The 56,005-nt window shown below is 70.1% G+C and carries 54 protein-coding genes, 2 tRNA genes, 1 other RNA gene and 1 pseudogene (2 of these 58 only partly in view); 30 read left to right on the forward strand and 28 right to left on the reverse strand.

What is annotated here, in order from left to right:
• Positions 1–2,653 carry the 3' portion of an NACHT domain-containing protein gene (locus tag D1369_RS21125; protein WP_158680138.1) on the forward strand. 527 nt of this gene lie to the left of the window's left edge, so the window shows 2,653 of its 3,180 coding nt (coding positions 528–3,180); its start codon lies off the left edge, out of view; the stop codon is at positions 2,651–2,653.
• A 529-nt stretch (positions 2,654–3,182) separates the two neighbouring features.
• Here the strand turns inward: D1369_RS21125 and D1369_RS21130 are convergent.
• Together D1369_RS21130 and D1369_RS21135 are read right to left on the reverse strand one after the other, a co-directional pair.
• On the reverse strand, positions 3,183–6,020 hold the full coding sequence (locus D1369_RS21130; protein ID WP_237557637.1) for a PKD domain-containing protein: 2,838 nt from the start codon (positions 6,018–6,020) through the stop codon (positions 3,183–3,185).
• A gap of 264 nt (positions 6,021–6,284) precedes the next feature.
• Positions 6,285–6,470, reverse strand: coding sequence for a hypothetical protein (locus D1369_RS21135; protein WP_007383149.1), 186 nt, complete (start codon positions 6,468–6,470; stop codon positions 6,285–6,287).
• 175 nt (positions 6,471–6,645) lie between these two features.
• Between D1369_RS21135 and D1369_RS21140 the strand changes: the two genes are divergently transcribed.
• The gene (locus D1369_RS21140; protein ID WP_007383148.1) at positions 6,646–7,176 is read left to right on the forward strand and encodes an NUDIX domain-containing protein; all 531 of its coding nucleotides are present in this window, start codon (positions 6,646–6,648) and stop codon (positions 7,174–7,176) included.
• Between the two features lie 6 nt (positions 7,177–7,182).
• Here the strand turns inward: D1369_RS21140 and D1369_RS21145 are convergent, their stop codons facing one another.
• Both D1369_RS21145 and D1369_RS21150 read right to left on the reverse strand, forming a co-directional pair.
• A complete protein-coding gene (locus D1369_RS21145) occupies positions 7,183–7,701 on the reverse strand; it encodes a GtrA family protein (RefSeq protein WP_037900705.1) in 519 nt (172 codons plus the stop codon).
• 200 nt (positions 7,702–7,901) lie between these two features.
• A complete protein-coding gene (locus tag D1369_RS21150) occupies positions 7,902–8,390 on the reverse strand; it encodes a MarR family transcriptional regulator (RefSeq protein ID WP_007383146.1) in 489 nt (162 codons plus the stop codon).
• 81 nt (positions 8,391–8,471) lie between these two features.
• On the opposite strand from D1369_RS21150, the gene D1369_RS21155 reads away from it, so the two are divergent.
• The 9 genes from D1369_RS21155 to D1369_RS21195 all read left to right on the forward strand — a co-directional run bounded on the left by D1369_RS21155 (position 8,472) and on the right by D1369_RS21195 (position 19,102).
• Positions 8,472–8,849, forward strand: coding sequence for an HGxxPAAW family protein (locus D1369_RS21155; RefSeq protein ID WP_007383145.1), 378 nt, complete (start codon positions 8,472–8,474; stop codon positions 8,847–8,849).
• 60 nt (positions 8,850–8,909) lie between these two features.
• On the forward strand, positions 8,910–9,785 hold the full coding sequence (locus tag D1369_RS21160) for a DUF2797 domain-containing protein (protein ID WP_007383144.1): 876 nt from the start codon (positions 8,910–8,912) through the stop codon (positions 9,783–9,785).
• Between the two features lie 72 nt (positions 9,786–9,857).
• On the forward strand, positions 9,858–10,349 hold the full coding sequence (locus tag D1369_RS21165; protein WP_007383143.1) for a hypothetical protein: 492 nt from the start codon (positions 9,858–9,860) through the stop codon (positions 10,347–10,349).
• A gap of 144 nt (positions 10,350–10,493) precedes the next feature.
• Entirely contained in the window at positions 10,494–11,234 is a 741-nt protein-coding gene (locus D1369_RS21170; RefSeq protein ID WP_020117528.1) for a response regulator transcription factor, read from the forward strand.
• Positions 11,231–12,886 (forward strand): HAMP domain-containing sensor histidine kinase, encoded by a 1,656-nt coding sequence (locus D1369_RS21175; protein WP_007383141.1) that lies wholly within the window; start codon positions 11,231–11,233, stop codon positions 12,884–12,886. Before D1369_RS21170 ends, D1369_RS21175 begins: the two co-directional genes overlap by 4 nt.
• 14 nt (positions 12,887–12,900) lie before the next feature.
• Positions 12,901–14,430 carry a bifunctional glycosyltransferase family 2/GtrA family protein gene (locus D1369_RS21180; protein ID WP_118082571.1) on the forward strand — a complete coding sequence of 510 codons (1,530 nt, stop codon included), beginning with the start codon at positions 12,901–12,903 and terminating at the stop codon, positions 14,428–14,430.
• The gene (locus D1369_RS21185; protein ID WP_007383139.1) at positions 14,430–16,577 is read left to right on the forward strand and encodes a glycosyltransferase family 39 protein; all 2,148 of its coding nucleotides are present in this window, start codon (positions 14,430–14,432) and stop codon (positions 16,575–16,577) included. The genes D1369_RS21180 and D1369_RS21185 overlap by 1 nt, the downstream gene beginning before the upstream one ends.
• 108 nt (positions 16,578–16,685) lie before the next feature.
• Positions 16,686–18,179, forward strand: coding sequence for an MFS transporter (locus tag D1369_RS21190; RefSeq protein WP_118083149.1), 1,494 nt, complete (start codon positions 16,686–16,688; stop codon positions 18,177–18,179).
• Positions 18,180–18,331: 152 nt separating this feature from the next.
• Positions 18,332–19,102, forward strand: a complete 771-nt coding sequence (locus tag D1369_RS21195; protein ID WP_007383137.1) for a TetR/AcrR family transcriptional regulator — start codon at positions 18,332–18,334, stop codon at positions 19,100–19,102.
• Positions 19,103–19,116: 14 nt separating this feature from the next.
• Here the strand turns inward: D1369_RS21195 and D1369_RS21200 are convergent, their stop codons facing one another.
• The 5 genes from D1369_RS21200 to D1369_RS21220 all read right to left on the reverse strand — a co-directional run bounded on the left by D1369_RS21200 (position 19,117) and on the right by D1369_RS21220 (position 24,136).
• Positions 19,117–19,578, reverse strand: a complete 462-nt coding sequence (locus D1369_RS21200; protein WP_007383136.1) for a PPOX class F420-dependent oxidoreductase — start codon at positions 19,576–19,578, stop codon at positions 19,117–19,119.
• 4 nt (positions 19,579–19,582) lie between these two features.
• The gene (locus D1369_RS21205) at positions 19,583–19,912 is read right to left on the reverse strand and encodes a hypothetical protein (protein WP_007383135.1); all 330 of its coding nucleotides are present in this window, start codon (positions 19,910–19,912) and stop codon (positions 19,583–19,585) included.
• A 180-nt stretch (positions 19,913–20,092) separates the two neighbouring features.
• Positions 20,093–20,914, reverse strand: coding sequence for a YceI family protein (locus tag D1369_RS21210; protein WP_007383134.1), 822 nt, complete (start codon positions 20,912–20,914; stop codon positions 20,093–20,095).
• Between the two features lie 89 nt (positions 20,915–21,003).
• Positions 21,004–23,550 (reverse strand): MFS transporter, encoded by a 2,547-nt coding sequence (locus tag D1369_RS21215; protein ID WP_007383133.1) that lies wholly within the window; start codon positions 23,548–23,550, stop codon positions 21,004–21,006.
• Positions 23,551–23,563: 13 nt separating this feature from the next.
• Complete coding sequence (locus tag D1369_RS21220) at positions 23,564–24,136, reverse strand: MarR family transcriptional regulator (protein ID WP_007383132.1); 573 nt, start codon at positions 24,134–24,136, stop codon at positions 23,564–23,566.
• A gap of 195 nt (positions 24,137–24,331) precedes the next feature.
• Between D1369_RS21220 and D1369_RS21225 the strand changes: the two genes are divergently transcribed.
• Positions 24,332–24,535 (forward strand): hypothetical protein, encoded by a 204-nt coding sequence (locus D1369_RS21225; RefSeq protein ID WP_007383131.1) that lies wholly within the window; start codon positions 24,332–24,334, stop codon positions 24,533–24,535.
• Between the two features lie 601 nt (positions 24,536–25,136).
• Here D1369_RS21225 and D1369_RS21230 read toward each other — a convergent pair.
• The 8 genes from D1369_RS21230 to D1369_RS21260 form a co-directional block, all read right to left on the reverse strand.
• A complete protein-coding gene (locus tag D1369_RS21230) occupies positions 25,137–26,030 on the reverse strand; it encodes an RNA polymerase sigma factor SigF (RefSeq protein ID WP_007383130.1) in 894 nt (297 codons plus the stop codon).
• A 327-nt stretch (positions 26,031–26,357) separates the two neighbouring features.
• Positions 26,358–27,188 (reverse strand): RNA polymerase sigma factor SigF, encoded by an 831-nt coding sequence (locus D1369_RS21235; RefSeq protein WP_205574485.1) that lies wholly within the window; start codon positions 27,186–27,188, stop codon positions 26,358–26,360.
• A 171-nt stretch (positions 27,189–27,359) separates the two neighbouring features.
• The gene (locus D1369_RS21240; protein WP_007383128.1) at positions 27,360–27,653 is read right to left on the reverse strand and encodes a Dabb family protein; all 294 of its coding nucleotides are present in this window, start codon (positions 27,651–27,653) and stop codon (positions 27,360–27,362) included.
• Positions 27,654–27,665: 12 nt separating this feature from the next.
• Positions 27,666–27,842, reverse strand: a complete 177-nt coding sequence (locus D1369_RS43025) for a hypothetical protein (protein WP_031061661.1) — start codon at positions 27,840–27,842, stop codon at positions 27,666–27,668.
• Positions 27,843–27,949: 107 nt separating this feature from the next.
• Positions 27,950–28,034: transfer RNA gene (locus D1369_RS21245), tRNA-Ser, on the reverse strand.
• A 45-nt stretch (positions 28,035–28,079) separates the two neighbouring features.
• A complete protein-coding gene (gene tadA / locus D1369_RS21250; protein ID WP_037900698.1) occupies positions 28,080–28,505 on the reverse strand; it encodes a tRNA adenosine(34) deaminase TadA in 426 nt (141 codons plus the stop codon).
• Between the two features lie 59 nt (positions 28,506–28,564).
• Positions 28,565–29,104, reverse strand: a complete 540-nt coding sequence (locus tag D1369_RS21255; protein ID WP_007383125.1) for a hypothetical protein — start codon at positions 29,102–29,104, stop codon at positions 28,565–28,567.
• 291 nt (positions 29,105–29,395) lie between these two features.
• Complete coding sequence (locus tag D1369_RS21260) at positions 29,396–29,578, reverse strand: hypothetical protein (RefSeq protein WP_007383124.1); 183 nt, start codon at positions 29,576–29,578, stop codon at positions 29,396–29,398.
• Between the two features lie 96 nt (positions 29,579–29,674).
• Between D1369_RS21260 and upp the strand changes: the two genes are divergently transcribed.
• The gene (gene upp, locus D1369_RS21265; RefSeq protein WP_031061692.1) at positions 29,675–30,310 is read left to right on the forward strand and encodes a uracil phosphoribosyltransferase; all 636 of its coding nucleotides are present in this window, start codon (positions 29,675–29,677) and stop codon (positions 30,308–30,310) included.
• Positions 30,311–30,841: 531 nt separating this feature from the next.
• On the opposite strand, the gene D1369_RS21270 is transcribed toward upp, so the two are convergent.
• Together D1369_RS21270 and D1369_RS21275 are read right to left on the reverse strand one after the other, a co-directional pair.
• Positions 30,842–31,480, reverse strand: a complete 639-nt coding sequence (locus D1369_RS21270) for a LytR C-terminal domain-containing protein (protein WP_106433504.1) — start codon at positions 31,478–31,480, stop codon at positions 30,842–30,844.
• Positions 31,481–31,579: 99 nt separating this feature from the next.
• Positions 31,580–31,876: a type II toxin-antitoxin system VapB family antitoxin gene (locus D1369_RS21275; RefSeq protein WP_003999914.1), complete on the reverse strand. Its 297-nt coding sequence runs from the start codon at positions 31,874–31,876 to the stop codon at positions 31,580–31,582.
• A 169-nt stretch (positions 31,877–32,045) separates the two neighbouring features.
• On the opposite strand from D1369_RS21275, the gene D1369_RS21280 reads away from it, so the two are divergent.
• On the forward strand, positions 32,046–33,593 hold the full coding sequence (locus tag D1369_RS21280) for a helicase HerA-like domain-containing protein (RefSeq protein WP_086023264.1): 1,548 nt from the start codon (positions 32,046–32,048) through the stop codon (positions 33,591–33,593).
• Positions 33,594–33,611: 18 nt separating this feature from the next.
• On the opposite strand, the gene D1369_RS44550 is transcribed toward D1369_RS21280, so the two are convergent.
• The 5 genes from D1369_RS44550 to D1369_RS21300 form a co-directional block, all read right to left on the reverse strand.
• Positions 33,612–33,737, reverse strand: a complete 126-nt coding sequence (locus D1369_RS44550; protein ID WP_272920817.1) for a hypothetical protein — start codon at positions 33,735–33,737, stop codon at positions 33,612–33,614.
• Between the two features lie 56 nt (positions 33,738–33,793).
• Positions 33,794–34,114, reverse strand: a complete 321-nt coding sequence (locus D1369_RS21285) for a hypothetical protein (RefSeq protein WP_205574486.1) — start codon at positions 34,112–34,114, stop codon at positions 33,794–33,796.
• Positions 34,115–34,311: 197 nt separating this feature from the next.
• Positions 34,312–34,974 (reverse strand): HdeD family acid-resistance protein, encoded by a 663-nt coding sequence (locus tag D1369_RS21290; RefSeq protein WP_007383118.1) that lies wholly within the window; start codon positions 34,972–34,974, stop codon positions 34,312–34,314.
• Between the two features lie 58 nt (positions 34,975–35,032).
• Positions 35,033–35,629, reverse strand: a complete 597-nt coding sequence (locus D1369_RS21295; protein ID WP_037903443.1) for an HhH-GPD-type base excision DNA repair protein — start codon at positions 35,627–35,629, stop codon at positions 35,033–35,035.
• A gap of 33 nt (positions 35,630–35,662) precedes the next feature.
• A complete protein-coding gene (locus D1369_RS21300; RefSeq protein ID WP_007383116.1) occupies positions 35,663–36,400 on the reverse strand; it encodes a siderophore-interacting protein in 738 nt (245 codons plus the stop codon).
• Positions 36,401–36,474: 74 nt separating this feature from the next.
• On the opposite strand from D1369_RS21300, the gene D1369_RS21305 reads away from it, so the two are divergent.
• From D1369_RS21305 to D1369_RS21325, 5 genes are all read left to right on the forward strand, one after another.
• Positions 36,475–38,763 carry a penicillin acylase family protein gene (locus tag D1369_RS21305; RefSeq protein ID WP_118082572.1) on the forward strand — a complete coding sequence of 763 codons (2,289 nt, stop codon included), beginning with the start codon at positions 36,475–36,477 and terminating at the stop codon, positions 38,761–38,763.
• Between the two features lie 8 nt (positions 38,764–38,771).
• Complete coding sequence (locus D1369_RS21310) at positions 38,772–39,383, forward strand: GNAT family N-acetyltransferase (protein WP_037900692.1); 612 nt, start codon at positions 38,772–38,774, stop codon at positions 39,381–39,383.
• Positions 39,373–39,840: a cupin domain-containing protein gene (locus D1369_RS21315; RefSeq protein WP_007383113.1), complete on the forward strand. Its 468-nt coding sequence runs from the start codon at positions 39,373–39,375 to the stop codon at positions 39,838–39,840. Before D1369_RS21310 ends, D1369_RS21315 begins: the two co-directional genes overlap by 11 nt.
• Complete coding sequence (locus D1369_RS21320) at positions 39,837–40,589, forward strand: SDR family NAD(P)-dependent oxidoreductase (RefSeq protein ID WP_007383112.1); 753 nt, start codon at positions 39,837–39,839, stop codon at positions 40,587–40,589. The genes D1369_RS21315 and D1369_RS21320 overlap by 4 nt, the downstream gene beginning before the upstream one ends.
• Before the next feature lie 123 nt (positions 40,590–40,712).
• Complete coding sequence (locus tag D1369_RS21325) at positions 40,713–42,587, forward strand: copper resistance protein CopC (RefSeq protein WP_007383111.1); 1,875 nt, start codon at positions 40,713–40,715, stop codon at positions 42,585–42,587.
• Here the strand turns inward: D1369_RS21325 and D1369_RS21330 are convergent.
• Positions 42,553–43,431 (reverse strand): DUF72 domain-containing protein, encoded by an 879-nt coding sequence (locus D1369_RS21330; protein ID WP_007383110.1) that lies wholly within the window; start codon positions 43,429–43,431, stop codon positions 42,553–42,555. The genes D1369_RS21325 and D1369_RS21330 overlap by 35 nt on opposite strands.
• A 31-nt stretch (positions 43,432–43,462) precedes the next feature.
• On the opposite strand from D1369_RS21330, the gene D1369_RS21335 reads away from it, so the two are divergent.
• From D1369_RS21335 to D1369_RS21355, 4 genes are all read left to right on the forward strand, one after another.
• Positions 43,463–44,242 carry an SDR family oxidoreductase gene (locus D1369_RS21335; RefSeq protein WP_007383109.1) on the forward strand — a complete coding sequence of 260 codons (780 nt, stop codon included), beginning with the start codon at positions 43,463–43,465 and terminating at the stop codon, positions 44,240–44,242.
• Between the two features lie 243 nt (positions 44,243–44,485).
• Positions 44,486–45,265, forward strand: a complete 780-nt coding sequence (locus D1369_RS21345) for a helix-turn-helix transcriptional regulator (protein WP_240436086.1) — start codon at positions 44,486–44,488, stop codon at positions 45,263–45,265.
• Between the two features lie 222 nt (positions 45,266–45,487).
• Positions 45,488–45,760 carry a type II toxin-antitoxin system Phd/YefM family antitoxin gene (locus tag D1369_RS21350; protein ID WP_037903441.1) on the forward strand — a complete coding sequence of 91 codons (273 nt, stop codon included), beginning with the start codon at positions 45,488–45,490 and terminating at the stop codon, positions 45,758–45,760.
• A gap of 4 nt (positions 45,761–45,764) precedes the next feature.
• Positions 45,765–46,049 carry a type II toxin-antitoxin system RelE/ParE family toxin gene (locus tag D1369_RS21355; protein WP_037903439.1) on the forward strand — a complete coding sequence of 95 codons (285 nt, stop codon included), beginning with the start codon at positions 45,765–45,767 and terminating at the stop codon, positions 46,047–46,049.
• Between the two features lie 381 nt (positions 46,050–46,430).
• On the opposite strand, the gene D1369_RS21360 is transcribed toward D1369_RS21355, so the two are convergent.
• Positions 46,431–48,992 carry a tetratricopeptide repeat protein gene (locus D1369_RS21360; protein ID WP_007383105.1) on the reverse strand — a complete coding sequence of 854 codons (2,562 nt, stop codon included), beginning with the start codon at positions 48,990–48,992 and terminating at the stop codon, positions 46,431–46,433.
• Between the two features lie 22 nt (positions 48,993–49,014).
• Entirely contained in the window at positions 49,015–49,302 is a 288-nt protein-coding gene (locus tag D1369_RS21365) for a trypco2 family protein (protein ID WP_007383104.1), read from the reverse strand.
• Positions 49,303–50,078: 776 nt separating this feature from the next.
• Between D1369_RS21365 and D1369_RS21370 the strand changes: the two genes are divergently transcribed.
• The 4 genes and pseudogenes from D1369_RS21370 to D1369_RS21385 all read left to right on the forward strand — a co-directional run.
• A complete protein-coding gene (locus D1369_RS21370; RefSeq protein ID WP_202477028.1) occupies positions 50,079–50,525 on the forward strand; it encodes a hypothetical protein in 447 nt (148 codons plus the stop codon).
• Positions 50,526–50,757: 232 nt separating this feature from the next.
• Complete coding sequence (locus tag D1369_RS21375) at positions 50,758–51,063, forward strand: hypothetical protein (RefSeq protein WP_037900690.1); 306 nt, start codon at positions 50,758–50,760, stop codon at positions 51,061–51,063.
• 88 nt (positions 51,064–51,151) lie between these two features.
• Positions 51,152–51,874: a hypothetical protein gene (locus D1369_RS21380; protein WP_007383101.1), complete on the forward strand. Its 723-nt coding sequence runs from the start codon at positions 51,152–51,154 to the stop codon at positions 51,872–51,874.
• 24 nt (positions 51,875–51,898) lie between these two features.
• A pseudogene (locus D1369_RS21385) lies at positions 51,899–52,726 on the forward strand (site-specific integrase); the annotation flags it as partial.
• A gap of 62 nt (positions 52,727–52,788) precedes the next feature.
• On the opposite strand, the gene D1369_RS21390 reads toward D1369_RS21385, so the two are convergent.
• A tRNA-Ser gene (locus tag D1369_RS21390) sits at positions 52,789–52,876 on the reverse strand.
• 72 nt (positions 52,877–52,948) lie between these two features.
• Here D1369_RS21390 and ffs point away from each other — a divergent pair.
• From ffs to purD, 3 genes are all read left to right on the forward strand, one after another.
• An RNA gene (gene ffs / locus D1369_RS21395) (signal recognition particle sRNA small type) lies at positions 52,949–53,047 on the forward strand.
• Positions 53,048–53,106: 59 nt separating this feature from the next.
• Positions 53,107–55,686 carry a DNA polymerase III subunit gamma and tau gene (locus tag D1369_RS21400; protein ID WP_118082573.1) on the forward strand — a complete coding sequence of 860 codons (2,580 nt, stop codon included), beginning with the start codon at positions 53,107–53,109 and terminating at the stop codon, positions 55,684–55,686.
• A gap of 107 nt (positions 55,687–55,793) precedes the next feature.
• Positions 55,794–56,005: the beginning of a phosphoribosylamine--glycine ligase gene (gene purD, locus D1369_RS21405; RefSeq protein WP_007383097.1), read on the forward strand. It continues 1,042 nt past the right edge of the window; 212 of the gene's 1,254 nt are visible here — the first part of the coding sequence; its start codon is at positions 55,794–55,796; the stop codon falls past the right edge of the window.

The following is a 56,005-nucleotide window of genomic DNA, read 5'->3' on the forward strand; positions in this document are numbered from 1 at the left end:
AGCAAAAGAGCTGCATAATATTCGTCAAGCAGTAGTGGATGATGCAGATGCAGAAGAGATCAATTTTGAAGAAAAGTATTCAGAGGTAGTCGTCGCAAAGCTTGACCAGCTAGAGCTCTTCGGCGTGACGTACTCTCAGCCAGACCAGCGATCGTACCCACTGAGTGCGGCTTATATCAGTCTCTCCGTTGCAGGGTCTGAGAAATCTGGTACCGAGAAAGATGATTTCGATAAGGATCTAGTAGGTCTCGACGGCGCAACCGCCTGGCATACAGGTATCGCTGATGCTGGAGCGGAAGTGAGCGGAGGTCTACGCTCCGAAAGTGCCATCGCGAACTTCAGGCGTATTTTGCTTCGCGGAGATGCTGGCTCAGGTAAGAGCACTCTATTGCGTTGGCTTTCCGTTAACTCTGCACGTCGCTCACTTGACGGTGAACTTCGGCAATTTAATGGCCACGTTCCAATTCTTTTGCCGCTGCGTCGATTTGCTGATCGTGATCTTCCAGCTGCGCATGAATTTCTCAATGAGATTGGCAAACATCTCGTCGGAGAGATGCCCAGTGGTTGGGTTAACCGAGTTCTTCGGAGCGGGCGCGCATTCATCCTAATCGATGGAGTGGATGAGCTACCCGAGAATAGACGCGAAGAGGCTAAGGAATGGCTTGAGGAGCTACTAGACACCTATCCAGCGGTTAGATATATCGTGACTTCACGCCCGGCTGCGGCAGAAGAACGATGGCTTGTCCATCAGGACTTCACGTCAGTCGATATGCTTCCGATGAGCCGCTTGGATATCGAGAATTTCGTAAAGCACTGGCATGATGCTGCTCGTTCGTGCTTGCCAGCAGAAACGACCGAAGAAGACATAGACGAGCTTACCAAGTATGAGGATGAACTCGTAAGGGCTATCCGAGGGCAGCGGCAGCTTCGTAAGTTGGCCTCGAATCCACTCCTCTGCGCGCTGTTGTGTACGCTCAGCAGAGATCGGCGAATGCAATTGCCGCAAGGCCGCATGGAGCTCTACTCTGCAGCCCTCGAGATGCTACTAGTGCGTCGTGATGTCGAGAGGCGTATTAAGCATTCTGACGCGCCATCTCTGACACTCAACCAGAAAAAACGAATTCTGGGCCATTTCGCCTATTGGCTACTGCGCAATCAGCTAACCGATACAACAGAGGATCAAGCAATTGACCAGGTGGCTTTGGCGCTGGAGTCGATGCCCTCAGTTAATTCCAGTGGTCATGACGTATACAAGTATCTGATGGTGCGTAGCGGCCTCCTACGGCGACCGGTGGAAGGGCGAGTTGATTTTATTCACCGGACTTTTCAGGAATATCTCGCAGCCGCGACCATTGTGTCACTGAACGATATTGGCGCTTTGGTTAAAAATGCGCACGTCGATCAATGGCAGGAAGTCGTTGCTATGGCTTTCGGGCATGCTCGCCCAGAAGAATGCAGTGACATTCTCAATCAATTGATCACACGCGGAGAGGAAGAGCCCGCAAATACGACTCGGTTGCACCTGCTCGCTGCCGCTTGCTTGGAGAATGCAGACCAGCTGGATCGAAAAACTTATGATCTTGTCAGGCGGCATGCCGAAAAATTGATACCGCCCTCGAAGGTGTCTGAGGCAAAAGAGCTAGCTGCTGTAGGCGAGTCTGTGCTGCCGCTCCTACCCCGCTCTGGGCGTCGGCTACTTGCTCAGAAGGCCGCATCAACCGTACGGACGGCAAGCTTGGTGGGTGGTGAAGCTGCGCTCGATATCTTGAGTGGTTATGGTTCCGATGGCCGTAAAGCCGTCTATACCGAGCTTTCTCGCGCCTGGACTCAGTTTGACGTAGATGAGTATGCCAAGCGAGTGATGAGTAAATCCCCAATCGCGCGCCGAGAACTTGTGATCGACCACGAACAATTGTTGCCCACGTTGCGGCATTTTCCGGAATTGCAAATTCTTCGGTGTGGATGCCCTGTAGAGAACTATGATTGGCTCGATTACTGCCAGTCGGTGAGCCATATTGGACTCTGGGGTGACTCGGCTTCAGCATTGGAGCGCCTTGCCCGCCTCCCTCGCCTAAAGGGACTTTCTCTTGGGAATTTTGATCCTGCGGAAGAGAATTTGGAAAGGTTCGGCCAACTGCAGGAACTCACCTCATTGACGCTTCAAGTCAAGGATGTGGGAGTGCCGTTTAGCTTTGTGCATTTTCCTGCCATGGAGAACTTGCGGGCTATTCAAATTGGTATGAGCGGTTCGGTAGAGGGGTTCGCGCAGCCTGGTCAATTTCCAAGTTTGGAAATAGCTTCATTTACGTTCTGTAATGAGGTCGACTTTTCCGGATTTGAGAACGCGGACAGTCTGGTTAGCGTTAACTTCATGCATGTCGGGAATTTTAGAAATACTGAGACTGTCAGCGAAATGACCAATTTGCGCATAAATGCATATTCGGTACGCCAAAAATCTCTTCCGGACCTGGCGCGCATAAAGAATGTAAATTCGCTTCGTATTGGAGTTCGGCGAGGAAGGGCTGATCGCACTGTGGACCTTGCGCCTTTTGCTGGAATGAGTGGCGTGCAAATTCGTTTCAGTGAGTCGGTTCAGCTTGCTACTCCGGCGTCTTCGCTAGGAAAGGGTGTCAAGGTTCTCATGCGCTCTTAGTGAAAAGTGGGGCACGCAGGCCGAGCCTCGGCGAGCTTCGCCCGGGACATCCGGAAGGCGCTGTTGCGCGGAACGGGCGCCGGCCGGGCCGGAGCGGGGCGGAGACAGGAGCGAAGGCCCGGCCGGGGGCCGGGCCGCCCGGTGAGCAAATCAAGCCGCCTTGAATCCAGTAGGTAAGGTTGTAACTCTCAACGGGGGTGGGCCTGGGGTTCTGCGTGCTTGGAACTGGTGCTAGTCGGCGCTCCCCGTCTGGAACTGACGGCAACCCTGACGGCAACGACGGCACACAGAGGCTGTTGTTCACGACCGCCAGCAATCAGGCGGGAGGAAGGCGGAGCCGCCGCCAGGCAGACTGCCCGATCCTACGGATCAGAAGGTTGCAGGTTCGAATCCTGCCGAGTGCACACAGGTTGAAGGCCCCGGATCACTCCGGGGCCTTTGGCGTTTGAGGGACGTACAGCAGTGAAGTACAGCAACGGGACCCGAGAGGAAGCCCGTTGCTGTCCAGGACGTGTCGGTGGTTGCGGTATCACTCGGACACGTACGCGCCGTACTGGTCGGCGAGGACGTTCACGGGCGCCGCGCCGCCGTTGTAGATGTCGACGTACCCGTCCGAGCCGACCGGGGGCATGATCTCGTTCGGTGTCGTCCGCCCGGTGCCGTAGTCCAGGCTTGCCGTGCCCGGCCGGGTGGTTCCGTCGGCCCAAGCGGTCAGGTAGCCGCCGGTGGCGGGGCTGACGGCGGTCAGCACCAGGTCGGCGGCGGTGGTGCCGGACGACGGGATGCCGTGGACGCCGCTGAACCTGAGCTTCAGCGTCTGGTGCGCCCCGAGCTTGGCGATGCGGCCCCCGGTTCCGGTGCCGTTCCGGGTGTCGAGGATCCGGGTGGGCGTGGACGGCAGGTAGACCGAACCGGTGCCGGTCGCGTCGGCGTAACCGAAGACGTCGATGACCAGCTGCACAGAGCCGCTGCTGCTGTTGTGCAGCACGACCTTGCCGTCGGCCAGTGGCACGACGGTCAGGTTCGACACCGTCTGCCCCTTGGTCCAGTACGACGTGGTGACGGCCGAGTCCGCGATGCCGTGCGAGGTGACGGTGAGCGACCCGGAAGCCTGGGTGCTCGTCGTCTGGACGTCGAGGACGACGGCCGCCGCGTCCGCCGGGATGCCGTGGGTCCCGGCGACACTGACGGTGATCGACTTCCCGGACGCCACCGGGCCGGTGACGCCGCCCGTGCCGTTTCGTGTGTCGAGCACGCGGACGGGGGTGACGGGCGTGTACGAGTGCCCGTACTGGGCGTGGCTGAAGATCCCGGCGGTGACGACCTTCACGCTGACGGAGGCCGCGCTGCCGTTGTAGAGGTACACGTCCCCGGCAGGGCTCGTCCTGACCGTCATGCCGTTCTCGGTGGTCTGGTGCGCGGCGAAGTTCAGAGCGGAGACGGACGGCCGGGCCGTGCCGTACGGATAGAGGGTCAGATAGCCGCCCGAGGTGCCGCCGGTGACCGTGACTCTCAGGGCGGCCGCGTCGACGCCGTTCGCATCGGTGTGCAGGGTGCTGCTGGTGAGGTCGAGGAGGCCGTGTGCCTTGACGGTGCCCTGGTAGTCGTACTCCGGCGGCGTCAGCGGCGTGTAGGAGTCGGCCGGCCGGAAGGTGGCGGTGGCGGTGGCCGTGCGCCCGAAGATGTCGGTCTGCGTCAGCGTCAGCGTGTCGCTGCGGAACGGCTCGTCGTAGTCGTGCCCCGTGGCTCCCGCGGTGACGGGCACGCTGCTGGACGAGGCGTCGCCCCAGGAGATCGTGCGCGAGGCGAGCTCCCAGTTGTCCGCGTGGTCGAGCGTGAGGGAGGCGGTTCCCGCGTCGACGGTGCCCTCGGCGATCTCCGGGCTCACGGTCATTGACGTGGCCGGGGGCGTTGCCGTTCCGACGGTGACCTTCGCCGTCCGGGTCGCGCTGGACCCGTTGGCGTCGGTGACGGTGACCTTCTCGGCGTAGACGCCAGGGGTGGTGTACGTGTGCGTGACGGTCCCCGAGGCGTCCGTGACTGCTGGGCTGCCGTCACCGAAGTCCACCGTGTACGTCAACGGCAGACCCCAGGAGCCGGAATGCGGGCCGCCCGGCGTCACCGACACGCTGAGCGGGCCGATACCGCTGGACGGCGTGGCGGCGCCGAGCACGGAGAGCGTGTCCTGCCGCTCGAAGGCCCCTCGGTCGTACGTCGTGCCGGTGCCGGTGCCGGTGCCGGTGTCCGTGACGAGGGGGTCGTCGACCCGGGGCGCGCCGTTCACGTCGGTGGCCGGTTCGCCTGGGGCATCGGCGTCGGCCGAGTCGATCACCGGGGAGTTCTCGTCCGTGGCGTCCGGGTAGGCGTAGCCGACGTGGTCGAGGTCGTGGGCGCCCTGGCCGGTGGCCGCGGTGAAGGTGGCGACTGTGGTGTAGCCGGTGCCGCCCCAGGAGTACTCGGCCCGGCCGCTGTCGAGCGCGAAGGCGTTGTAGTCGGCGGTCACGGAGGCCGCCGAGTCGGCGGCGACAGAGAACGCGGGGGCCGTCGGGGCGGGACAGACGGTGCCGTGCCCGACGCCAGTGAAGACGTTGTTCTCCACCGTCGCGGAGGAGCCGTGGTCGATGGTGAGGCCCGGGCCGCACGCGTCGTCGAGTGTGTTGCCCGTCAGATCCGCGGTGGCGGTGCCGCTGACCGCGATCTCGGCGTACCTGCTGCCTTCGAGCTCGTTGGTCGTCACGGTGACGTCGTGCGCGCCGGACGCGACCTGGACGGCGTTCCCGTGGCTGTCGTAGATCCGGCTGCGGGAGACGGTGACGTCCGACGAGGCGCCGTCGACGGAGACCCCGTCGGTGGCCGCGGTCGCGTCCTCGGGGCCTTGCTGGGCTATGTACAGACGGTCGAGCACCACGTCCTGCGAGCCCTTGACGTCGACGGCGTCGGTCGTGGAGTGGTCCAGCAGGAGATAGGAGACGTGGACATCGTGCACGCCCGACAGGGTGATCGTTCCGCCCAGGAGGGGCGGCAGGATCTGGGCGGCCGGGGTGCCGATGGGGTCGGAGGTGACGCCCTGGAAGGTGATCGGCGCGGAGGAAGTGCCGGACCGGGTGATGGTCACCCTCCCGCCGTGGCGCGGAGGGCCGACGATGTCGACCGTCTGGCCCGGCACCACCACGTCGGCGGCGGCCTGAACCGAGCAGAACGGCACGTCCTGTGTGCCCGGGCCCGTGTCGCTGCACCAGTCGACGCCCTGCACGTACAGCGTCCCGGGCTGCCCGGTGTCCGCCGCAGCGGCCGGCGCCCCGGCCAGGGCGCTCACGACGGCCAGCGCGCTCGCGGCCAGGGCGACGAAGCGTGACGTGCCCACCATTCCCCCAATAGATCGGATGTCCTGCCGCGCAGTCTGGCACCGGCACCACAAAGAGGGGGTCTTGCGTTGCCCTTGATCCTCTATCCGCTTGAACGTGTTTCGGTCAGGCCGCCCCTCGCACGGAGGACCGCTGCAGGCGGCGGTCGAGTACCGCCCGGAGCCGGCAAGTTGGCGTGCCTGCGGCCGGGGCAGCAGCACCAGTACGCAACCGGAGTACTGGCAGCGGCCATGTGGCGTGCCGTACCCATCCGCAGCAATTTGACCTCATGCGGTGCGCGTGGCCAGGCCGTGGAAGGCCTGGGTGGTGCGGGGGTGGGCGAGTTCGTCGAGCAGGTGGCGCCAGTCGGGGTCGGTCGTGGCGGGGTGGGCCTGGTCCCAGGCGGTGAGGAGCGGGGCCAGTTCGGTCTCGGGGGAGATCATGACCGGCGGGGAGGACAGGAGCTGGTTCATGGGAGTTCCTTCTGGAGGGGGCCGGGGGCCGGGGCTGATGGCTTCTACGATGCCGCCGATCCCGACGCCGCGACATGGAGCCGGCCGCCCGAAACGAGGTGGGGGCAGCTGTACCCCCAGGGGGCCGCCAGCCCCCATCGCGAGGTCGTCGTAGCCCTCTGCGATCGTGGCCGGCATGGGTGAACTGGTCGAGCGGGTGGACGAGGAGGACCGGGTCATCGGGGTGGTGGACCGGGGGGAGGCCATCGAGAAGCGGTGGCTGCACCGGGTCGCGACCACGGTCTGCCGTGATCCGGGCGGGCGGATTCTCGTGCATCGGCGGCCGGAGAGCGTCTCCCGCTTCCCCGGCCAGTACAACTGGCTGGTGGGCGGGGCAGTGGAGGTCGGGGAGTCGTACGAGGACGCGGCGGCCCGGGAACTCGGCGAGGAGCTGGGGGTGTTCGGGGCGCCGCGTCTGGTCTTCACGTTTCTGTGCCGCGGCGAGATCAGCCCCTACTGGCTCGGGGTGCACGAGGTGGTCGTGACCGAGGCGCTCGTGCCGGATCCGGCGGAGATCGCGTGGTGCGGGTGGTTCGAGGAGGGCGAGTTGCTGGAGGCGGTCGGGCGGGGGCCGGTCGGGCGGGGATCGGCCGGGCGGGGGTCGGCCGGGCTGGGGGTGTTCGTGTCCGACGGGGTGGAGGCCCTTCGGCGTTATCAGGCCCTGTGAACGGCGTCAGCAGGCGGTGCTGACCGCCGCCCGCGGCAGGGTCGGGCGGGGCAGGGTGACCACAGTCCCGGACGGGCGCCGGGACTTGTGGGCGCCGGTGAAGACGAACAGGCGCAGGACCAGGAAGCGGCCGATGCCGGCCAGGGCGGAGGCGCTCAGGTAGACCGCCTGTTCCGTGAGCATGCCCGGCGAGGAATGGACCGCGTGCAGGAGGAACATCGCGACGCAGGTGACGGCGTACGCGGCGGCCGCCGAGCCGGAGGACTGGAGGTGCCGGCGCCAGCCCGGGCGGCGGCCGGTGCCGAAGGTGAACAGGGCGTGCAGCTCGGTGCACAGCAGCGTCGAGGCCACGGTGATCAGCGCGTTGGCCATCGCCCACGGCATCGTCAGCGCCACCAGCGGTACGGCGAAGCTGGAGAGGACGCCGATCCCGCCGCCGCAGACGACGAAGCGCACGAAGGAGGCGAGAGGGCCCGGCGTGGACGGGGACTTGGACGTGGTCCGGTCGGCCGTCTGCGGCTCCATGGGGTTTCCTCCGGCTCGGCGCTGGCGTGTCGATCCGCTGGATCCCGGGTGGACCAGCCGCGATCAACGATGCCGTGGCGGCCCCGCCGAAACGATGGAGTGTTCTACCGAACCGAAGGTAGGGCTGGCTCCACCCCCGGGGTGGGGCGACCCCGGTACTGGCTCACGACAGCACTGCCCCGGCAGTGCCCGCCTCCCCCTCACCCATCCCCCGCGTCCTTCGCCCGCAGTTCCTCGATATAGGCGAGCGCGAGGTTCGTGGACCGGCTGAACCAGTCGTGGAGTACGGCGATCTCGTCGGCGGAGTAGCCCGCGAAGACGGCGTCGAGGCGGTCGTAGTACGGCTGGTAGAGGGCGACGACCTTGGCCACCGCGTCGGGCAGCGCGGCGACCCGGACGCGGCGGCGGTCGTTCGGGTCGGGTACGCGCGTGACGTAGCCGCCGCGTTCGAGGCGGTTGAGGATGCCGGTGACCGCGCCGGTCGTGACATGGGCGTGCTCGGCGAGGTCGCCCGCGGTGAGGAGGTCCTCGCCGGCCTTCAGGACGCAGGCGAAGCACAGCAGGTCGGTGACGTTCAGGCCCAGCCGTTGGGCCATCTCCTGCTGGCCGAGGTGGGCGGTGGCGATGAAGAAGTCCATCGCCTCCAGTGCCTGGGCCGGAGTGGCGGTGGGGCGGGGCTCGGCGTGCATCGGATTCCTGATTCTCTTAGTGTGTGAGAGGTTTCTGCGCTAAATTTCTTAGGACGTGAGAGAACGGGTCGAGGAGGATCTGTGAGTGCACATCAGTATGACGAGGGGCACACGGTCGCGGGATGGACCGGAGTCGGCATCGCCACGGTCGGGACGTCCGTGCTGGGGGTGGGGGTGTGCCTAGTGTCCGGCGCGCTGATCGCCGTCGGCATCGTGATCACCGCGGCGAGCGCCCTCGTCACCTGGGCCCTGCACCTGACCGGCTGGGGTAAGCCGCCGGGGCGCCGGCCGCGCGAGCAGTGGGGGATGCGGGTGCGGGACACGGGTGCGCGGCAGGGGCATCCGGGGTGCGTGGGGTGCCGGATGGCGGGGCGGGGAAGGGCGCGCGCCACGGCGGTCGGGTCCAGGGCTGCGGCCACGGCCACCGCGGAACCGGTTTCCGCGGAGTCGGTGGGCTGAACCGGCCCCGGAGTCCCTCGTGCGGCCCGTTGTCAGTGGTGCCCCCTACTCTCGTGAGGGATGGCACAGGGATGGAAGTGCTCGGGGTTGTCGTGGTCGGCGGACGGCCCCGTGCTGCGGTGGGAGGGCGGGCGGCGCAGTGCGCTGACCTGGGGGAAGCGGGTGGCCTTCGGGGTCGCGGAGGGGGGTGTGCGGACATGTGTGGGAGCGCGGGGGCACGCGTGCCCGGCGCGGACCGCGGTGTCGGGGCGGACCACCGGGGCGCGCTGCGAGGAGTGCGCGCGACTGGACCGGGCGCACTCCGTGGCCGCCGACACCCTTGCGGACGATCCCCGGCCGTACCGGGTGTATCTGGCGTGGTTCGGGCCCGGCATGGTCAAGGTCGGCATCACGGCGCACGAGCGGGGTTCCGCGCGGCTGCTGGAGCAGGGTGCGGTCTGCTTCAGCTGGCTCGGCACCGGTCCGCTCATGGCCGCGCGCCGCACCGAGGAGCTGCTGCGGGCGGCGCTCTCGGTACCGGACCGGATTCCCTACGGCGCCAAGCGGGCCGTACGGTCCGTCCTGCCGGTGTCGGCCGGCCAGCGGGCCGGCGAGCTTGCCGAGCTGCATGCGCGGGCGGGGGCACTGGGCGGCTGGCCGGACTCCCTGGAGCGCGCGCCGTACGAACCGGTCGACCACGTCGAGGTGTTCGGGCTCGCAGGTCTGCCCACCGCCGTGGGTGAGGTGAGCGAGCTCGTCGCGGGCGGGTCGGTGGGCGGGCGGCTCCTCGCGGCCGCCGGACCCGACCTGCACCTGGAGACGGACAGCGGCGGAGTCGTCGTACTGGACACCCGGCTGATGACGGGGTGGGAACTCGTCCCGGCCGACGGGGCGGAAATCACCGTGCCGGTGAGAGAGTTCAAGGAGGCACCGGGGATTCAGGACGGGTTGTTCTGACAGGTCTGACCGGCCTGAGGGGTCTGACGGGTCTGACGGGTCTGATGTGTCCGACGAGGGGGAGGGCCGGGGATGGACGTCACCGTGCAGTGGATACGCACGTCATGGACGAAGCGGTCCCGTGGCGGCGAGGCCGCGGCACGGAGGAACGCGGCTCCGGTCGGCTTCGCGTTGCCGCCGTCCGCGGTGGGGCGGGCCGGAGAGTCGTTCGTCCACGCGGTCCGGATGGACGAGCGGGACGACTTCGTGCCGCACGACCAGCAGGGCGACAACCTCAAAGGCGTCGACGTCCAGCTCAGTGAGGCGGACGGGCGGTTGCGGGTGCTGCCGAGGGTGAGGCCGATGTTCGGGGTGCCGCCCCGGCCGCGGCGGCGCCCGGGCGTGCGGCTGGAGCCCGGGCAGTGGGTGCGGTGGCGGCTCAACTACCGCTTCAGCAGCGCCGTCGGCCTGCGGGACTGGTCGTACTGGCTGGACACCTTCAACATCGCCTACGGCCCGGTCGGCGCCGAGGTGTTCCTCGGGGCACCGACGGTGCATGTGGACGAGCAGGGGCCGGTCCGCTAGCGGCCGGAGCTCGGCCGGATGCCTGGTCCGTCCTGTCGAACAAGCAGTTCCCCAGGCGTTGCCTGAGAGGCGCCTGTGTGTTTCTCAGCAAAATCACAGACTGTCGAAAGGGTGCTCTCAGGGGGTCCCGACAGGGTGTTCGCCATGACCACGACCTCGCCCCAGGGGCGCACCGAACTGCTGAGGCCGGACGGGAGCCCCGTCCGAGTGCTTGTGGTGGACGACGAGCTGTCGATCACCGAACTGCTGTCCATGGCCCTGCGCTACGAGGGATGGCAGATCCGCAGTGCGGGGGACGGCACGGGTGCCGTCCAGACCGCACGGGAGTTCCGGCCCGACGCCGTCGTCCTGGACATGATGCTGCCGGACATGGACGGGCTGGCCGTCCTCGGGCGGCTGCGGCGCGAACTGCCGGACGTGCCCGTGCTGTTCCTGACGGCCAAGGACGCCGTGGAGGACCGGATCGCCGGGCTCACCGCCGGTGGCGACGACTACGTCACCAAGCCGTTCAGTCTCGAAGAGGTCGTCGCCCGGCTGCGCGGCCTCATCCGCCGCTCCGGCGCGGCCGACCGCCGTTCCGACTCCGTGCTGGTCGTCGGTGACCTCACCCTCGACGAGGACAGCCACGAGGTGTCGCGGGCCGGGGAGAACATCCACCTCACCGCGACCGAGTTCGAGCTCCTGCGGTTCCTGATGCGCAATCCCCGGCGGGTGCTCAGCAAGGCGCAGATCCTGGACCGGGTGTGGTCGTACGACTTCGGCGGCCAGGCCAACGTCGTCGAGCTCTACATCTCCTACCTGCGCCGCAAGATAGACGCGGGACGGGAGCCGATGATCCACACCCGGCGCGGCGCCGGCTACCTGATCAAGCCCGCCGCCTCATGAGCGGGCGACGACGGCCGCGGGCGCAGAAGCGGGCAGGGCGGGCAGGAAAACCGCGCACGCTGCGGACGCGGCTCGTCGTCGCGTCGGTGGTGCTGATCGCCGTGGTCTGCTCGGTGATCGGCACGGTGACGACTCTGGCGTTGCGGTCGCATCTGTACGACCAGTTGGACGGCAAGCTGCGTGAGACGTCCGGGCGCGCGGTGGGCTTCGGCAAGGACAGGGGGCCGGGCGGCGACGGAGACACCGACCCGAAGAACCCTCCGCCCTCGAAGAAGACGGTCCCGGCGAGCGCCAAGGCCGCGAACTTCGTCAAGCAGGTCCCGACGCAGCCCGACACCATCGCCGCGTACGTGCAGAAGGGCAAGATCGTCAGTGCTGCCGTCGCCAAGCAGAAGAAGGACAGCGACGGCACCTTCCAGGGCATGACCGCGGGCAGCCTCACCGTCGCCGCGAAGGCGGCCCTCGCCGAAGTCGCCCAGGACAACAGGGCCCACACCGTGGACATCCCGGGCTTCGGCGAGTATCGCGTCCAGTACGTCACGAGCATGGACGGCACCGACTCGTACTACATCGCCCTGCCCACCGACGACGTCAACAACACCATCAACACCCTGATCCTCGTAGAAGTCAGCGTCACCGCCGCCGGCCTCGGCGCGGCCGTCATCGCCGGATACGTCCTCGTCGGACTCGCCACCCGCCCCCTGCGCAAGGTCGCCAACACCGCAACCCGCGTCTCCGAACTCCCGCTCCACACCGGCGAAGTGAACCTCAGCGAGCGGGTGCCCGACGCGGAGTGCGATCCGCACACCGAGGTCGGGCAGGTCGGTGCCGCGCTGAACCGGATGCTGAACCACGTGCACGGCGCCCTGCACGCACGCCAGCAGAGCGAGATGCGGGTGCGCCAGTTCGTGGCCGACGCCAGTCATGAGCTCAGAACACCGCTCGCCTCCATCCGCGGCTACGCCGAGCTCACCCGGCGCGGCAGGGAAGAGATCGGCCCCGACACCCGGCACGCCCTCGGCCGTATCGAGTCCGAGGCGGGCCGGATGACCCTGCTCGTGGAGGACCTGCTGCTGCTCGCGCGCCTGGACGCCGGGCGGCCGCTGCAGTTCGAGCAGACCGACCTCATCCCGCTCGTCGTGGACACCATCAGCGACGCCCGAGCGGCCGGCATGGACCACAACTGGCGCCTCGACCTGCCCGACGAACCCGCCCTCGTCTCCGGCGACGCGGCCCGCCTCCAGCAGGTGCTCATCAACCTGCTCGGCAACGCCCGCAAACACACCCCGCCGGGTACGACGGTCACCGCGCGCGTGCAGCGCCGCGGACCGTGGATGTGCGTGGACGTCGAGGACAACGGCCAGGGCATCCCCTCCGACCTGCTCCCGCACGTCTTCGAACGGTTCGCGCGCGGCGACTCCGCGCGCTCCCGCGCCACCGGATCCACCGGCCTCGGTCTCGCCATCGTGCAGGCCGTCGCGACCGCGCACGGCGGGGCGGTGACCGTGGACAGCGTTCCGGGGCGGACCGTGTTCACCATGCACCTGCCCGCGGTCGGTCCCGTGGCCCCCCGCCCGGCGCCCGAAACGAACTGGCAATCGCACTCACAGGCACAGCACAGCGCCGCCATATGGGTGCAACAGGGGGCTTGACCAGAGTCGTTCCCATGCGAACCGACTCTTCTCCCGGCACCCTGCCGGCGCGGGAGCACCTCCCGGCCGGCGACGCCGGTACGCCTGTCCTGGACGTAGTGATCCCCGTCTACAACGAGGAGAAGGACCTCCAGCCGTGTGTGCGGAGACTGCACGAGCACCTCGAGCGCACGTTCCCGTACGCGTTCCGCATCACCATCGCGGACAACGCGTCGACGGACACCACGCCCCTGGTGGCGCGGCGGCTGGAGGCGGAGATTCCGGAGGTCAGGGCCTTCCGGCTGGAGCAGAAGGGCCGCGGCCGGGCGCTGCGGACCGTCTGGTCCGCCTCGGACGCCCCGGTCCTCGCCTACATGGACGTGGACCTGTCCACCGACCTCAACGCCCTGCTGCCGCTGGTGGCCCCGCTGATCTCGGGCCACTCCGACCTGGCGATCGGCTCCCGGCTCGCCCGCAGCTCCCGGGTCGTGCGCGGTCCCAAGCGCGAGTTCATCAGCCGCGCCTACAACCTCATCCTGCGCGGCTCGCTCCAGGCCCGCTTCTCCGACGCCCAGTGCGGCTTCAAGGCCATCCGGCGTGACGTGGCCCAGGTCCTGCTGCCGCTCGTCGAGGACACCGGCTGGTTCTTCGACACCGAGATGCTGGTCATCGCCGAGCGCGCGGGACTGCGTATCCACGAAGTGCCCGTCGACTGGGTCGACGACCCGAACTCCACCGTCCACATCGTGCGGACGGCGACCGAGGACCTCAAGGGCGTGTGGCGGGTGGGCAAGGCCCTGGCGGGCGGGTCGCTGCCGCTGGACCGGATCACCCGGCCGTTCGGTGACGACCCGCGCGACCGCGAGATCCAGGACGTGCCCAAGGGGCTGGCCCGCCAGCTCGTCGGGTTCTGTGTCGTCGGCGGTCTGTCGACCCTCTTCTACCTGGTGCTCTACAGCGCCTTCCGGCAGTTCGGCGGCTCCCAGACCGCCAACGCGCTGGCCCTGCTGGTCTCCGCGGTCGCCAACACCGCCGCCAACCGGCGCCTGACCTTCGGGGTGCGCGGGCGGGGCGGTGCCGTCCGCCACCAGGCGCAGGGCCTGGTCGTCTTCGGCATCGGCCTCGCGCTGACCAGCGGCTCCCTCGCCGCGCTCAACGCGGCCAGCAGCGACCCCGCGCACTCCACCGAGCTGGCGGTGCTGATCGCCGCCAACCTCGCGGCGACCGTGTTGCGCTTCCTGCTCTTCCGGGCCTGGGTGTTCCCCGACCGCGAGGACGACCAGCCCCGGACGGACCACCCCCGGACGGACCACCCCCGGTCCACGGTCGTCGCCACGCACGCCCCGGCCGCACCCCCGCAGTCGTACGGGCCGCTGCCCCAGCGCCCGACGGCACCCCAGGCACCCCAGGCACCCCAGTACACGACAACGCCGTACACCCCGAAGTCCCTGTACGACACGACCGAGTTCCGCGCCGGTGAAGCCGCGGAGCAGCGCACCTGGAAGGACGCCACCATGCGGCTCGACCCGGTGCGCCCGACCGACACCGACCCGAGGAACTCCTGATGACCACGCAGACCGACCGTCCGACCCAGCAGGGTTCCGGATGGGGTCCGGCGGCGACGGCCCCCGAGGCGCCGGTCGCTCCCTCGGTCCCCGAGTCCGGCGAACCCCAGCAGCCCTTCGCGCGCAGACTGTGGCGCGGCCGCCCCGAGGACCCCCGCTGGGCGCGCCCGGCCTTCCTCGGCCTGCTGGCCGCGACTCTCCTGCTCTACCTGTACAACTTGAGCTCCTCCGGCTACGCCAACTCCTTCTATTCGGCGGCGGTCCAGGCCGGCAGCCAGTCCTGGAAGGCGTTCTTCTTCGGCTCGCTCGACGCGGGCAACGCGATCACCGTCGACAAGCCCCCGGCCTCGCTGTGGCCGATGGAGCTGTCGGTGCGGATCTTCGGCCTGAACTCCTGGGCGATCCTCGCACCCGAGGTCCTGATGGGGGTCGGCTCGGTCGCCGTCGTCTACGCCTCGGTGCGCCGCCGGTTCGGTCCCGCGGCCGGTCTGATCGCGGGCGCCGTGCTCGCGCTCACTCCCGTCGCGGCGCTGATGTTCCGGTTCAACAACCCCGACGCCATGCTGGCGCTGCTGATGGCGCTCGCCTGCTACCTCGTGGTCCGCGCCCTGGAGGACGGTCGTACGAAGTGGCTGCTGTGGGCGGGTGCCGCGATCGGCTTCGCCTTCCTCGCGAAGACCCTCCAGGCCTTCCTGATCCTGCCGCCGCTGGCGATCGTCTACGCCGTCTGCGCGCCGGTCTCCGTGAAGAAGCGGTTCGGCCAACTGGCCGCCGCCACCGCCGCGTTGGTCGTCTCCGGCGGCTGGTGGGTCGCGGTCGTCGAGCTGTGGCCCGCCTCCTCCCGCCCCTACATCGGCGGCTCCCAGAACAACTCCTTCCTTGAACTGACCTTCGGCTACAACGGCTTCGGCCGCCTCAGCGGCGACGAGACCGGCTCGGTCGGCGGCGGTGGCGGCGGAGGCGGCACCGGCCAATGGGGTGCGACCGGCTGGGACCGGATGTTCAACTCCGAGATCGGCGGCCAGATCTCCTGGCTGCTGCCGGCCGCGCTGATTCTCCTCGTCGCCGGTCTGGTGGCGACCCGCAAGCTTAAGCGCACGTCGGTGACCCGCGGTTCGTTCCTGGTCTGGGGCGGCTCGTTGCTGATGACCATGGTCGTCTTCAGCTACATGGCGGGCATCTTCCACCAGTACTACACGGTGGCCCTCGCCCCCTACATCGCGGCCGTGATCGGCATGGGCGCGGGCATCCTGTGGGAGAAGCGCGCCGAGCTGTGGGCGTCGATCACCCTCGCGGCCTCGGTCGTGGCGTCGGCGTCCTGGAGCTACCTCCTGCTCGACCGCACCTCCGACTACCTGCCCTGGCTGAAGTACCTGATCCTGATCGGCGGCCTGGTCGCCGCGCTCGGCCTGATCTTCGCGGGCCGACTCAACCACCGACTCGCCCTCGCGGCGGCCTCCCTGGGCCTGGTGGCCGCCCTGGCCGGCCCGACGGCGTACACGATCAGCACCCTCCAGGAGGGCCACACCGGTTCCATCGTGACGGCGGGCCCGGCGGGCGCGTCCATGATGGGCGGCGGTGGCGGTCCGGGCGGTGGTGGCGGCCGGGGCGGCTTCGGCGGCGCCATGCCCGGCGGGCAGGGCCAGCAGGGCCAGGGCCGGCAGAACGGCAACGGCACCGGTGGCTTCCCCGGCGGCGGCATGCCCGGGCAGAACCAGCAGAACGGCAACGGCAGCACCCCGAACCAGCAGGGCGGCCGTGCCGGTGGCGTCGGCGGTCTGCTGAACGGCGCGAGCGTCACCTCCGAGGCCAGGAAGCTGCTGGAGACCGACGCGTCGAAGTACACCTGGGCCGCGGCGGCCATCGGCGCCCAGAACGCGGCGAGCTACCAGCTCTCCATCGGCGACCCGGTGATGGCGATCGGCGGCTTCAACGGCACCGACCCGTCCCCGACGCTGGCCCAGTTCAAGAAGTACGTGGCAGACGGCAAGATCCACTACTTCATCGCCGGCGGCTCCGGCGGCGGCATGGGCGGCAGCAGCAGCGGTACGTCGTCGCAGATCACCTCGTGGGTCGAGGCCAACTTCAAGAAGGTCACGGTCGGTTCGGCCACCTTCTACGACCTCACCCAGAAGGCGAGCAGCTGACGCCTCTCCCCGGCAGAAGGGCGGCGCCCCCGGCGGTCGCCGCCCTTCTCGTCGTACGGCGGGAAAGTGCGTTGTACGCCGTATAGGAACTGTTCTACGGTGTACAACATGACCGCCCCCGCCTCCGCTCCCACCCCCGTCGCCGTCTCCCAGGGCCATCCCCAGCGCTGGCTGATACTCGGCGTCATCTGTCTCGCGCAGCTGACCGTGCTGCTCGACAACACGATCCTGAACGTGGCCATCCCCTCCCTGACCAGCGAACTGGGCGCCGCCACCTCCGACATCCAGTGGATGATCAACGCGTACTCGCTGGTGCAGTCGGGCCTCCTGCTCACCGCGGGCAGCGCGGCCGACCGCTACGGCCGCAAGAAGATGCTGGCCGCGGGACTGGTGCTGTTCGGCGTCGGGTCGCTGGTCGCGGGTCTCGCCGACTCCACCGCCCAGCTGATCGCGGCACGGGCCGGGATGGGCGTGGGCGGTGCGCTGCTGATGACCACCACACTCGCGGTGGCGATGCAGATCTTCGCGCCCGGGGAACAGCCGAAGGCGATCGGCATCTGGGCGGCGGTGAACTCCCTGGGCTTCGCGGCCGGCCCCCTCCTCGGCGGCTTCATGCTGAACCACTTCTGGTGGGGCGCGATCTTCCTGATCAACCTGCCGGTCGCCGCGCTCGCCCTGGTCGCGGTCGTGCTCCTGGTCCCCGAGTCCAAGAACCCGCGGGGCGACCGCCCCGACCTGCTCGGCGCCCTGCTGTCCACGATCGGCATGGCCTCCCTGGTGTTCGCGATCATCTCCGGCCCCGAGCACGGCTGGACGTCCGGCCGGGTGCTGACTCCGGCGGCCGTGGCGGTCGTGGTCCTCGCCGGGTTCGCGTACTGGGAGAGCCGGATCCCCCATCCCATGCTCGACATGCACTTCTTCCGCGACCGCCGGTTCACGGGAGCGGTGGCCGGGGCGGTTCTGATCACCTTCGGCATGGGCGGCTCGCTCTTCCTGCTCACCCAGCACATGCAGTTCGTCCTCGGGTACGGCCCCCTGGAAGCGGGGTTGCGGACGGCCCCGCTCGCGCTGATGATCGTGGCCCTCAACTTCACGGGCCTCGCGGCGAAGTGGTCGGCGAGGCTCGGGACGCCGCTCTCCATCGGCCTCGGCATGGCGGTGATGGCCGCGGGCCTCCTCTCCATCGCCACGCTCACCGACCACGGCTATCCGGGCACCCTGCTGGGGCTGGTGCTGATCGGCGCGGGGGCGGCGGTCGCCAGTCCCGCGATGGCACACGCGATCATGAGCGCGATCCCGCCGGAGAAGGCCGGGGTCGGCGCGGGGATCAACGGCACGGTGGCGGAGTTCGGGCAGGGACTGGGGGTCGCGGTCCTGGGCGCGGTGCTGAACGCGCGGTTCGCGGCGGGGATTTCCGTGGCCGCGGTGTCCCTGCCGGGGGCGTTGGCGCAGGTGGGGTCGGTGTCGGAGCGGGCGCGGATCACGGAGGCGTTCGCCTCCGGCCTGGAGAGCAGTCAGTTGGTGGGGGCGGTGGCTGTGCTGCTGGGCGGGGTGGTGGCGGGGGTGTTGCTGCGGCGGGCCGAGCAGGCGCAGGACGCCTAGGGGGGTGGCGGCTTCGCTCATCGGCGGCCGCGGGTCCGATGTGGCTGGTCGCGCCCACGCGGCGGAGCCGCATATCGGTACAGCCCCGCGCCCCTCACAGGTCGTGCAGGCCTAGCATCTTGGCAAGTGAACGACGTCTCGGAAGGTGCGCCATGGTCAAGGCAGGCCAAGAAGCGGCCGCGCGAACCAGTGTCTGGCTGGACGGCAAGGTGCGCCGCGGTGGCCGGGGCGGCGGGCAGCCGTCCGGTCTTGACCGGGACCGGATCACCGAGGTGACGGTCCGTCTCCTTGACGCCGAGGGGCTGGCCAAGTTCTCCATGCGGCGGCTGGCCGCCGAGCTGAACGTGACCGCGATGTCCGTCTACTGGTACGTCGACACCAAGGACGACCTCCTCGAACTCGCCCTGGACGCGGCCTTCGGCGAGCTGGAGCTGCCGGACCCGGACGCCGACGAGGACTGGCGGGACCAACTGCGCACGGTGGCCGGGGAGTACCGGGGCCTGCTGGTCCGGCATCCCTGGGTCTCACCGCTGGCCGGCACCTTCCTCAACATCGGCCCGAACTCCCTGGCCCTGTCCCGCACCGTGCACCGGGTCGTGCGCAGGACCGGCCTGCCCGCCCACGGCATCACCGGCGCGATCTCCGCCGTCTTCCAGTTCGTCTATGGCTTCGGGACCATCGAGGGCCACTTCATCACCCGCTCCGCCCAGGCCGGCATGACCCAGGAGGCCTACTTCCGCCACGCCATGACCGCGGCGACCCGGTCCCCCGGCGCCGCGGAGATCCTCAAGGAGAACGAGGAAATCATGAAGGCACGCGGAGGCGACACGGTGGAGGAGATGCGGGACAGGGACTTCACGTTCGCCCTGGACCTGCTGGTCAGAGGAATCGAGGCGATGGTCGAGCGTCCTCAGGTGCGCTGACCCACCCTCGGCTGTCAGGCCAGCCGCGCCGGGAAACCGCCGGTGGCGACCGGCCCCCACCGCACCGGCGTGACCCGGATGATCGACTTCCCCTGCTTCACCATCGCCGCCCGGTACTCGTCCCAGTCAGGATGCTCCCCGGAGATGTTCCGGAAGTACTCCACCAACGGCTCCACGGACTCCGGAGAGTCGATGACCTCCGCGGTTCCGTCGACCTGGACCCACGGCCCGTCCCAGTCGTCGCTCAGTACGATCACGCTGACCTGGGAATCCCGCTTCGCGTTCCGCGTCTTCGCCCGCTCGGGGTACGTCGACACGACGATCCGCCCCGAGTCGTCGACCCCGCAGGTCAACGGCGAGCCCTGCGGGGACCCGTCGGCCCGCCGGGTCAGCAGGATCGCCCGGTGCCGGGGCCGTACGAAGTCCAGCAGCTCGTCCAGGGAGACGGACTTGTTGGTCGCAATGTTCGGTGCCATGGAATCAGCCTAGTTGGAGCGCCACGGCGTGCCAGTGCACGGCGTCACGGCCGAGCCGGTCGGCGCCCTCGGCCACGGTCCGCAGCAGCCTCAGCCCCGCCTGCACGCCGCCGTGTCCGGCCACCTCCTCCGGCGGGATGTCGAACATCCGCCGGTCCAGGGGCGGCTCCCCGCGCCGCAGGGTGGCCGGCCGCCGCATCGCCACGGGCCGCTCCTCCGGCCGCAGGTGCATCCACACAGCGGACAGCAGGACGACGTCGTACGGCCCCCGCACGCCCGGTATCTCCGGCAGCGCGCCCGCCCGGCGCCGCCCCGTCCCGCCCGGTCCCCGCACCGACGTCCGGCACCCGCGCGGGCGCCTCGGGCAGCAGGTCCGGCAGCGCCCCGTGCACGTCCTCGAACGAGACGCTCTCGTAGACCCGCCCCAGCCGCTCCGCCGACTCGGCGTAGTACCCCTGCACCCCCGTGCTCTGATCCATACCCGAAACCGTACGGCCCGCCACTGACAACGCCCTCAGGCATGCGGCAGCGACTCCCCCTGCACCGCCTGCACATCGAGCTCGACCTTCAGCGTCGTACCGATCGCCGCGATCCCCGCCTGCACCACCTGGTTGTAGTTCATGGCGAAGTCCTCCCGCCGCAGCTGGGTCGTCGCCCGGAAGGCCGCGCGGGTCCCGCCCCAGGGGTCGGCGCCGGTGCCCAGGTACGACAGGTCCAGGTCCACGGGCCGTACGACACCGCGCATGGCGAGTTCGCCCCGCACGGTCCACCGGTCGGTGCCGGCCACCGTCAGTCCCGTCGACCGGTAGGTGATCTCCGGGTACCGCTCGACGTCCAGGAAGTCCGCCGACCTCAGGTGCTTGTCCCGCATCGCGTTCCCCGTGTCGATGGAGGCGGCCCGGATCACCGCCTCCACCCGGGACTTGGTCACGTCGTCCGGGGCGACCTCGATCGCCGCCGTGAAGTCGGTGAAGCGGCCGTGCACGCTGGAGATGCCCAGGTGCTGGGCGACCGCGCCCACACTGGAGTGGGCCGGGTCCACGGTCCAGGGCCCCGGCGGCGGGAGTTCCGCGCCGCCGATGCGGGCCAGGGTGACCGTGCCGACCTCGGCCCGTCCGCTCGCTGTGACGATCGCGCTCGACGCGGCGGGCGCGTAGCCGACGGCCGTCACGATGACGGTGTACGGCCCCGGCTCCAGCGGAGTCCCGTCCCGTACGGCGCCCTCCGGGTCCGCCTGCGCGCGCAGCACCTGCGTCCCGGTCATGTCGGTCACCGTGACGACCGCGTGCGACACGGCCCAGCCGTCCCGGGTTCGGATCCTCGCGGTCAGTCCCATGTCACGTACCTCCTCGAAGAAGACCGGCCCGTGGCGGGCGCGCGCCTCCGCTCGGAGCGCGCTCCCTGCCACGGGCCGGAGCGGTTGAACTACTCGCCGGGGTGGGCGAGTTCGATGTCGTGGCCGTCGACGCCGGGGCCGTTCAGCGTCAGGGCCGTCGCCTGCGGCGGGTAGCCCGTGGCGATGACCGTGTACTCGCCGCCGTCCAGGTCGGTGAAGGCGTACGCCCCGTCCGACCCGGTGGTGGCGGTGCCGACCACGTTGCCGGCCGCGTCCACGAGAGTGACCCGCGCGTCGGCCAGCGGACCGTGCGGCGCCCGTACGACGCCCTGGAGGCGGGCGCCCGCATCGAGGTCGACCTCGATCCGGGTGACGCCGGTGCCGCCGACCTCGACGGGCAGGGCGCGCGGCCGGAACCCGGCGGCGTTCACCGCGACGGTCACCGCACCCGGCACCAGCTCGCCGAAGGCGAACTCGCCCTGCTCACCGGTGGTCCCGGTGGCCAGCAGGTCGCCGCGCACATCGGTGACGATCACCATCGCGTCCTTGACCGGCTCCCCGTTCTGCGCGGCCCGCACGAGCCCGTTCAGCCCGCTGGTTCCGCTCAGGAGGATGTCGTAGGCCACCGGCTCGCCGCCCACCAGGACGGTCGACGCCTGCGGCTGGAAGCCGTCCGCGGAGGCGATCAGGACGTACGACCCCACGCCCGGCGCCTCGACGGCGTAGGAACCGTCGGCCTGCGTGACCGAGCGGCCCAACTGCCGTCCCCCGAGCGAGATCAGCGTGACCGCGGCCTGGGGGACCGGCGCGCTCTCGGCGCCGCGCACGAAGCCGCGGACCGGGATGCCGCCGGAGCCGGCCGGGGACTCCTCGGGACGGGCGAGGGTGGCCACGGCGGACAGCCGCTGCGTGCCCTCGGGGGCGGTCTCGGTGTCGGCAGTGGTCGTGGCCCAGCTCGGGGTGTGCCCGGCAGCCGGGGCCTCGGCCGCTTCCGCGGGCACCTCGGCCGATTCCACGGGCGCCTCGGCCGGCGAGTCGTCCGCCGAGGCCTGCGCCAGCCCGCCCTTGGTCCGCAGCGGAACCTCCTTGATGAACAGGGTGATCAGGAACGCGACGGCCGCGAGGGCGCCGGCGATCAGGAACACGTCGGCGATGCCGTGGCCGTAGGAGCTCTCCATGAGCGTGCGCACCGGGGCCGGGAGCTTGGCCAGGTCCGGGATGCTGTCGGTGGAGGAGCCGGAACCGGCCAGGGCGGCCTGGTACTTGGGGTCGAGGGCGGCGACGCCGTCCGACACGTAGTGCGTGATCCGGTGGGACATGACCGCGCCGAGCGCGGAGACGCCGACCGCACCACCGAGGGAACGGAAGAAGGTGACCGTCGAGCTGGCGGAGCCGAGGTCGCTCGGGTCGACCTGGTTCTGGGTGCACAGCACCAGGTTCTGCATCATCATGCCGATGCCGAGACCCAGCAGGGCCATGAAGATCGACATCTTCCAGTACGCCGTGTCGTACCGGATGGTGCCGAGCAGACCGAGACCGGCCGTCACCAGCACGCCACCGCTGACCAGCCACGCCTTCCAACGCCCGGTGCGGGTGATGAACTGCCCGGACACGGTGGAGGAGATGAAGAGCCCGCCGATCATCGGGATCGTCATGACGCCCGACATCGTGGGGGACTTGTCGCGGGCCAGCTGGAAGTACTGGCTGAAGAAGACCGTGCCGGTGAACATCGCGACACCGACGAACAGCGAGGCCAGCGAGGCGAGGGTGATCGTGCGGTTCCTGAACAGCCGCAGCGGGATGATCGGCTCGCGCACCTTGGACTCGACCAGCACGAAGATCAGACCGAGGACGATCGAACCGCCGACCATCGCGTACGTCTGCCAGGAGATCCAGTCGTACTTGTCACCGGCGAAGGTGACCCAGACGAGCAGCAGCGAGACAGCGGCGGCGATGAAGAACGCGCCGCCCCAGTCGACCTTCACGTCCCGCTTCACGACGGGCAGGTGCAGGGTCTTCTGCAGCACGATCAGCGCGATGACGGCGAAGGGGACGCCGACGTAGAAGCACCAGCGCCAGCCCAGCCACGAGGTGTCGGTGATGACACCGCCGAGCAGCGGGCCGCCGACGGTGGCGACGGCGAAGGTCGCGCCGAGGTAGCCGGAGTAACGGCCGCGCTCACGCGGGGAGATCATCGCCGCCATGACGATCTGCGCGAGGGCGGACAGGCCGCCGACGCCGATGCCCTGGACGACTCGGCAGGCGATCAGCATGCCGGCGTTCTGCGAGAGACCGGCGGCCGCGGAGCCCAGGACGTAGATGACCAGGGCTATCTGGACGAGCGCCTTCTTGCTGTACAGGTCGGCGAGCTTGCCCCACAGCGGGGTGGCCGCGGTCATCGACAGCAGGGCGGCGGTGACGACCCAGGTGTAGGCGGACTGGCCGCCGCCGAGGTCGCTGATGATGTGCGGGAGCGCGTTGGTGACGATCGTGGACGACAGGATCGCCACGAACATGCCGAGCAGCAGGCCGGAGATGGCCTCCATGATCTGCCGGTGCGTCATCGGGGCGTACTCGGCGGAGCCTCCCCCGTGCTTGGCGTGAGCCCGCACACCGGTTGGTGTGGTCGTTGCCATGGGCTTCCTTCTCTTACTGGGTGATAGCGGGTGTACGGGTGGTCTGTTCGTGTACGGGGGGTGCGGGCGGCCGGGTTTCGGGACGCCGGGGGTCGGGGCCGTGGGTGCGGGTGCGGGTGCCGTGGGAGCGGAGCTCGTGGGTGCGGGTGTCGTGGGCGCGGGTGTCGTCGAAGCTCGCTCGCAGGCGGGCCATCAGCGTGGTCAGCTGGGCCACCTCGTCGTCGCTCCAGTCGCTCATCCGCTCGGCGAGCATGTGGCAGGTCCGGCGGGACAGCTGGTCGAGGAGCGACCGGCCGGCGGGCGTCAGCCGCAGGATGCGGGAACGCTTGTCCGCCGGGTCGGGGGAGCGTTCGATCCAGCCGCGCTCGGCGACGTGCGCCACGTGGCGGCTGGTGACCGACATGTCCACGGCGAGCAGCTCGGAGAGCTTGCTCATGCGCATGTCGCCGTAGCGCCCGAGCAGGGTCAGCACGGCGGCGGAACCGGCGGGGCACTCGGACGGCATCATCCGTCCCATCTCCCTCTTCACGGCTCCGAAGGCGCTGAACTGGCGGATCAGCTCTTCGTATCGCGCCTGCTCGGCCATCACACCTCCCGTATTCGTTGCTTAGGGCAACCATAGGCGTGCTTGGTTGCTACAGGCAAATAAAACGGGGTGGGTGCGGCGCAAAACCTTGGCAAAGGCAAGTATTGCGAGCGTAAATCAGCACGTGGGACCTGCTGGTGTCCCGGGCGGCCCCGCACTTGGGCCCGACTCCCGGATTCGCTAGGGTCTCTGGGCATGGCTGACAACCAGGGCCCTCAGGGCAACTACGACCCCGCCGGCAGCACCCAGATGTTCCGCGCGTTCGTCGACGAGGGACCGCAGGGCGGCCGGCAGCAGGCCGCACCCGCCGCTTCGGGCGGCCCGCGCATCGGCCTCATCATCGGCGTGGTGATCGCGGTGGCGGTTGTGGCGGGGGTGGCTTGGCTGGCGCTCAAGTAGGCATGCGGGTGCGGGTTCGGTGGGGGCGGGCGTTTTTGCGCAGTTCCCCGCGCCCCTGGATGCCTGCGGCGCAGCTGCGGCCCCGGTGGGGGCGGGTGTAGCGCGTGCGGGTGGGTTGTGGGTCGGGGCCGGGGTGGGGGGTATCCGTCCTCGGTCCGGCGGTTCTGCTGCTTTAGCTGTGCTCGGTGCCGGACGCCGGCCGCTGCGGGCGGACACCCCCCACCCCGTCCCCTTCCCGCCGTACGCGGCCACCGGTCCGTCGTAGCGCGCGAAGTGACGAACGGACCGTCGTGGCGGGCGAGGTGACGAACGGCCCCTCCTGGCGCAGGCGACTGCACCTACCCAGGGGCGCGGGGAACTGCGCGACCAGCCCCCACGCACCCGCGCCCGCCCGACAACCTGACCCGGTACCCCCTCAGGCGCCCGGTCCCAGCCCAGCGCAGCTGCCCGACAACCTGACCCGGTACCCCCTCAGGCGCCCGGTCCCAGCCCAGCGCAGCTGCCCGCGGGGAACTGCGCGACCAGCCCCCACGCGCCCGCAGCCGCCCGACAACCTGACCCGGTACCCCCTCAGGCGCCCGGGCCAAGCCATGCGTAGCGGTCAGTCCGAGATGAGGCCTTCTCGGAGCTGGGCCAGTGTGCGGGTCAGGAGGCGGGAGACGTGCATCTGGGAGATGCCGACCTCCTCGCCGATCTGTGACTGGGTCATGTTGGCGAAGAAGCGCAGCATGATGATCTGGCGCTCACGGGGCGGGAGTTTGGCCAGGAGCGGCTTCAGGGACTCCCGGTACTCGACGCCCTCAAGCGCCGTGTCCTCGTAGCCGAGGCGGTCCGCGAGGGAGCCCTCGCCGCCGTCGTCCTCCGGGGCCGGGGAGTCCAGCGAGGACGCGGTGTACGCGTTGCCGACCGCGAGGCCGTCGACGACGTCCTCCTCGGACACGCCCAGCACGGAGGCGAGTTCGGCCACCGTCGGAGAGCGGTCCAGCTTCTGGGAGAGCTCGTCGCTGGCCTTGGTGAGGGCCAGCCGCAGCTCCTGGAGGCGGCGCGGGACGCGGACCGACCACGACGTGTCGCGGAAGAACCGCTTGATCTCGCCGACCACCGTCGGCATCGCGAACGTCGGGAACTCCACACCGCGTTCGCAGTCGAAGCGGTCGATCGCCTTGATCAGGCCGATGGTGCCGACCTGGACGATGTCCTCCATCGGCTCGTTGCGCGAGCGGAAACGGGCCGCCGCGTACCGCACCAGCGGGAGGTTGAGCTCGATGAGGGTGTCCCGGACGTACGCACGCTCGGGGCTGTTCTCGTCGAGTGCGGCGAGCCGCAGGAAGAGGGAGCGGGACAGGGTGCGGGTGTCGATGGCTCCGGACACCACCGGGAGAGCCGGGAGAGCCGGGGCCGGCGCGGCCTCGACAGCCGTGACGTCGTCGAGTGCGGGCTCGGCCTCGCTCTTCGTGAGCGTGAGCACCTTCGAGCTGCCCTGATCTGCGGACATGCCACCCCCTTTGGGTCGCGGGACGGTCGCGGCGAACGCCCCGTGGTGGAACGTCAGCCTTCACCTGAATACCGGCGCCGAAGCCTCGGCAAACGCGCTTCCCGCAGAATGTCACATGTCGGCAACACGCTGTAGTGACATGTCGACATGTGAGACTCGAATACGCCCTGGATAAAGGGGGTCTGACGGTTTTTCGGCCCAGAAGGGTCAGGAACGGCGCTGGTGAGCGATTCGCTCGCGCCGGTTACTTCTCGATCCCGCTTGCGAACTGCGGTGTTCCGGAACGTGCGACCGTGCGCCCCTTATGCATCGGCAATCCGCCGAAGACTATGCGTCGATCCGATTGGCGGATCGCAGCCGCTGGAAGCTACGCGCGAGTAGCCTCGAAACGTGCATCTGTGAGACGCCGAGTTCCGCGCTGATTTGCGACTGGGTGAGATTGCTGTAGTAGCGCAGGAGAAGGATTCTCTGCTCCCGCTCGGGGAGTTGGACCAACAGATGGCGGACCAGGTCGCGGTGTTCCACGCCGTCCAGCGCCGGGTCCTCGTAGCCGAGCCGGTCGAGCAGGCCCGGCAGTCCGTCGCCCTCCTGGGCCGCCTCCAGCGAGGTGGCGTGGTACGACCGCCCGGCCTCGATGCAGGACAGCACCTCGTCCTCGGTGATGCGCAGCCGCTGGGCGATCTCGGCGGTGGTGGGGGTGCGTCCGAAGGCCGTGGTCAGGTCCTCCGTTGCACCGTTGACCTGGACCCACAGCTCGTGGAGGCGGCGGGGTACGTGGACGGTGCGGACGTTGTCCCGGAAGTACCGCTTGATCTCGCCCACGACGGTCGGCATCGCGAAGGTCGGGAACTGCACGCCCCGGTCCGGGTCGAAGCGGTCGATGGCGTTGATGAGCCCGATGGTGCCGACCTGGATCACGTCCTCCATCGGCTCGTTGCGGGAGCGGAAGCGGGCTGCCGCGTAGCGCACGAGCGGGAGGTTGGCCTCGATGAGCGCCGTCCGCACCCGGTTGTGCTCCGGCGTGCCGGGCTGGAGCTCCTTCAGCTGGCCGAAGAGCACCTGGGTGAGCGCCCGGGTGTCGGCGCCGCGACTGCGTGGGGCGGCCTCCTGGGGGGTCTCCTGGGGAGGCGCGGTACTGGCCGACACGGTCAACGCCACCTCTTCATTGGTTAACTCATCCGTCAAAAGCGGTCATAGCATCACAAGACATGTGCACTGTGTGCAAGCACCGCATAATGTTGGGTTACGCCGTGTTGAGGGGCGACATGGGGTGAAAGACGCAGAAAAACCTCCCGCCGTTCCCGGCAGGAGGCTTCGGAGCGCCCGGGCTCAGTACGCGTAGTCCGCGATCACCCAGGTCGCGAACTCCTTCCACAGGGCCACGCCCGCCTGGTGCTCCGGGTGCTCGACGTACGTGCGCAGCGCGGTCACGTCCTCGAACCCGGAGTTGATGGCGAAGTCGTAGGCGATGGGGCGGTCGCTGAGGTTCCAGCCCAGCTCCCAGAAGCGGATCTCGGGGATCTTGCCCTCCAGCGCGCGGAAGGCCTCGACGCCCTCGACGACGCGCGGGTCGTCCCGCTCGACACCTTCGTTGAGCTTGAAGAGGACGAGGTGGCGGATCATCTGAACTCCCAGCTAGTGCGCGCCGTCGGCCAGCCATGTGAAGAAGTCGCCCACGGCCTTGGCGGCGTCCGATATGCCCTGGAACCCTATCTGCACGTAGTCGGCGGCCTTGGCCGGGTCCGTGATGATCACGTACAGCACGAAGACCACGAGCACATAGACGGCGAGCTTCTTTCCGTTCACCGCCACCGCGGCCTCCCCCGCTTCTGATACTGCTGTTCCTACTGGGGCGCGAGTGTAGCCGGGGTGATCAGTACGCACGAAGGGCCCCGTCTGTCGACGGGGCCCTTCTCAAGCGGTAGCGGAGGGATTTGAACCCTCGGTGACTTGCGCCACACTCGCTTTCGAGGCGAGCTCCTTCGGCCGCTCGGACACGCTACCGAGGGAGACCTTACAGCAAGGTGCAGCCTGCTTTGAAATCGGTATTCAGCGGTCGCGGAAGAACGCGGTGAGGAGCTGGGCGCACTCCGCCGCGAGGACGCCCTCGACGACTTCCGGGCGGTGGTTGAGGCGCCGGTCGCGGACGACGTCCCACAGGGAGCCGGCCGCGCCCGCCTTCTCGTCCCGGGCGCCGTAGACGACCCGGTCCACCCGGGACTGCACGATCGCGCCCGCGCACATCGTGCAGGGCTCCAGCGTGACCACGAGCGTGCAGCCGGTCAGCCGCCACTCGCCGAGCTCCGCCGCCGCCCGCCTGATCGCGAGGACCTCCGCGTGTGCGGTCGGGTCGCCGACCGCCTCGCGTTCGTTGTGGCCGGCCGCGAGCACGGTCGTACCGTCCGGGGACAGTACGACGGCGCCCACCGGCACGTCCGTGCCCGCGCGGCCGGCCTCGTCCAGGGCGAGCCGCATCGCGGGCCGCCAGCGGTCGCGTACCGGGTCCGGGACGTCCTCGTGCCCGGTCCCCGCGGTCAGCGGACGGTCTCCAGGACCTCCGAGGCGCCCAGGGCCTCGGCGATCGCGGTGAGGGCGTCCTCCGACAGGGCCTTCAGCTCCTTCACGCTGACGCCCAGGTCGTCGAGGACCTGGGGGTCACCGACCGGGCCGTGCGGCACGGCCTCCCCGGAGCCGACCGCCTCGGCGGTGACGTCGTCGTCCTCTTCCTCGTCCTCCCCGTCCTCGGTGCCGTCGAGGTCGAGGGCGTCGAGGTCGGGGTCGTCGGCGGGATCCCTTCCGAGCAGTTCGTCGGTGAGCAGGATCTCGCCGTACGAGCTGCGGGCAGCGGCGGCGGCGTCCGAGACGTAGATACGAGGGTCTTCCTCGCCGTCGATGCGGACGACGCCGAACCAGGCGTCCTCCTGCTCGATCAGCACGAGCACCGTGTCGTCCTCGGCCGCGGCTTCCCGGGCGAGGTCGGCCAGATCCGACAGCGTCTCCACATTGTCGAGGAGCTCTGTGTCGCTCGCTTCCCACCCGTCTTCGGTGCGCGCGAGCAGTGCGGCGAAGTACACCGTGACTCTCCCACTGGTCATAGGTGTGCCGGTCGGGGGTCCCCCCGGCGGAGGTTCAGGTGGGGAGAGCTCGGCTCCGAGCCCCACCCACTCGGAATCGTGGCAGAAACAAGGCGTTCAGGGGACGTCTTCGGCACCCTGTGTCCGGTGGTTTTGATCGCACGCGCGTCGGCACGTCGGTGAAGGACTCACCAGCGCACTCGTCGTTGCCACGAGCGGGATCGTACGCGGCTTTCCCAAGGGCCCACGCACGGCCACCTGTTCAGGGCGGGTCGAGTTACGTGATCTTGCTTACCAACGGAAGGTCCGCATGCGCATCGCGTGGCGCAGCCGGGCCACCTTCGCGCGGCGCGGCTGCACCCGGTCGCGCAGTTCTCGGGCCTCCGCGAGATCGCGCAGGAACTGCGCACGACGGCGACGGCGTTCGGCGTCGGTCTCCTGTGACGACGGTTCGTGCTCAGGCAGGTCAGGCATCGGTTCATCACCCCAGTCCGTCCCTCCCACGTTCCCCCCGTCGGGCGGTTTGACGCCAGCGCGAGGGGTTCGATGGTCCCGGCTACTGTTGTGGACATGCGTCTCCACGTCGTCGACCACCCTCTGGTCGCCCACAAGCTCACCGCGTTGCGCGACCAGCGCACCGACTCCGCGACCTTCCGCCGCCTCGCCGACGAGCTGGTCACCCTGCTCGCCTACGAGGCCACCCGCGACGTGCGGACCGAGGCGGTCGACATCCGCACCCCGGTCGCCGCCACGACCGGCGTGAAGCTCTCCTACCCGCGCCCCCTGGTGGTGCCGATCCTGCGGGCCGGGCTCGGCATGCTGGACGGCATGGTCCGTCTGCTGCCGACCGCCGAGGTGGGGTTCCTCGGCATGATCCGCAACGAGGAGACGCTCCAGGCCACGACGTACGCGGCGCGGATGCCGGAGGATCTCTCGGGGCGCCAGGTGTACGTCCTCGACCCGATGCTCGCGACCGGTGGCACGCTGGTGGCGGCGATCCGTGAGCTGATCAAGCGGGGTGCGGACGATGTGACGGCGGTGGTGCTGCTGGCCGCGCCGGAAGGCGTGGAGATCATGGAGCGCGAGTTGGCGGGTACGCCGGTGACGGTGGTCACTGCTGCGGTCGACGACCACCTCAATGAGCATGGCTACATCGTCCCGGGGCTGGGGGATGCGGGCGACCGGCTGTATGGGGCGGCGGAGTAGTTCGTTGTCGTCGTCGTTGGTTGGGTGCGGGTTCGGTGGGGGTGGGCGTTGTTGCGCAGTTCCCCGCGCCCCTGGATGCCTGCGGCGGCCTGTGCGGCCCCGGTGGGGGCGGGTGTAGCGCGTGCGGGTGTGTTGTGGGTCGGGGCCGGGGTGGGGGGTGTCCGTCCTCGGTCCGGCGGTTCTGCTGCTTGAGCAGTGCTCGGTAACGGACGCCGGCCGCTGCGGGCGGACACCCCCCACCCCGTCCCCTTCCCGCCGTACGCGGCCAACGGCCCGCCGGGGCGCGCGGTCCGGCGAACGGTCCATCGTGGCGCAGGTAACTGCAACCCCCTAGGGGCGCGGGGAACTGCGCGACCAGCCCCCACCGGTCCGCACTCGCCCCACAACCGAACCCGGCACCCTCGTAGGCGCCCCGCTCAAGCCCAGCGCAGCGGAACCGCGGGGAACTGCGCGACCAGCCCCCACGGGCCCGCACCCGCCCGACAACCTGACCCGGCACCCTCCTGGGCGCCCCGCCCAAGCCCAGCGCAGCTACCCGCAGCTCTTCTTCGAGGTCGTCGGCTTCGGGGCGCTCAGCGCGGTCAGTGCCTTGTCGGCTGCCGCCTTGGGGTTCAGGCTCTTGAAGCCGTTGCCGATGATCAGGTCGAGCTCGGTGCCCTTGCGGGTGTCCGTGCGGGTCTCCGCGGAGGCGAGCTGCGTGCTCAGGACCGGCAGGGAGGTCTTGAGGGCGGACGACGGGCCGAGCAGTACCCCCGTGCCCTTGACCTTCTTGTCGTAGGTCGCCGTCGCGTTGCCCACGTCGCCGATCTTGAAGCCCCGCTTCTTCAGCTCGTCCGCCGTCTTCTTGGCGAGTCCGCCGCGCGCCGTGGCGTTCAGGACGTTGACGGTGATCTGGCCAGGCTTGGGGAGAGGTGCCGCGGAGACGGAGGGGGACGCGCCGGCCTTCGTCGGGCAGTTCGTCTTGGAGCCGGCCGCGGAGGCCCGGTCGCCGCCGCCGGTGAACACGTCGATGAGCTGGAGCGTGCCCCAGCCGACGAGGCTCAGCGCGGCGACGGAGGCCACCACGCCGACCACGAGCCTGCCGCGCCGCCGGGGCCGACGCATCCGGGGGTACTTGTCGCCCGTGATCCGGTACTTACCGCCCATGCCGGGGGGCGTCAGCATGCTCATGGGCGCAGCGTAGTGCGCCCGGGCGGCAATGCCTACTAGATGATCATTGGCCGCCGCGCAGGAGAACCCGAAAGGGTCAAACCTTTACAGCACGGTCACTCAGTCCAGCTCGAGCACGCGCGCGTGCAGAACCTGCCGCTGCTGGAGCGCCGCCCGCACCGCGCGGTGGAGGCCGTCCTCCAGGTACAGGTCGCCCTGCCATTTCACGACGTGCGCGAACAGGTCGCCGTAGAACGTCGAGTCCTCGGCGAGCAGGGTCTCCAGGTCGAGTTGGCCCTTGGTCGTCACCAGCTGATCGAGGCGGACCGGGCGCGGTGCGACGTCCGCCCACTGCCGGGTGCTTTCCCGGCCGTGGTCGGGGTACGGCCGGCCGTTTCCGATGCGCTTGAAGATCACACGGAAAGCCTACCGGTCAAGACCTTCCGGGCGCAGCCATGGCGAGCGAGTGCGACGCTTGAAAAAAGCCTCAAAAGGGTCCAAACGGGAGCAGGGGTTTGGTATGAGCGAGCGAAAGACCCCGCCGGAGGGCGTGACGGCGGCCGCCGCGGCAACCGCCGACCGGTCCATGCCGGAGGCACAGTCCGGCCCCGCCGCGCTGCCCCGGCAGGCTCTGGAGATCGCCGCCGGTTACGCCTTCACCGGGCCCGCGCTCGATCTCGGCGCGCTGCTGTGGGACGGCGTCTGCCTCCCGGACGCGCAGGTCAGGATCCCCCTGCCGATGCTCAACCGGCACGGGCTCGTCGCCGGCGCCACCGGCACCGGTAAGACCAAGACGCTCCAGCTCATCGCCGAGCAGTTGTCGGCGCAGGGGGTCCCCGTCTTTCTCGCCGACATCAAGGGCGATGTGTCGGGGATTGCCGAGCCGGGTGCGCGGAACGAGAAGGTGCAGGCCAGGGCCGCGGAGGTGTACCAGCAGTGGGAGGCCACCGGCTTTCCCGCGGAGTTCTACGCCCTCGGCGGCATCGGGCACGGCATCCCTGTCCGGGCCACCGTCACCAGCTTCGGGCCGCTCCTCCTGTCCAAGGTGCTCCAGCTCAACCAGACCCAGGAGCAGTCCCTCGGCCTGATCTTCCACTACGCCGACCAGAAGGGGCTGGAACTGGTCGACCTCAAGGACCTGCGGGCCGTCGTCGCCTTTCTCACCTCCGACGAGGGCAAGGGTGAGTTGAAGGGCATCGGCGGGCTGAGCACGGCCACGGCGGGAGTGATCCTGCGCTCTCTCACCGCCTTCGAGGCGGAGGGCATGGCCGACTTCTTCGGGGAGCCGGAGTTCGACACCGCCGAGCTGCTGCGGACCGCGGAGGACGGGCGTGGTCTGGTGTCCGTCCTGGAGCTGGCCGCCGTGCAGGACCGGCCGCGGCTCTTCTCGACCTTCCTCATGTGGCTGCTCGCCGATCTCTTCCACGATCTGCCGGAGGTCGGGGACGTCGACCGGCCGAAGCTCGTCTTCTTCTTCGACGAGGCGCATCTGCTCTTCAACGGGGCCTCGAAGGCGTTCCTCGACTCCCTCACGCAGACCGTCCGGCTGATTCGCTCGAAAGGGATCGGCGTCTTCTTCGTCACGCAGACCGCGAAGGACGTACCCGCCGATGTCCTCGCCCAGCTCGGCAACCGGGTCCAGCACGCGCTGCGGGCCTTCACGCCGGACGACCAGAAGGCGTTGAAGGCGACCGTGAAGACCTTTCCCAACTCCGCGTACGACCTGGAGGAACTGCTCACCGGCCTGGGAACGGGGGAGGCCGTGGTGACCGTGCTGAGCGAGAAGGGGGCTCCGACGCCCGTCGCCGCGACCCGTCTGCGCGCTCCCGAGTCCCTGATGGGGCCCGTCGACGCCGGTGCGCTGGACTCGGCGGTCAGGTCCTCCTCGCTGTACGGGCGTTACGCACAGGCTGTGGACAGGGAGTCGGCGTACGAGAAGCTCGACTCCCGGGGCGCCAAGGGCCCGGACGAGATGAAGGCCCAGCGCCGGTCGCATGAGGAGGATCCCTCCGTCGTCGAACAGGTCGTCGGCAGCGGGATGTTCAAGTCGCTCGCGCGGTCGGTGGGTACGCAGATCGGGCGTGAGATCACCCGTTCGATCTTCGGTACGGCCCGGGCCCGGAGGAGGCGGTAGCCCGCCTCCTCCGGAGGATCAGCCCTGCTTCTCCTCTCGTGGCGGCGGCTGCTTGTGCTTGTTCGAGCTCTGCGGTTTCGGCGCACTGCGTGCGGCCTCCGCGCGCAGCAGGGCGCGCAGGACCGCGTACGGGTCGACGGGCATGGCGGTGTTCCTCGCGTGAGTCGTGAGTGCTGAGCAGGCATGGGGGGCGGGCTCTGTCAGCAGCGCAGGACCACAGAGCGCAGGGCGGGCCATACGGACGGCGGTCGCGGGGACGCCGGGAGCGGACGACGGTCCGCCGGCACGCCGGGACACGTCTCCGGTCGCGGAGCAGGGCGCAGAGGTACGACCGTCCGGTGGACGGCCCGAGCCGGTGGCCGCAGGGCCGTGTCGAGGACGTCGTACTCGACGAACTCCCCGGCCGGGACGGGCGGCATCGCATGCGCCTGCACAGGTGCCCCGGGAACCAGCAGCGCGAGCAGCAGCACGAGCACCCGCAGCCAGCCACGGCTGCAGGGGGCATGTCGTACGGAACTCACACAGGTCGTCTCCCCCTCCGGCACGCGCGCTTCATCACTTCGGCCCCGCAATTCACCCGGCCGCAGCAAAGCAACGGGGACGGCGGGGGCGGTGGTGGTCTGGTGTCCGGGGCGGTGTGGCGGTGGCTGGGGAGTTTCGGGGGTGGTGCCTGGCGGTCGTCGTCCGGGGGTGGCTCGTTGTGCGGGTCACGGCGGGGTCACACCGTGCGCGGCACCTGGCGGGCTCGGGCGCGGATGCTGAGGGCGGTGACGATCTCCACGACTCCGACGACGACCAGCCAGATGCCGCCGACCAGGGTGAGGACGGCGACCGACTCGAAGGGGGAGTCGATCAGCACGATCCCGGCGACGAAGGTGAGCGCCCCCAGGAGGAGCTGCCAGCCGCGGGCCGGCATGGAGCGGTCGGACGCGGCGGCCAGGGCCTGGGTGATGCCCCGGATCAGCCAGCCGATGCCGATCCACAGGGCGAGCAGCAGGATCGACCGCATGGGGCCGCGCAGACAGAACAGGCCCAGCAGGATCGACAGGGTGCCGCTGACGAAGGCGAGGACGCGCAGGGCGGTCGTCTTGTGCGTGCCGAAGGCCGCGACCAGCTGGAAGACACCGCTGATCAGGAGGTAGACGCCGAAGAGCACCCCGGCCGCGAGGAGGGAGGCGCCGGGCCAGACCAGGACCAGGACGCCCAGGATCAGGGAGGCGACACCGGTGAGCAGGACGACCTGCCAGGCGGCCTTCGCGAGGGTGTGCAGAGGGCCTTCGAAGGGCGGTTCGGGGGCGTGTGCCGAGGTGCCCGGCGGGTGGCCTGCGTGGACCTTGCGGTCGTCGAAATGGTCCTCGAAACGGTCATCGAACTCGGTCATGGTCCATGCTGGGACCTCGGTGCGCTGCGTGGCCACCCGGGGCGGGCCACCCGGCTGACTAGGACTTTCCGGCTGCTTTGGCCGCCTTCGCCGCCGCCTTCATCTCCTGTTTGTGCGCGCGGACCTTGGTCAGCGACTCGGGGCCGGTGATGTCGGCGACGGACCGGAAGGACTTCGGCTCGCCGTAGGCGCCCGCGGCCTCCTGCCAGCCCTTCGGTCGGACGCCGAGCTGTTTGCCCAGCAGTGCCAGGAAGATCTGTGCCTTCTGCTTGCCGAAGCCCGGCAGTTCCTCCAGGCGGCGCAGAAGCTCGCGGCCGTCGTCCACGCCCTTCCAGACCAGCTCGGCCTCACCGTCGTAGTGCTCGACGAGGTACTGGCACAGCTGCTGGATCCGCTTGGCCATCGAACCGGGGTAGCGGTGCACGGCGGGCTTCTCGGAGAGCAGCGCGGCGAAGGCATCCGGGTCCTGCGCGGCGATGTCGTGCGCGTCGAGGTCGCTCGCGCCGAGGCGGTCCGCGATGGTGCGGGGGCCCTTGAACGCCCACTCCATCGGTACCTGCTGGTCCAGCAGCATCCCGACCAGCGCGGCGAGCGGGGAGCGGCCGAGCAGCTCGTCGGCCTCGGGGTCCTGGGCGAGGTGAAGGGTGACGTCCATGTCCCCGATCATGCCCCCGCCGGCCGCGCGCCTCTACCGGGAGCCGGCGGGCAGGTCCCGCCAGTAGCCGAGCGCGTGCACCCGCTGCTTCGGCACGCCGAGCTCCTTGCGGACGTACGACGACAGGGTCCGGGTCGTCGCCGTGTCGCAGGCGATCCAGACGTACGCGTCCGGATGGTTCTTCAGCAGGCCGGGCAGGTCCGCCTTCGCCTGGGCGACCAGGTGCGCCCCGGAGTCGAGGCGGAGCACCCGGCGGACCTCGTGGCGGGACGGATCGGTGCGGAAGGGGAGGCCCTCGTCGCCGCCCTCGAACCAGACGGTCGCGGGGGAGGAGTCCAGGGCGGCGAGGAGGGAGTTGAGGGCGGGCAGGGAGGCCGGGTCGCCGAAGGCGAACACGTGGGTGGGCTCGGGGTCGGGGCGGTCGAAGCCGGTGCCGTGGACGGTGGCCTCGACGGTGTCACCGGGCTTCGCGGTGCGGGCCCAGTCGCTGGCGATTCCGTCGTGCAGCGCGAACTCCAGGGTGAAGGTGCCCGCCTCGGGGTCCGGGTCGACCAGGGTGTACGCGCGTTGGTGCGGCTTACCCGCGGCGGCGAACCACAGGCGCACCCACATCGTCGGATGGATGCCGGTGACCGCCAGCATCCCGCCGTCGGTGAGATGCACCCGCCGGTACGCGTCGGTGACGTCCTCGGCGCCGGTCACGGTGAACACGAAGTCCTTCGCGCGCAGCAGTCGCAGGACCGCTCCCTCCCAGCCGTGCCCCTGCCCCATGGTCTTGTCGCCCTTCGCGTAGGATCATCGAAATTACTTAGGTAAGCCTAACTTAAGGGAAGGCGGGTTCGAGGGTGAGCATCGAGATCCACCGCGACGCCTGGGGGATCCCCCACCTCCGCGCGGGCAGCGCGCGGGAACTCGCCCGCGCCCAGGGCCGGGTCACCGCGCGCGACCGTGCCTGGCAGCTGGAGGTCGAACGGCACCGCGCGCAGGGCACCTCGGCCGCCTTCCTCGGTGCCGGGGCCCTGTCCTGGGACACCCTCGCGAGACGGGCCCGCCTGGACGACACGGCGAGACGCTGCTTCGGGGCGCTGGAGAGACGGGACCCGGAGACCGCCGAGTGGGTGCGAGCGTACGTCGACGGCGTGAACGAGGAACTGCCGTCCGCCTCCGCCCCCGAGTTCGCCCGCGTCGGGCTCGCCCCCGGACGCTGGGAGCCCTGGACCCCGCTCGGCGTCTGGCTCGCCACGCACATCCTCTTCGCCGGCTTCCCCGCCAAGCTCTGGCGGGACGAGGCGATACGGCACCTGGGCCCGGACGCGGTCGGTCTCTTCGCCGCCGACGGCCCGGGCACCTCCGGAAGCAACGGCTGGCTGGTCGCCGGCGCCCGCACCACCACCGGCCAGGCCGTCCTCGCGGGCGACCCCCACCGCTTCATCGAGGACCCGGGCGTCTACCAGCAGATCCACCTGGTCTGCCCCGAGTTCGACGTCATCGGTCTCGCCGTACCCGGCGTCCCCGGCATCGCCCACTTCGGCCACACCGGCACGGTCGCCTGGTCCATCACCAACGCCATGGCCGACTACCAGGACCTCTACCGCGAGCGCCTGCGCCGAACGGGGGCCGGTGTGGAGGCCCTCGGCCCGGACGGCACCTGGCAGCGCGCCGCCCGCCACACCGAGACCGTCGAGGTGGCGGGCGAGACTCCGGTCGAGATCGAGGTGATCGAGACGGACCGGGGCCCGGTGATCGCAGGGGGCCCGGAGGGGCTGGAGGGGGGAGGAGTACTGGAGGAGCCCCCGACCACGGATGCCTCCCGCCCCGCACCCCTCACCACCCCCGGCCCGGCAGGGGCAGCCGCTTCCCCGGCCGCCGCCCCTGGTCTGGCAGGGGCAGCCGCTTCCCCGGCCGTCCCTCCCGGTCCGGGACGGGTAGCCGCTTCCCCGGCCGCCACCCCCGGCCCGGCAGGGGCAGCCGCTCCCCCGGCCGCCACCCCCGTCGCCCTCTCCCTCCGCTACCCGCCCCGAGTCACCGAGGACCTCGGCTTCAGTGCCCTGCTCCCCCTCCTCCGCGCCCGTCGCACCGCCGACGTGGACCGTGCCTTCGACCTGTGGGCCGAGCCCGTGAACGTCGTCCAGGCCGCCGACAACGAGGGCGGACTGCTGCACCGGGTCGCCGGCCGGGTCCCCGTGCGCGCGCAGGCCAACCGGCTGCGGCCCGTCCCGGCCTGGGAGCCCGGGCACGACTGGCGGGAATGGCACGACACTCCCCGCGCCGGTCTCACCGACGGCATCGCCGTGATGGCCAACCAGCGAGGCCCCGCCACCCCGCTCGGCGTCGAGTTCGCCCCGCCCCACCGGGCGAACCGCATCACCGCCCTGTTGAAGGAGAAGGAGCACTGGTCGGCCGCCGACATGCCCTTGATCCACATGGACACCCATCTCGCCTCGGCGCAGCCCCTGTTGGATCACCTCGCGGCCCTGGACGACGCACGCTTGAGCCCCGAGGCCACGATCATCAGGGAAACGATCCTCCACTGGGATCGCCGTATGACCGCGAGCAGCACGGAAGCCGCCCTGTACGCCGCCGTGCGCAGCGCGGTCGTACGACGGCTCGCCGCCCACCCCGCGTTCGCGGCCCTGGCCGACCCGCCCGCCTACCCCGACGTCCTCCTCCCCTGGCTCGGCCTCGTCCCCCGGATCGCCTTCGCACTCGAACACCTGCTGCGCGCCGAGGAGTTGTACAGCATCGACCGGGCCGAAGCCGTGCGCGAGGCCCTGGAAGACGTGGCCGCCGAGCCGCCGCGGGGCGTCTGGGGCGACACGCACCGCCTCACCCCCTGGCGGGCGCTTCCCGAGAGCGAGCCGGACGCCCCCGCCCTCGCCCCCGCCCTCGACGGCGACCACGACTGCGTCCTGTGCACCTCCGCCCTGCCCGGACTCACCGACCTCGCCGCGCGTGGCCCGGCCGCCCGTTACGTCTGGGACCTGGCCCGCCGCGAGGACAGCCTCTGGGTGGTCCCGCTGGGCGCCTCCGGCACGCCCGGCTCACCCCATCACCGCGACCAACTGCCCCTGTGGCTCAGGGGAGATCTCGTCCCGGTCGTCACCGACCTGCAGCAGATGACGAAGGAAGACTGAGGAGACCGATGTCCGACACCCCCACCCGTGAAGCGGTCCACACCCAGACGGTGGACGGCTACGGCACCGTCCGCATCCTGCGTCTCGACCCGCACGCCGACGCCCCGACCGTGCATGCCTGGGTGCGTGAGGAACGCGCCGCGTTCTGGGGCATGAACGGCCTCAGCCAAGAGCAAGTGGCCGCGATCTACGCCCACTTGGACACCCTCGACACCCACCACGCCTATCTGCTGGAGAAGGACGGCGAACCGGCCGGACTCCTGCAGACCTACGAGCCGGAGGCCGACCGCGTCAGCGAGTGCTACCCCGTCGAACCCGGTGACATCGGCATCCACCTGCTGCTCCCACCCCCCGGACCGCACGGCGGCCGTCCCGGCTGGTCGTCGGCGCTGCTGTCCGCCGTGGCCTCGTACGTGCTGCTGGGCCTGGACAAACGGCGGGTCGTGGTCGACCCCGACGTGCGCAACGAGAAGGCCGTCGCCCGCTTCCTGAAGCAGGGCTTCGTGGCCGGAGACGCGGTCGTGCTGCCGGAGATCGACCTCCCGGACGTGCACCTGCCCGAGAAGCACGCCCAACTGGCCTTCCTGACAAGGGAGGTAGCCTTCCCGGGTGACGCCTGACGACCTCGTCGCCCACTACAACCTGGTACCGATCCCCCGCGAGGGCGGACTGTTCCGGCAGACCTGGGCCGGAGCCGAGCGTGCCGACGGAAGGCCGCACGGCACGGCGATCGTCGCCCTCCTGACCGCGGACGACTACTCCGCCCTGCACCGCCTGCCCAGCGACGAGATCTGGCACCACTACCTCGGCGACCCGCTGGAGATGCTGCTCCTCGCCCCGGACGGCACGACGGCCACCGCCGTCCTGGGCCCGGACATACGCGCCGGCCAGCACCCCCAGCTGACCGTGCCGGCGGGCACCTGGATGGGGGCCACGACCCTCGGCGCCTGGACCTTCTTCGGCTGCACGATGGCCCCCGGCTTCACCTACGAGGACTACGAGCACGGCAGCGCGGCCGAACTGACGGCGCGTTACCCGTCCGAGGCCGCCCGGATCGCGGGACTGTGCCGTCCATGAGACTCCTGGACGGACAGGTCGCCCTGGTCACGGGCGCGGGCGGCGGCATCGGACGGGGGATCGCGCTGCGGTTCGCCGAGCAGGGCGCGGCGGTCGCCCTCCATTGCCGTACGGCCGGGACGGCGGCGCGTGAAGTGGCCTCCCGCATCGAGGACTCGGGCGCCCGGGCCGTCGTACTGGAAGCGGATCTGCGGGACGAGGACGCGTGCCGGGAGCTGGTCCGGGAGGCCGCCGCGTGGGGTGGTGGGCTGACCGCCCTGGTCAACAACGCCGGCGTGCAGCCCGTCCAGCCGCTGCCCGGGATGACGGCCGCGCAGTGGCGGGCCGTCGTGGACACCAACCTCGGCAGCGTCTTCGCGTGCACCCAGGCGGCCGCGGAGCTCATGCGGCCGGGCGGGTCCGTGACCCACATCGCGTCCGTCGAGGCGGGCCACCCCGCGCCCGAGCACGCCCACTACTCCGCCTCCAAGGCCGCGATCGTGGCGCACGCGCGGGCGGCGGCCCTGGAGTACGGTCCGTACGGCATCCGTGTGAACACGGTCTCGCCCGGGCTGATCGACCGGGAGGGGCTGGCGGCGGCCTGGCCGGAGGGGGTGGAGCGGTGGGTGCGGAAGGCGCCGCTGGGCAGGCTCGGGCGGCCCGAGGACGTGGCCGACGCGTGCGTGTTCCTCGCCTCCCCGCTCGCGTCCTGGGTCACCGGGCACGACCTGGTGGTGGACGGCGGGGTGTCCGCCCGGCCGACGTGGTGAGCGCTCGGGGGTTCGCGTCCGTACATGTCGGGAAGACCGCGAGCCCAGGTACGGAGTAGTGACGTGAGGTGTGAGCGTGCAGGCAGCAGCGCAGGCCGGCGAAGGCGAGGACTTCAAGGGCTGGTGCTGCTGGGCAGCGTGCTGGTCCTGCTCCTCTTCGGCGGTGCGGGAGCGGCCTCGGCCCACGCGGCTCTCCGGGCCACCGACCCCGAGGACGGCACCGTCCTCAAGTCCGCCCCCCGGGACATCACCCTGACCTTCACCGAGTCCGTCGGCCTGCTCGACGACTCCTTCCGGGTGCTGGACCCGGACGGCAAGCGCCTGAAGACCGGTGACGCCGGACACGGTGCGGGCGGCTCGGAGACGGCTCGGGTCTCGCTGCCCGCCAAGCTCGCCCAGGGCACCTACACGGTGGCCTGGCGGGTGGTCTCGGCCGACAGCCACCCGGTGTCCGGCGCCTTCACCTTCTCCGTCGGCAAACCCTCCCCAGCCATCGTGGTCGCGGACACCGGCCCGACCGAGAACCCGGCCACGGAGAGCCTGTTCAACATGGGCCGCTATCTGGCCTACCTCGCCGCGGCCCTGCTCATCGGCACCGCCGTCTTCGTCGCCGCCTGCCGCCCCCCGGATCCGTCCCGGCTGCGCCGCCTGCTGTGGGCCGGCTGGGGCACCCTGCTCGGTTCGACGGTGTTCCTGCTGGTGCTGCGGGCGCCGTACGAGTCGGGGGCGGGCCCGGCCTCCGCGTTCTCCCTGAGGGCATTCGAACGCACCCTGACCACCCGCCCCGGCGAGGCGCTCCTGGTCCGCCTGGCACTGCTGCTGGTGGCGTACTTCTTCGTCGTACGACTGCTGCGGCTCGGCGAGGAGAGGCTGCCCCGCGTGTGGCAGGCGGCGGGCGGTGCGCTCGCCGTGGGCCTCGCGCTGACCTGGGCCGCCGCCGAACACGCGTCCGCCGGGATCCAGGTGCCGGTGGCGATGACGTCCGCGGTGCTGCACGTGCTGGCGATGTCGGTCTGGCTGGGCGGCCTCGCGGCCCTGCTCACCACCCTGTACCGGGCCTCTGCGCAGCTCCCGGCCGTCGTCCTCGCCCGCTTCTCCCGGCTGGCCTTCGCCTCCGTGACCGTCCTCGTCGGCACCGGCGTCTACCAGTCCTGGCGCGGCCTCGGCTCCTGGGGCGCCGTCACCGGCACGACGTACGGCCATCTGCTCGTCCTCAAGCTGCTCGCGGTGACACTGCTGCTGGCGGCGGCGAGGCTGTCGCGGCAGTGGACGGGACGGCTGGTGAGGGTCGCGGCTGAGGGGGAGTCGGAGGTGGTCGTACGGGAGAAGGTGCCGGCGGCGGTCGCGGCCGAGGGGGAGTCGCAGGCGGCCGTACGGGGGAAGGTGCCGGCGGCGGTCGCGGCGGAGGGGGAGTCGCAGGCGGTCGTACGGGAGAAGGTGCCGGAGCGGGTGGGTGGACCGCCGTCGGCCCCGGAACCGGCGCCCGCCACCCCCGGTCCGACCGCCGCACCTGCCTACCGGCACGGCCTGCGCCGTTCCGTGCTCGCCGAAGTGGCCGTCGGGGTCGTGGTCCTGGTGCTGAGCACCGTGCTGAGCGGCACGCTGCCCGGCCGGGCGCAGGCCGAGGCGGCCGAGGCGGGCCCGGCCACGGGCGGACTGCCCGCCGCGTCCGTGACCGACGTCCCCTTCGCGGTGGGCGGCGCCACGGGCAAGGTGCAGATCACCCTCGACCCGGGCCGCACCGGCGACAACTCGGTCCAGGCCATCGTCTACGCGGCCGACGGAGGCCTCGCCACCGTCCCCGAACTCCGGTTGTCCTTCACCCTCCCGGCCAAGGAGATCGGCCCGATCGACGCCGGGCTGAAGAACAGGGGCGGCTACTGGGGCACGAACGACCTCACCCTGCCCCTCGCGGGCGACTGGCGGATGAAGGCGACCATCAGGGTCTCCGACGTCGACCAGATCAGCGTGACGAAGACGGTGAGGATCGTGGGCTGAGCGGGTCGAGCGGGTCGAGCGGGTCCTGCGGGTCCAGCAGGTCCGCCATGGTCTCGGCGGCGTGCACGGCGGCCGCTGCGCAGCAGTTGTTGAACAGGACGTGGAGTTCGTCGACCTGCTCGGCCAGTGCGGGCAACCGCGGTACCCACTCGGCGAGTTCGGCGCGCGGGTAGTCGTACCGGAAACGCTCCTCCTTGCTGCCGCGGCCCCAGGAGGAGCTGCGCCCGTGGAAGCGCACGACGGACAGCCGGGGCGCGGTGACGGGGGTGACCGGCGGCAGGGAGGCGGGCAGCCCCTGGCGCATGTCCACGGCCACGGCGGCGAAGTCGTACTTGCCGAGCAGCGCGCGGGTGAGGTCCTGCTGTCCCTCCTCCCACCAGGACGGATGCCGGAACTCCACGTGGACGGGCCATCCGGCGGTCCGTTCCGCGGTCTCCTCCAGGAACCGCTCCGCCCGCGCTCCCGGCCGCAGCCACGGCGGGAACTGGAACAGCACCCCACCGAGCCGCCCGGCCTCCCGCAACGGCTCGACCCCGGCGGCGAACCGCGCCCACACCTCCTCCAACGGCACGTCCGCGAGGGCGGGCTGCTTCACCGGATGCCCGGTGAGCGGGGCGTACGCCTTCACGTCGAAGACGAACCCGGCGGGCGTGCGCTCCACCCACAGACGGCTGTTGCGCTCGCTGGGCAGGGCGTAGAACGTGCCGTCCACCTCCACCACCGGGAACCGCTCGGCGAAGTACCGCAACCGCCCCTCGGCGTCCCGCCGGCCCGGCGGGTACCAGCCGCTGCGGACGAGGGCGGGATCGGTCCAGGAGCACGTGCCGACGAGAATGCGGGTCATGGGGGCCCGGGTACCGACTTAAGGTGCGGCCATGACTTCCCAGGCGTATCTCTCCCAACTCTTCTCGCTGGACGACCGGGTGGCGCTGGTGACCGGCGGGAGCTCGGGCATCGGCAGGGCGATCGCGGGGGCGTTGGCGCGGGCGGGGGCGAGCGTGGTGATCGTGGCCCGCAGGGAGCCCGAACTGACGTCGGCGGTCGAGGAGTTGCGGTCCGGCGGCTGCCGGGCGGCCTGGGTGAGCGGTGACTTGAGCACCAGGGAGGGGGTCCGTACGGCGGCAGAGGCGGCCGCCGCCCTGTTCGGCGAGCCGGACATCCTGGTCAACTCCGCGGGCATCAACCTGCGTCCACCGATGACCGAGCTCACCGACGACGTGTGGGACACCACCATGGCCGTCAACCTGGAGGCCCCCTACCTCCTGGGCCAGCGTTTCGGCCCCGGTATGGCCGAGCGCGGTTTCGGCCGGATCATCCACATCACGTCCCAGCAGGCCCACCGCGCCTTCGTCCAGAGCGGCGCCTACGGCGTCTCCAAGGGCGGCCTGGAGTCCCTGGCCCGCTCCCAGGCCGAGGCGTGGTCCCCATACGGCGTCACCTGCAACACCCTCGTCCCCGGCTTCGTCCTGACCCCCCTCAACTCCCGCCTCGCCGACGACCCGGACCAGGTCGCGACCCTGGCCGCCCGCACCATGACCGGCCGCAACGGCCTCCCCGAGGACTTCGCGGGCGCCGCGGTCTTCCTGGCGAGCGGGGCGTCGGCGTATGTCACGGGGCAGTCGGTCTTTGTGGACGGGGGGTTGTCGGTGCACTGAGCCGGGCGGGTCCTCGGGGCCCGGGTGTCATCCGGCGGAGCACAGACCGTCCGTCGGGCAGAACATGGCCCACACCGCGTTGTAGCCGGACCGTACGGTCAGGGAGGCCGGATCGGGTCCGGCGTTGAGGCCGGAGCCCGGGTCGGGTGTGGCGGTGAAGGTGACGGTCGTGCCGACCGGGAAGCGCGCCTCGCACGGACCGGTCGAGTTCGCCGGGGGTGCCTCGTCGCTGTACGAGACGGCGTGGCCCTGCTGAGCGAACTCTCCGACCCCGCCGACAGCCGCCTGTGGCGCGAGCTGCTGCGCGACCACGGCATCCGGGACATCGCCTCCCTGGTCTTCAAGGACCGCTTCGGCTGCTGGGGCCACCTCGACCTGTACCGGTGCGACCGCCCCTTCAGCGCCGCCGAGACGGCCTGCCTGGGCCGCCTGACCGCCCCGGTGACGACGGCGCTGCGTCGCAGCCGGGCACAGACCTTCGTCGTACGGCCGCCCCACGCGCGGCTGCCGGGCCCGCTGGCCCTGCTGCTCGACCGTGACCTGCGGGTGCTCGCCCAGACCCCGGCGACCTCGGCGTGTCTGAGCCGCCTGGTGCCGCCAGGGTGCGGCCGCCCGGCGGGGCACGCCTGCGTGTACGACGTCGCCGCCCAGCTGCTGGCGGTCGAGGCGGGCGCCGACACCCACCCGCCGCGCTCCCGGGTCCACCTCGCGGACGGCCTGTGGCTGACCCTGAGCGCGGCCCGCATCGACGGGGTGCTGCCTTCGGAGCGCCGGCACGGCATCGCCGTCACCGTTGAGGATGCCTCGCCTGCGGAACGGCTCACGCTGTTCGCTAGATCCTTCGCCCTGAGCCCCCGCGAGGCGGACGTACTGCACCACCTGGCGAACGGCGGCGACAGCCACACGGTGGCCCACCGCATGTCCCTCTCCGCCCACACCGTCCAGGACCACCTCAAGTCGATCTTCACCAAGACATCGACGAACAACCGCGTGATGCTGCTGGCACGGGCGCTGGGAGCGTGAGTTCTCATCGCCCGCAACACCTCGTCTGCTCGGTGAGAGCTTCCTGGACCTCGGTGATCTCGGTGATCGGTATCTCGCGAAGCTCTGTGTGGGGTGCTGTCGGACGCCCCTCGGCCTGGCCACCACCTCATCACTGAAAGGCAGATGAGACGGCCGCGGAGATCGATGTCGCCGTGGCCGGCCAGCGTTAGGCCGCTCATGTACATCTGTTACATTCATGACATGAGTGAACCGGTCATCGAATCCATGGCGGATGTCCGCAGTCACCTCGCTGACGTCATTGATCGCGCCCGGCGGGAGGGAACCCCGACGATCATCACTCGGCGTGGTAAGCAGGAGGCCGTCGTGATCGACATCCAGGAGTACCAGCGCCTGCGTGAGATCGTGGAGAACGCCGAGGAGGCGTGGCTCAACCGGCTGGCCGACGAAGCCGAGTCGGAGGGGTCGGTCTCGCTCGAAGAGATGGCCCGCATGCTGCGTGCCGATCAGCGCTGACCTGATGGGGTACGTCACGCGCTTCACACCGCACGCCCAGCGGAACATGCTCAAGGTCCCGCGCCCGGATGCCCGGCGCATTCTGTATCGCCTCGCCGAACTCCAGAAGGCGCTGGACGCCGGCGACACCGCCTCGTTCGACATCAAGGCCCTCCAGGGGCACAGCGCCCGCTGGCGACTCAGGGTCGGCGACTACCGCGTTGTCTACACCGTTGAGGACGGCCAGCTGATCGTGTGGGTCCTGGTGGCCGTCGGCAACCGTCGCGACGTCTACCGCCAAGTTCCGTAGGCCCTCCGCGGTGCGGGCTGCAACTACGCACGACGAAGGGCCCCACCGCGAACGGTGGGGCCCTTCGACATCGTGCCCGGTGAGGCACTGGCGGAGGATACGAGATTCAAACTCGTGAGGGGTTGCCCCCAACACGCTTTCCAACTATCCGCACGACCGTACGCAGGCGTTGGTGGGGGTTCACACGGCAGGTCAGGCGGGGCGAGCGTACGGCGATGAACGGTGGCGGTCGTCAATGCACTGGACAAAGAACAGGACAACGAGTGGCTTGCAGATAAGACTGAGCCAGCAGATTTGCATCGGGCTACTCCGGCCTCGCGTCACCTGCAGCAATTCCTGGCACATCCATTCGCGTGGGAGGCCTGGGGACGGATCTCGGACTCAGCCGCTGTCCCCGGAGCGCGACTTCAGCCATGCCATAACCTGCAGGGAATGCTCTAGCTTTGGTCCGTACACATCGGGTCGGGACATGGCAAGGGTGCGGCGGATCCTGACGGCTTCTTCGATGGCGGTCAAACCGTCCTCGCGCTGACCGAGGTCCCCAAGCTGAACGGCGAGGTTGTTCAGGCTCATGGCGAGGTTGGGGAGAAACGCGTCCGGGCGAGCCTCCGCCAAGGTGCGGTAGGCAGCAACGGCTTCTTCGATGGCGGTCAAACCGTCCTCGCGCCGACCGAGGTCCCCAAGCCGAATGGCGAGGTTGTTCAGGCTCATGGCGAGGTTGGGGAGAAACGCGTCCGGGCGAGCCTCCGCCAAGGTGCGGCGGATGCTGACGGCTTCTTCGATGGCGGTCAAACCGTCCTCATGCCGACCGACGTCCCCAAGCCGATTGGCGAGGTTGTTCAGGCTCGAAGCGAGGTCGGGGAGCTGCGCTGTATCGGCGGCTACCCGAGCGCGTTGGTGATCGACGAGTCGGCTGGTGAGCTGGACCGACAGCTCGGCGAGGCGGTGACTGATTTCAGGCAGGCTGGCACACAGATGCTCCACAAGTTCGGAGGAGGTATCCGGGGATTCCGCGATGGTGTGCAGTGCGGCCAGCAGCGGCTGGGGATTCTCGGTCTGAGGGATGGCCTGCATAGCCTCGTTCGCCAGGACATCCGGGTTCGATACGCATAGCGCGGTGAGTGCCGTACCGAGTGACTGGAAGGTGCGATGGCTGGTGGTACGGGCGTAGACGGCCACCAGCTGGGCGAGCTGGGCGTGGGTGGCGCCAGGAAGGATCGTCGTGGCCAGGGCAGCGTTCTTTTGCAGGCGCCGTCCGACGTGTTGTTCGGCCAGGCGATCTGGTTGCAGGCTGCCGAACGGCAGCTCACCGCTCCCGGGATACAGGCCGGCGATCCAGGTCCGGGTGGCGTTGATCCGGTCCGGGTCGGCGGTGCCGATGACGCGGCACAGCAGCGCATTGGCCTGCTCGCGGTCATCGGCTCCGGCCAGGAAGACCGCGGCCAGGACGTCTTTGAGGCTGTCCAGCCGCGGCATGCCCGGGGCGGTGGCACTGCGCTGCCAGTAGCTGCACTCGTGCGCGAGCAGGCGGTCTTCCACCGAAGGGGCGAGCATGGCGGCGGACTGACCGGCGATGACGGGATCGGCTGCGTCAAGGAGATCGGCGAGCGCAAGCATCTGCAAGGTCAGGGCATGGCCCAGTCCCGGACGTGCGGCGGGGGCGGGCAACCGGGAAGCCAGCGCCCGCCAGTCGGACCGCTCCTGGCCGACGACTCGCGGCAGGTGTCCGGCGAAGGCGGCCACCGCCTGGCGGTAGGTCTCCGCCCACTGCTTGGGATCGGGCTGGAGCGCGGCGAGCGGGGTGGTGATCGTCGCGCCCAGCAGTTCCTGCGCCAGTCCGCTGGTCTGCAGGTCCTCCCACCAGTCGCCGGCGGTACGTGCCAGCAGAAGCACCTTGAACGCTTCTCTCCCGTCGTGGCGCGCGGCGGCCTCCCACACGTGCGTCAGCTGCTCGGTTCGGGTCTCGGCATAGTCCACCACCAGCAACAACGGAACCATGGCGTCTTTGAGGGCCGCGATGTCGCCGCCGTCGGCGGTGCTCCGCAGCCATAGTGTCGTCCGCCCGGCGGCCTCCAGCCGTGCGGTCAGCTCATACGCCAGGCGGGTCTTGCCCTGCCCGGCCGGTCCCGTGATCAATCTGGCGTCGAAGCCGACCTGGGCACACCAGTCGTCCAGCTCCTGCAGCAGCTCGTGGCGGCCGTGGAAGGTTACGACCTGCCGGTCGGCACGCAGCAGCGCCGCCGGCGACTTGGCTGGCCCGGTATAGGCCGACTCGGTCAGGTGCTGCCATTCCACCGGTTCCAACCGAGGAACCGAGCCGTACCCGCTTTCCTGCAGGACCTGACGGAACTCCGGATCGGCCAGCAGCACATGCGCCGGCACCGCTTCCAGCTGGCCATGACGCCAGCCCCTGGGCGCGACGGCAAGGACGCCCGTCAACAGGTCGCCGCAAAACAGCGCGGCCCCGGAAATCCCGCCCCAGGGTGAGGCGTCGTCCTCCAGCTGCTCCGGCGGCTGGCCCTCGACCTGCATCACATAGCGCTCGCCGCCCGCGCGCGGGGCGGCTGTCAGCCTGCCGGCCGGATGCCAGGACAGCTCCGGGCTGCCCGTCCGCTGCACCATCTGTGGATATCCCCAGCTCTCGCAGGCAACGCCCGGGATGTGGGTGGCCAGCCGACCCCAGCGAAGTGGCGCGCCGTTGACCGGCGCCCAGGCCTCGTCCGTGATGTACAGCAGCGCTGCGTCGTCGGCCTTCTCCGGGGTGCCGCGCCAGACGACCTCCGCCCGGAACTCACCCGGCGGCTCGTGCGTCGGCAACTGCACCGCGACCTCGTCACCCACGCCGGGGGTGCAGTGCGCGGAGGCCAGCACCAACCGCGGCCCGATCACATAGCCAGACCCCAAGGCGGGCCCGACCACACACACCACCCGCCGCTCATCCACGCCCCGCTCCCCGTCAGCCGGTTCAGCCCCGAGTTCGCCCCACCGTCCAGTCGCCCCCGCCCCGTTGCCGCGGCTGCAGCGAGATCGTGACCCGGTGCGTCCGCCCCTGTTCCACCGCCCCCTGTGCCTCCGCGCTCACCACCCACGCCTTAAAGCCGGCCTTGGCCTCCGCGCTCTTGCGCAACTCCACGGCGAACTCCAGCTCTACCGCGCCGACCTTGAACTCCACGTCCTGCCCGACACCACGCGCGGCCGCCTCCAGCAGCTCATCACGCAGCGCCGCAACGGCATCCGCCAGTCCAATCTCCATGCCCGCTGCCTCCTCCGCACCACCGACAGTGCTCCCTCGGGCTACCCCGCGCGTGTCGGGCTGCGTTGAGGTTGCCCAGCCCGTCCGTGCACTGCGGTCAAGTCCGTATTTCCGACCAACCTGTTGAGAACTGACTCCATGTATACAGGCGGGTGTTGGTGACGTAACGGCTTTCAAGAGGATCTCGCGGAAGACAGCTGGACGTCCCGCCCACGGCCAGCACCATCGACAAAGCATCGACACGCCGGGGTCACCCCGGGGCACCAGCGTCCAGGACCGTATGAAGGGAGTCCCATCGGCAGCCTTGCTGCGGGCTCCATCGACCTCGTGTGACCTGTGAGTTTCCTTGACCCCGATACCGCTGGGGGACATCTGGGGGGGGAATCAGCGTCTGCGACCCTCTTATGTCCGATCCTCAAGCGGTGCGGAGAGCCGGGCGCTACGCGCCCTCACACCGAACTCGCTCACTCGTGGTTGGCAGTACGCGGAGCACGACGAGGTCCTGGTAGGGGCCCCAACCGCAGCGGTTTTCAAGACCATTGCGGTTCGGGGGCGGATGTGTTCTCGACCAGTGCCGACACCGTGTTCGGTCTGCACGGCAGGCCCATTGGCGCACACATGGCCCACAGGGCTGCCAGTCGCGGTGTATCCGGGACATCATCGCCGCCACCTCCGGCCGGCACCCGCTCCTGGACGACGTCTCGGTCAAGGCCGCGGGCCCCGGCTACACGCGCCGCTGGGATGCCGAGCGCACCGCGTGGATGCGGGACCAGGTCGTGTCGGATGACGCCGACGACGTGCTGACGGACGGGGCGGGACCGGGACTGCGGCTGTCTGCTCTGAGCCCGCGGCCGGAGTTGCCGGAGGAGGAGCTGGCGCGCCGATTCCGCGAGGAGATCGATGCCCGGTTCGCCACCGCACCCGACCCGAACGCTCCGGGCGGCGACACCCCGCCGCCCGCCGGAGGCGGGTTGAACCTGTCGGCGCTGCGGGGCGAGCAGGACAGCCCCGCGCAACAGGCCGCACTCGCCGCGCTGCTCGCCGCCGGCCCCGCAGGCACCGGAGCATCCGCGATCGCCCGCGCGCTCGCCGACGCCTACGGCACAACCCGCCAGACAGTCGTCGGCTGGCTGAAAACGTGGATGCAGGACGGCACCGCCGTACGCGTCGGTGAGGGCACCAAGGCCCGCTATGTCCACCAGTCCTACTGGTCCGGCAACTGATCGCTTGCGCTTGTCGTCCGCGCTGCACCACAGGCCGCCTGTCGGGCCCTGGAGGCTCGGAAACCACTTGTGACCTGCGAGGCGACAAGCGACAAGACAAGACAAGCGACAAGCCAGACGACAAGCCGCACGACAAGAGAGCCGACAAGCAACACGACAAAAGCACACTAACCACCGCACGGGCCGGTTCCCCCGGCAGTGCAGTCCAGTGACATACCCCGAAGGAGCAGAAATGAGCCAGCACACCTCGCCCGGTCACATGGCCCCGCACATCCCCGCCGACGCCTACCAGCGCGCGCAGGCGACCGGACAGCCGGTCGTCTTCGTCATCCAGGACAACACCACCGCGGCCTTCCCCTGGCAGCGACTGCTCATCCCGTTCGCGATCGCGGGCGCCGCAGCGCTCGGCACCTGGGGCATGGTCGCCGCCCTGTGCTGGCTCATGGACGTCGCCGCCCACACCGCCACCGTCATCGCTGGGGCGGCCGGACCGGTCGGCGCCGGCGGCATCACGCTCAAGGTCTTTTCGAAGAAGTAGCTACGCCAAGGGCGGCCCCCACGTCTCGGCAAAGAACCGGGGCCGCCCTTGTCCGCCAGTCACCATCAAGGAACTGGAGACATCCAGCATGACCCAACCCACCGACATCCGGCGAGTCCGCGCCTTACTCGCTCAGACCGAACCCGTTCGGGTGCTCGATGCCTACTGCTGCATCGGTGGCGCCGCCAAGGGCTACCGGCGCGCGTTCGGCAACTGCCACATCACCGGCGTCGACATCCAGGCGCAGCCGGACTATTGCGGCGACGCCTTCCACCAGGGCGACGCCATCGAGTACATCCGGGCCCACGGCCACGAGTACGACTTCATCCCGATCGCCTTGTTGCGGGCCTTGCTGGTGCCCTTGGCGGGGGCGCCTTCTCCCTGGCAGGGCGGGGAGGCGTGGGTCGCCCCGACCCGGGCCGCCCTGGAAGCCACCGGCCAGCCGTTCGTAATGGAGAACGTGCCGGGCTCCGCGGTCCGCAAGGACATCCGCCTGTGCGGTGAACAGTTCGGGCTCGCGGTACTCATGCACCGCTACTTCGAACTCGGAGGCTGGACCACATCACAGCCCGCGCACCCCAAGCACCGAGGCTACGTACGTGGTCACCGGCACGGCGTCTACCGCGAGGGCCCATACGTGGCCGCGTACGGCAACGGTGGCGGCAAGGCCACCGTGCAGGAGATCCGGGACGTGAAGGGCATCGACTGGTCCACCGATCACCTCCGTCTGCGCGAGGCCCTGCCACCCGCCTACACGGAGTGGATCGACCGGGCCTTCCTCGCTTCCCAGACGCTGGGGGTGGCAGCGTGAGCAACCACCTGCGCACCGCCCTCCAGCTCGCTGGGGGAGGCGGTCCGGCGCGGCTACGCGGCGAAGAACGCCGCCGCACTGGCCAAGCCGCCACGGATGGAAGAGGACGAATCTGAGGTTGAGCCCTACTCCGTGGAAGAGGTGCAGTGCCTGTTATTCGAAGCCAACAAGCGTCGGAACAGTGACCGCTGGATGCTCGCCCTCGCGCTCGGACTGCGACAGGGCGAGACGCTGGGGCTGCGCTGGTCTGACGTCGACCTGGACAACGAGTACCTGAAGCTGCGCCGAAACCGGCTGCGCCCCCGGTACGAGCACGGATGCCCGGAAGCCTCGCCATGCGGCCGGAAGGCGGGGTATTGCCCGGCCCAGGTGCAGGTGCGACGTGAGACCAAGAACACCAAGTCGCGCGCCGGCCGCCGCGCCGTGCCCCTGCCCGGCCCGCTGGTCGCCATGCTCCGTGCACACCGCGAGACGCAAGCGCGCGAGCGCAAGGCGGCCGGCGACCTGTGGACCGAGTCGGACTATGTGTTCACCAAGCCGCTCGGTGGCCCGCTGAGCCCGAACACGGACTATCACGACTGGAAGTGTCTGCTGGAAGACGCGGGGGTCCGGAACGCGCGGCTGCACGATGCCCGGCACACGGCCGCCACCGTGCTGATGCTGCTCGGTGTCCCGGACCGCGTCATTGGTCAGATCATGGGGTGGGAGCCGGGCACGTCCGCGAGCATGCGGGCCCGGTACCTCCACGTGCCGGACGCCATGCTCAAGGACGTGGCTCGGAAGATCGCCGAAGCCATCTGGGGAACCCCGGAAACACCCGCTGTGGACAAAAACCAGGACAACGAGGTCTGAGGGCAACGACGAAGGGCCCCACCTCGCGGTGGGGCCCTTCGACATCGTGCCCGGTGAGGCACTGGCGGAGGATACGAGATTCGAACTCGTGAGGGGTTGCCCCCAACACGCTTTCCAAGCGTGCGCCCTAGGCCTCTAGGCGAATCCTCCGCGGCAAACAATACAAGACGTTGAGGAGTGCTCGCGAACTCGTTCCCACCCCCTGCCATCGGGTACTGTTTGGGCAGCCCCTCACGCGGCGCTATCTGACTGAACTCCCCCAGGGCCGGAAGGCAGCAAGGGTAGGTTGGCTCTGGCGGGTGCGTGGGGGGCGTTCGCGTTCCCGGGCCGGGGGCCCGCGCGGGGTCGGGTTGTCAGTGGGCGCCTATAACCTCGTATGCGTGTCGTCTCTCGCGTTGTACCGCCGCTACCGCCCGGAGTCCTTCGCCGAGGTCATCGGGCAGGAGCATGTCACCGACCCGCTGCAGCAGGCGCTGCGGAACAACCGGGTCAATCACGCGTACCTGTTCAGCGGTCCGCGCGGATGCGGCAAGACGACCAGCGCACGCATCCTCGCCAGGTGCCTGAACTGCGAGCAGGGGCCCACGCCGACCCCGTGCGGCACCTGCCAGTCCTGCCAGGACCTGGCCAGGAACGGCCCGGGGTCCATCGACGTCATCGAGATCGACGCAGCCTCCCACGGTGGTGTGGACGACGCCCGTGAGCTGCGGGAGAAGGCCTTCTTCGGCCCGGCGAGCAGCCGTTACAAGATCTACATCATCGACGAGGCCCACATGGTCACGTCGGCCGGATTCAACGCGCTGCTGAAGGTCGTCGAGGAGCCTCCGGAGCACCTCAAGTTCATCTTCGCCACCACCGAGCCCGAGAAGGTCATCGGGACGATCCGGTCGCGGACCCATCACTACCCCTTCCGGCTCGTACCCCCCGGCACCCTGCGGGAGTACCTCGGCGAGGTGTGCGGCAAGGAGAACATCCCCGTCGAGGAGGGCGTCCTCCCCCTCGTCGTGCGGGCCGGCCAGGGCTCCGTGCGTGACTCCATGTCCGTCATGGACCAGCTGCTCGCCGGAGCGCGGGAGGAGGGTGTGACGTATGCCATGGCCACCTCCCTCCTCGGTTACACCGACGGCTCCCTGCTCGACTCCGTCGTCGAGGCCTTCGCCACCGGTGACGGCGCCGCCGCCTTCGAGGTCGTCGACCGTGTCATCGAGGGCGGCAACGACCCGCGCCGTTTCGTCACCGACCTGCTGGAGCGGCTGCGGGACCTGGTCATCCTCGCCGCCGTTCCCGACGCCGCCGAGAAGGGGCTCATCGACGCCCCCGCCGACGTCATCGAGCGCATGCAGGCCCAGGCCGGCACCTTCGGCCCCGCCGAACTCAGCCGGGCCGCCGACCTCGTCAACCAAGGCCTGACGGAGATGCGCGGCGCCAACTCGCCCCGTCTCCAGCTGGAACTCATCTGCGCGCGCGTGCTGCTCCCTGCGGCCTACGGGGACGAGCGCTCGGTCATGGCCCGCCTCGACCGCATCGAGCGGGGCGTTGACTTCTCGGCCGGGGGTGGCGCCCCCGCGATGGGGTACGTGCCGGGGCCACAGGCGCACGGAGGAGCCGCTCCGGGCCCCTTCGCGGCCGCCGTCCCGTCATCAGGTGCCGTCCCGCCATCGGCCGCCGTCCCGCCATCGAGTGCCGTACAGCCTCAGCCACAGCCACAGCCACAGCCACAGCCACAGGCTCCGGTTCCGCCCGGTGGCGGTCCGGCCGCGGCTCGGGCGGCGGTCCGGGCCGCAGGAGCAGCGGGCACGCCTGGCGGCTCAGGGCCCGGCAGCGGCATCCCCGGCACCGGCATCCCCGGCACCGGCATCCCGGGCGGGAGCCTTCCCGGCGGCGGCACGCAGGGTGGCGGCATCCCCGGTGGAGCAGATGGATCGGGCGGCTTCCCCGGTGGAGCGGGCGGCCCCGGCGGCTTCCCCGGCGCTACGGCCGACTCGGCGCCCCCCGCCGTACCGACAGCCCCCGCCCCCGGGCCCGCCCCTGCTCCCGGCCCCGACGGCCCGTCCTCTCCCGCGGTCCAGGCACCCGGCGCTCCGGCCGGCCCACCACCCAGCCAATCTCCGGCCTCAGCGTCCGCCCCGGCCCCCGGCGCCTGGCCCGCCGCCGCTCCCGCCGGTGGCGGCCGGCGTCCCGGTGGGTGGCCCACCCCGTCCCCGGCCGGCGGCGGCCAGCCTCAGGCGCCCGCGGCGCACCGACCCGCGGCCGCCCCGGCACCGGCCCAGCCCGCTCCCGCGGCGTTCTCGGCCTCCGCACCCGGTCCGGCCGCCTACGCGCCACCGGCCGGTGGCCTCGACCCCCGTCAGCTCTGGCCCAACATCCTGGAAGCGGTCAAGAACCGCCGCCGCTTCACCTGGATCCTGCTCAGCCAGAACGCCCACGTGGCCGGCTTCGACGGCACCACCCTCCAGCTCGGCTTCGTCAACGCCGGAGCCCGCGACAACTTCGCGAGCAGCGGCAGCGAGGAGGTGCTGCGCCAGGCGCTCTCCGAGCAGTTCAGCGTGCAGTGGAAGATCGAGGCCGTCGTCGACCCCTCGGGCGGCGGCGCGGCACCCCCGGCCTCCGGTGGCTTCACCGGCGGTGGCAGCGGCAGCGCCGGCGGTGGCTACGGGGGAGGGGGTAACGCCGGCGGCGGTTACGGCACCGGGAACACGGCAGGCTACGGCGCCCCGGCCCCCCAGACCCCGCCGTCCGCCCAGTCGCCCTCCGCCCCGGCGTCCCGGCCCACGTCGACGGTCGCCCCCGCACCGGCCCCCGCCCCACAGCGGTCCGCGCCGGAACCACCGCCCGTCTCCATCGAGGACGACATCCCCGAGGACGACGACCCCGACCTCAACGAGTCGGCCCTCTCGGGTCGCGAACTGATCGTGCGGGAGCTCGGGGCGACCGTGGTGGAGGAGATCACGAACGAGTAGGGGGCCGGTGGAGGAGCGGGCAAGGCCCCTCGGCTTGGAGGAACCTACGGCTCCTCGGCCTCCACCCCTTAGGAAGCCCGCACAAAAACCCCGTTAGGCTGACCCTCGTGAAGGTCCTCGTCATCGGTAACGGCGCCCGCGAACACGCCCTGTGCCGCTCCCTGTCCCTCGACCCCGACGTCAGCGCACTGCACTGCGCACCCGGCAACGCCGGCATCGCCGAGGTCGCCGAGCTGCACCCGGTCGACGCCCTCGACGGCGAGGCGGTGGCCGCGCTCGCCGAGCGACTCGGCGTCGACCTGGTCGTCGTGGGCCCGGA

Origin of the sequence: Streptomyces sp. CC0208 (genome assembly GCF_003443735.1) — a bacterium.
Lineage (GTDB): Bacteria > Actinomycetota > Actinomycetes > Streptomycetales > Streptomycetaceae > Streptomyces > Streptomyces sviceus.

Excerpts from the sequence above, each read along its gene's own strand:
- D1369_RS21130 (WP_237557637.1), bottom strand. The coding sequence starts at position 6,020 with ATGGTGGGCACGTCACGCTTCGTCGCCCTGGCCGCGAGCGCGCTGGCC.
- D1369_RS21135 (WP_007383149.1), bottom strand. The coding sequence starts at position 6,470 with ATGAACCAGCTCCTGTCCTCCCCGCCGGTCATGATCTCCCCCGAGACC.
- D1369_RS21140 (WP_007383148.1), top strand. The coding sequence starts at position 6,646 with ATGGGTGAACTGGTCGAGCGGGTGGACGAGGAGGACCGGGTCATCGGG.
- D1369_RS21145 (WP_037900705.1), bottom strand. The coding sequence starts at position 7,701 with ATGGAGCCGCAGACGGCCGACCGGACCACGTCCAAGTCCCCGTCCACG.
- D1369_RS21150 (WP_007383146.1), bottom strand. The coding sequence starts at position 8,390 with ATGCACGCCGAGCCCCGCCCCACCGCCACTCCGGCCCAGGCACTGGAG.
- D1369_RS21160 (WP_007383144.1), top strand. The coding sequence starts at position 8,910 with ATGGCACAGGGATGGAAGTGCTCGGGGTTGTCGTGGTCGGCGGACGGC.
- D1369_RS21165 (WP_007383143.1), top strand. The coding sequence starts at position 9,858 with ATGGACGTCACCGTGCAGTGGATACGCACGTCATGGACGAAGCGGTCC.
- D1369_RS21170 (WP_020117528.1), top strand. The coding sequence starts at position 10,494 with ATGACCACGACCTCGCCCCAGGGGCGCACCGAACTGCTGAGGCCGGAC.
- D1369_RS21175 (WP_007383141.1), top strand. The coding sequence starts at position 11,231 with ATGAGCGGGCGACGACGGCCGCGGGCGCAGAAGCGGGCAGGGCGGGCA.
- D1369_RS21180 (WP_118082571.1), top strand. The coding sequence starts at position 12,901 with ATGCGAACCGACTCTTCTCCCGGCACCCTGCCGGCGCGGGAGCACCTC.
- D1369_RS21185 (WP_007383139.1), top strand. The coding sequence starts at position 14,430 with ATGACCACGCAGACCGACCGTCCGACCCAGCAGGGTTCCGGATGGGGT.
- D1369_RS21190 (WP_118083149.1), top strand. The coding sequence starts at position 16,686 with ATGACCGCCCCCGCCTCCGCTCCCACCCCCGTCGCCGTCTCCCAGGGC.
- D1369_RS21195 (WP_007383137.1), top strand. The coding sequence starts at position 18,332 with ATGGTCAAGGCAGGCCAAGAAGCGGCCGCGCGAACCAGTGTCTGGCTG.
- D1369_RS21200 (WP_007383136.1), bottom strand. The coding sequence starts at position 19,578 with ATGGCACCGAACATTGCGACCAACAAGTCCGTCTCCCTGGACGAGCTG.
- D1369_RS21210 (WP_007383134.1), bottom strand. The coding sequence starts at position 20,914 with ATGGGACTGACCGCGAGGATCCGAACCCGGGACGGCTGGGCCGTGTCG.
- D1369_RS21215 (WP_007383133.1), bottom strand. The coding sequence starts at position 23,550 with ATGGCAACGACCACACCAACCGGTGTGCGGGCTCACGCCAAGCACGGG.
- D1369_RS21220 (WP_007383132.1), bottom strand. The coding sequence starts at position 24,136 with ATGGCCGAGCAGGCGCGATACGAAGAGCTGATCCGCCAGTTCAGCGCC.
- D1369_RS21225 (WP_007383131.1), top strand. The coding sequence starts at position 24,332 with ATGGCTGACAACCAGGGCCCTCAGGGCAACTACGACCCCGCCGGCAGC.
- D1369_RS21230 (WP_007383130.1), bottom strand. The coding sequence starts at position 26,030 with ATGTCCGCAGATCAGGGCAGCTCGAAGGTGCTCACGCTCACGAAGAGC.
- D1369_RS21240 (WP_007383128.1), bottom strand. The coding sequence starts at position 27,653 with ATGATCCGCCACCTCGTCCTCTTCAAGCTCAACGAAGGTGTCGAGCGG.
- tadA (WP_037900698.1), bottom strand. The coding sequence starts at position 28,505 with ATGCGGCTCGCCCTGGACGAGGCCGGCCGCGCGGGCACGGACGTGCCG.
- D1369_RS21260 (WP_007383124.1), bottom strand. The coding sequence starts at position 29,578 with ATGCCTGACCTGCCTGAGCACGAACCGTCGTCACAGGAGACCGACGCC.
- upp (WP_031061692.1), top strand. The coding sequence starts at position 29,675 with ATGCGTCTCCACGTCGTCGACCACCCTCTGGTCGCCCACAAGCTCACC.
- D1369_RS21270 (WP_106433504.1), bottom strand. The coding sequence starts at position 31,480 with ATGAGCATGCTGACGCCCCCCGGCATGGGCGGTAAGTACCGGATCACG.
- D1369_RS21280 (WP_086023264.1), top strand. The coding sequence starts at position 32,046 with ATGCCGGAGGCACAGTCCGGCCCCGCCGCGCTGCCCCGGCAGGCTCTG.
- D1369_RS44550 (WP_272920817.1), bottom strand. The coding sequence starts at position 33,737 with ATGCCCGTCGACCCGTACGCGGTCCTGCGCGCCCTGCTGCGCGCGGAG.
- D1369_RS21290 (WP_007383118.1), bottom strand. The coding sequence starts at position 34,974 with ATGACCGAGTTCGATGACCGTTTCGAGGACCATTTCGACGACCGCAAG.
- D1369_RS21295 (WP_037903443.1), bottom strand. The coding sequence starts at position 35,629 with ATGGACGTCACCCTTCACCTCGCCCAGGACCCCGAGGCCGACGAGCTG.
- D1369_RS21300 (WP_007383116.1), bottom strand. The coding sequence starts at position 36,400 with ATGGGGCAGGGGCACGGCTGGGAGGGAGCGGTCCTGCGACTGCTGCGC.
- D1369_RS21310 (WP_037900692.1), top strand. The coding sequence starts at position 38,772 with ATGTCCGACACCCCCACCCGTGAAGCGGTCCACACCCAGACGGTGGAC.
- D1369_RS21320 (WP_007383112.1), top strand. The coding sequence starts at position 39,837 with ATGAGACTCCTGGACGGACAGGTCGCCCTGGTCACGGGCGCGGGCGGC.
- D1369_RS21330 (WP_007383110.1), bottom strand. The coding sequence starts at position 43,431 with ATGACCCGCATTCTCGTCGGCACGTGCTCCTGGACCGATCCCGCCCTC.
- D1369_RS21335 (WP_007383109.1), top strand. The coding sequence starts at position 43,463 with ATGACTTCCCAGGCGTATCTCTCCCAACTCTTCTCGCTGGACGACCGG.
- D1369_RS21350 (WP_037903441.1), top strand. The coding sequence starts at position 45,488 with ATGAGTGAACCGGTCATCGAATCCATGGCGGATGTCCGCAGTCACCTC.
- D1369_RS21355 (WP_037903439.1), top strand. The coding sequence starts at position 45,765 with ATGGGGTACGTCACGCGCTTCACACCGCACGCCCAGCGGAACATGCTC.
- D1369_RS21365 (WP_007383104.1), bottom strand. The coding sequence starts at position 49,302 with ATGGAGATTGGACTGGCGGATGCCGTTGCGGCGCTGCGTGATGAGCTG.
- D1369_RS21375 (WP_037900690.1), top strand. The coding sequence starts at position 50,758 with ATGAGCCAGCACACCTCGCCCGGTCACATGGCCCCGCACATCCCCGCC.
- D1369_RS21380 (WP_007383101.1), top strand. The coding sequence starts at position 51,152 with ATGACCCAACCCACCGACATCCGGCGAGTCCGCGCCTTACTCGCTCAG.